This window comes from Cryobacterium sp. N21 (genome assembly GCF_002929575.1).
In the GTDB taxonomy this organism is placed as follows: Bacteria; Actinomycetota; Actinomycetes; order Actinomycetales; family Microbacteriaceae; genus Cryobacterium; species Cryobacterium flavum.
In genome coordinates this window covers 1-56,548 of record NZ_PJJQ01000029.1, presented here as the reverse complement: position 1 = coordinate 56,548, position 56,548 = coordinate 1, and the positions used below count along the sequence as shown (strand labels likewise).

General features: G+C 66.7%; 54 protein-coding genes and 2 tRNA genes (1 of these 56 cut by a window edge). 24 read left to right on the top strand and 32 right to left on the bottom strand.

All coding sequences use genetic code 11. The features are described from left to right. Both CXY77_RS05270 and CXY77_RS05260 read right to left on the bottom strand, forming a co-directional pair. A protein-coding gene (locus CXY77_RS05270) for a multicopper oxidase family protein (protein ID WP_104129774.1) crosses the window boundary here: on the bottom strand, window positions 1-79 show its 5' end (the start). Its footprint begins 1,460 nt before the window's first position; 79 of the gene's 1,539 nt are visible here — the first part of the coding sequence; its start codon is at window positions 77-79; the stop codon falls past the left edge of the window. A gap of 690 nt (window positions 80-769) precedes the next feature. Further along, window positions 770-952, bottom strand: a complete 183-nt coding sequence (locus CXY77_RS05260) for a hypothetical protein (RefSeq protein WP_092338692.1) — start codon at window positions 950-952, stop codon at window positions 770-772. A 4-nt stretch (window positions 953-956) separates the two neighbouring features. Between CXY77_RS05260 and CXY77_RS05255 the strand changes: the two genes are divergently transcribed. After that, entirely contained in the window at window positions 957-1,226 is a 270-nt protein-coding gene (locus tag CXY77_RS05255; RefSeq protein WP_140425484.1) for a hypothetical protein, read from the top strand. Window positions 1,227-1,326: 100 nt separating this feature from the next. Here CXY77_RS05255 and CXY77_RS05250 read toward each other — a convergent pair whose 3' ends face one another. The 6 genes from CXY77_RS05250 to serS form a co-directional block, all read right to left on the bottom strand. Further along, a complete protein-coding gene (locus CXY77_RS05250) occupies window positions 1,327-1,581 on the bottom strand; it encodes an ATP-binding protein (protein WP_304466259.1) in 255 nt (84 codons plus the stop codon). Then, a tRNA-Ser gene (locus tag CXY77_RS05245) sits at window positions 1,557-1,647 on the bottom strand. Before CXY77_RS05245 ends, CXY77_RS05250 begins: the two co-directional genes overlap by 25 nt. A 102-nt stretch (window positions 1,648-1,749) precedes the next feature. After that, window positions 1,750-3,033 (bottom strand): LCP family protein, encoded by a 1,284-nt coding sequence (locus CXY77_RS05240; RefSeq protein WP_104089836.1) that lies wholly within the window; start codon window positions 3,031-3,033, stop codon window positions 1,750-1,752. Window positions 3,034-3,116: 83 nt separating this feature from the next. After that, window positions 3,117-3,201: transfer RNA gene (locus CXY77_RS05235), tRNA-Ser, on the bottom strand. 119 nt (window positions 3,202-3,320) lie between these two features. Next, window positions 3,321-4,136 carry an HAD family hydrolase gene (locus CXY77_RS05230; protein ID WP_255409982.1) on the bottom strand — a complete coding sequence of 272 codons (816 nt, stop codon included), beginning with the start codon at window positions 4,134-4,136 and terminating at the stop codon, window positions 3,321-3,323. Continuing rightward, the gene (gene serS, locus CXY77_RS05225; RefSeq protein WP_104089837.1) at window positions 4,133-5,413 is read right to left on the bottom strand and encodes a serine--tRNA ligase; all 1,281 of its coding nucleotides are present in this window, start codon (window positions 5,411-5,413) and stop codon (window positions 4,133-4,135) included. Before serS ends, CXY77_RS05230 begins: the two co-directional genes overlap by 4 nt. Window positions 5,414-5,475: 62 nt before the next feature. Here serS and CXY77_RS05220 point away from each other — a divergent pair, with 62 nt between their 5' ends. Beyond that, window positions 5,476-6,471 (top strand): diacylglycerol kinase family protein, encoded by a 996-nt coding sequence (locus CXY77_RS05220; protein ID WP_092338684.1) that lies wholly within the window; start codon window positions 5,476-5,478, stop codon window positions 6,469-6,471. On the opposite strand, the gene CXY77_RS05215 is transcribed toward CXY77_RS05220, so the two are convergent. Continuing rightward, complete coding sequence (locus CXY77_RS05215) at window positions 6,460-6,921, bottom strand: hypothetical protein (RefSeq protein ID WP_104089839.1); 462 nt, start codon at window positions 6,919-6,921, stop codon at window positions 6,460-6,462. The genes CXY77_RS05220 and CXY77_RS05215 overlap by 12 nt on opposite strands. A gap of 24 nt (window positions 6,922-6,945) precedes the next feature. After that, a complete protein-coding gene (pheA, locus tag CXY77_RS05210) occupies window positions 6,946-7,902 on the bottom strand; it encodes a prephenate dehydratase (RefSeq protein WP_092338680.1) in 957 nt (318 codons plus the stop codon). Between the two features lie 35 nt (window positions 7,903-7,937). On the opposite strand from pheA, the gene pgm reads away from it, so the two are divergent. Beyond that, window positions 7,938-9,554 carry a phosphoglucomutase (alpha-D-glucose-1,6-bisphosphate-dependent) gene (gene pgm / locus CXY77_RS05205; protein WP_104089840.1) on the top strand — a complete coding sequence of 539 codons (1,617 nt, stop codon included), beginning with the start codon at window positions 7,938-7,940 and terminating at the stop codon, window positions 9,552-9,554. Here pgm and CXY77_RS05200 read toward each other — a convergent pair. Together CXY77_RS05200 and CXY77_RS20100 are read right to left on the bottom strand one after the other, a co-directional pair. After that, window positions 9,551-10,258: an amidase domain-containing protein gene (locus tag CXY77_RS05200; RefSeq protein WP_158252783.1), complete on the bottom strand. Its 708-nt coding sequence runs from the start codon at window positions 10,256-10,258 to the stop codon at window positions 9,551-9,553. The two genes, pgm and CXY77_RS05200, sit on opposite strands and share 4 nt — an antisense overlap. Before the next feature lie 27 nt (window positions 10,259-10,285). Continuing rightward, a complete protein-coding gene (locus tag CXY77_RS20100) occupies window positions 10,286-10,423 on the bottom strand; it encodes a hypothetical protein (protein WP_158252782.1) in 138 nt (45 codons plus the stop codon). A gap of 172 nt (window positions 10,424-10,595) precedes the next feature. On the opposite strand from CXY77_RS20100, the gene CXY77_RS05195 reads away from it, so the two are divergent. Further along, window positions 10,596-12,011 (top strand): GH1 family beta-glucosidase, encoded by a 1,416-nt coding sequence (locus CXY77_RS05195; protein WP_092338676.1) that lies wholly within the window; start codon window positions 10,596-10,598, stop codon window positions 12,009-12,011. 122 nt (window positions 12,012-12,133) lie between these two features. Here CXY77_RS05195 and CXY77_RS05190 read toward each other — a convergent pair whose 3' ends face one another. Then, entirely contained in the window at window positions 12,134-13,057 is a 924-nt protein-coding gene (locus tag CXY77_RS05190) for an LLM class F420-dependent oxidoreductase (protein WP_092338674.1), read from the bottom strand. A 118-nt stretch (window positions 13,058-13,175) separates the two neighbouring features. Next, on the bottom strand, window positions 13,176-14,063 hold the full coding sequence (locus CXY77_RS05185; protein ID WP_092338672.1) for a site-specific DNA-methyltransferase: 888 nt from the start codon (window positions 14,061-14,063) through the stop codon (window positions 13,176-13,178). Between the two features lie 49 nt (window positions 14,064-14,112). Here CXY77_RS05185 and CXY77_RS05180 point away from each other — a divergent pair, with 49 nt between their 5' ends. After that, window positions 14,113-14,451, top strand: coding sequence for a GNAT family N-acetyltransferase (locus CXY77_RS05180; RefSeq protein WP_233197248.1), 339 nt, complete (start codon window positions 14,113-14,115; stop codon window positions 14,449-14,451). 49 nt (window positions 14,452-14,500) lie between these two features. Here the strand turns inward: CXY77_RS05180 and CXY77_RS05175 are convergent, their stop codons facing one another. Together CXY77_RS05175 and CXY77_RS05170 are read right to left on the bottom strand one after the other, a co-directional pair. Beyond that, entirely contained in the window at window positions 14,501-15,553 is a 1,053-nt protein-coding gene (locus CXY77_RS05175) for a biotin/lipoate A/B protein ligase family protein (protein WP_104089844.1), read from the bottom strand. A gap of 4 nt (window positions 15,554-15,557) precedes the next feature. Beyond that, window positions 15,558-16,406, bottom strand: coding sequence for an alpha/beta fold hydrolase (locus tag CXY77_RS05170; RefSeq protein ID WP_104089846.1), 849 nt, complete (start codon window positions 16,404-16,406; stop codon window positions 15,558-15,560). Window positions 16,407-16,484: 78 nt separating this feature from the next. Between CXY77_RS05170 and CXY77_RS05165 the strand changes: the two genes are divergently transcribed. The 4 genes from CXY77_RS05165 (at window position 16,485) to CXY77_RS05150 (ending at window position 20,567) form a co-directional block, all read left to right on the top strand. After that, window positions 16,485-17,006, top strand: coding sequence for a MarR family winged helix-turn-helix transcriptional regulator (locus CXY77_RS05165; RefSeq protein ID WP_092338664.1), 522 nt, complete (start codon window positions 16,485-16,487; stop codon window positions 17,004-17,006). Beyond that, complete coding sequence (locus CXY77_RS05160) at window positions 17,003-18,478, top strand: MFS transporter (RefSeq protein ID WP_104089848.1); 1,476 nt, start codon at window positions 17,003-17,005, stop codon at window positions 18,476-18,478. The genes CXY77_RS05165 and CXY77_RS05160 overlap by 4 nt, the downstream gene beginning before the upstream one ends. Before the next feature lie 157 nt (window positions 18,479-18,635). Next, entirely contained in the window at window positions 18,636-19,541 is a 906-nt protein-coding gene (locus tag CXY77_RS05155; RefSeq protein ID WP_104129773.1) for a DMT family transporter, read from the top strand. 105 nt (window positions 19,542-19,646) lie between these two features. Next, complete coding sequence (locus tag CXY77_RS05150; RefSeq protein ID WP_092338658.1) at window positions 19,647-20,567, top strand: 2-hydroxyacid dehydrogenase; 921 nt, start codon at window positions 19,647-19,649, stop codon at window positions 20,565-20,567. Between the two features lie 7 nt (window positions 20,568-20,574). Here CXY77_RS05150 and CXY77_RS05145 read toward each other — a convergent pair whose 3' ends face one another. Together CXY77_RS05145 and CXY77_RS05140 are read right to left on the bottom strand one after the other, a co-directional pair. Beyond that, a complete protein-coding gene (locus CXY77_RS05145) occupies window positions 20,575-22,008 on the bottom strand; it encodes a sugar ABC transporter substrate-binding protein (protein ID WP_233197247.1) in 1,434 nt (477 codons plus the stop codon). Continuing rightward, window positions 21,951-22,700, bottom strand: a complete 750-nt coding sequence (locus CXY77_RS05140) for a dienelactone hydrolase family protein (protein WP_104129772.1) — start codon at window positions 22,698-22,700, stop codon at window positions 21,951-21,953. The genes CXY77_RS05145 and CXY77_RS05140 overlap by 58 nt, the downstream gene beginning before the upstream one ends. Before the next feature lie 90 nt (window positions 22,701-22,790). Between CXY77_RS05140 and CXY77_RS05135 the strand changes: the two genes are divergently transcribed. Together CXY77_RS05135 and CXY77_RS05130 are read left to right on the top strand one after the other, a co-directional pair. Further along, window positions 22,791-23,516 carry a FadR/GntR family transcriptional regulator gene (locus CXY77_RS05135; protein WP_104129771.1) on the top strand — a complete coding sequence of 242 codons (726 nt, stop codon included), beginning with the start codon at window positions 22,791-22,793 and terminating at the stop codon, window positions 23,514-23,516. Window positions 23,517-23,523: 7 nt separating this feature from the next. Beyond that, entirely contained in the window at window positions 23,524-24,897 is a 1,374-nt protein-coding gene (locus CXY77_RS05130; RefSeq protein WP_104089852.1) for an alpha-hydroxy acid oxidase, read from the top strand. A 22-nt stretch (window positions 24,898-24,919) separates the two neighbouring features. Here CXY77_RS05130 and CXY77_RS05125 read toward each other — a convergent pair whose 3' ends face one another. The 5 genes from CXY77_RS05125 to ddaH all read right to left on the bottom strand — a co-directional run bounded on the left by CXY77_RS05125 (window position 24,920) and on the right by ddaH (window position 28,826). Then, entirely contained in the window at window positions 24,920-25,291 is a 372-nt protein-coding gene (locus CXY77_RS05125) for a type II toxin-antitoxin system death-on-curing family toxin (protein ID WP_092338650.1), read from the bottom strand. After that, entirely contained in the window at window positions 25,288-25,494 is a 207-nt protein-coding gene (locus tag CXY77_RS05120; protein ID WP_233197246.1) for a toxin-antitoxin system HicB family antitoxin, read from the bottom strand. Before CXY77_RS05120 ends, CXY77_RS05125 begins: the two co-directional genes overlap by 4 nt. A gap of 38 nt (window positions 25,495-25,532) precedes the next feature. Continuing rightward, the gene (locus CXY77_RS05115) at window positions 25,533-26,495 is read right to left on the bottom strand and encodes an acetylxylan esterase (protein ID WP_104129770.1); all 963 of its coding nucleotides are present in this window, start codon (window positions 26,493-26,495) and stop codon (window positions 25,533-25,535) included. Between the two features lie 190 nt (window positions 26,496-26,685). After that, window positions 26,686-27,942 carry an ornithine--oxo-acid transaminase gene (rocD, locus tag CXY77_RS05110; protein WP_092338818.1) on the bottom strand — a complete coding sequence of 419 codons (1,257 nt, stop codon included), beginning with the start codon at window positions 27,940-27,942 and terminating at the stop codon, window positions 26,686-26,688. Between the two features lie 29 nt (window positions 27,943-27,971). Next, entirely contained in the window at window positions 27,972-28,826 is an 855-nt protein-coding gene (gene ddaH, locus CXY77_RS05105; protein ID WP_092338647.1) for a dimethylargininase, read from the bottom strand. A gap of 225 nt (window positions 28,827-29,051) precedes the next feature. On the opposite strand from ddaH, the gene CXY77_RS05100 reads away from it, so the two are divergent. Then, window positions 29,052-29,489 carry an Lrp/AsnC family transcriptional regulator gene (locus tag CXY77_RS05100; RefSeq protein ID WP_092106650.1) on the top strand — a complete coding sequence of 146 codons (438 nt, stop codon included), beginning with the start codon at window positions 29,052-29,054 and terminating at the stop codon, window positions 29,487-29,489. 31 nt (window positions 29,490-29,520) lie between these two features. Here the strand turns inward: CXY77_RS05100 and CXY77_RS05095 are convergent, their stop codons facing one another. Further along, complete coding sequence (locus CXY77_RS05095; RefSeq protein ID WP_104089855.1) at window positions 29,521-30,285, bottom strand: ABC transporter permease; 765 nt, start codon at window positions 30,283-30,285, stop codon at window positions 29,521-29,523. Window positions 30,286-30,456: 171 nt separating this feature from the next. On the opposite strand from CXY77_RS05095, the gene CXY77_RS05090 reads away from it, so the two are divergent. From CXY77_RS05090 to CXY77_RS05080, 3 genes are all read left to right on the top strand, one after another. After that, a complete protein-coding gene (locus CXY77_RS05090; protein WP_092338643.1) occupies window positions 30,457-30,834 on the top strand; it encodes a GntR family transcriptional regulator in 378 nt (125 codons plus the stop codon). A gap of 67 nt (window positions 30,835-30,901) precedes the next feature. Further along, complete coding sequence (locus CXY77_RS05085; protein WP_134505228.1) at window positions 30,902-31,903, top strand: hypothetical protein; 1,002 nt, start codon at window positions 30,902-30,904, stop codon at window positions 31,901-31,903. Then, window positions 31,900-32,262, top strand: a complete 363-nt coding sequence (locus tag CXY77_RS05080) for a GntR family transcriptional regulator (protein WP_338061538.1) — start codon at window positions 31,900-31,902, stop codon at window positions 32,260-32,262. The genes CXY77_RS05085 and CXY77_RS05080 overlap by 4 nt, the downstream gene beginning before the upstream one ends. 106 nt (window positions 32,263-32,368) lie before the next feature. On the opposite strand, the gene CXY77_RS05075 is transcribed toward CXY77_RS05080, so the two are convergent. From CXY77_RS05075 to CXY77_RS05060, 4 genes are all read right to left on the bottom strand, one after another. Continuing rightward, a complete protein-coding gene (locus CXY77_RS05075) occupies window positions 32,369-33,358 on the bottom strand; it encodes an NAD(P)-dependent oxidoreductase (protein WP_092338639.1) in 990 nt (329 codons plus the stop codon). A gap of 10 nt (window positions 33,359-33,368) precedes the next feature. Next, window positions 33,369-36,380 (bottom strand): alpha/beta fold hydrolase, encoded by a 3,012-nt coding sequence (locus CXY77_RS05070; protein WP_233197245.1) that lies wholly within the window; start codon window positions 36,378-36,380, stop codon window positions 33,369-33,371. Between the two features lie 175 nt (window positions 36,381-36,555). After that, the gene (locus CXY77_RS05065; RefSeq protein ID WP_092338637.1) at window positions 36,556-37,578 is read right to left on the bottom strand and encodes a 3-oxoacyl-ACP synthase III; all 1,023 of its coding nucleotides are present in this window, start codon (window positions 37,576-37,578) and stop codon (window positions 36,556-36,558) included. 206 nt (window positions 37,579-37,784) lie between these two features. Then, on the bottom strand, window positions 37,785-41,366 hold the full coding sequence (locus tag CXY77_RS05060; protein WP_104129805.1) for a bifunctional proline dehydrogenase/L-glutamate gamma-semialdehyde dehydrogenase: 3,582 nt from the start codon (window positions 41,364-41,366) through the stop codon (window positions 37,785-37,787). 157 nt (window positions 41,367-41,523) lie between these two features. Between CXY77_RS05060 and CXY77_RS05055 the strand changes: the two genes are divergently transcribed. Beyond that, a complete protein-coding gene (locus CXY77_RS05055; RefSeq protein ID WP_092338635.1) occupies window positions 41,524-42,498 on the top strand; it encodes a LysR family transcriptional regulator in 975 nt (324 codons plus the stop codon). A 105-nt stretch (window positions 42,499-42,603) separates the two neighbouring features. Here CXY77_RS05055 and CXY77_RS05050 read toward each other — a convergent pair whose 3' ends face one another. Then, window positions 42,604-46,311 carry a choice-of-anchor I family protein gene (locus tag CXY77_RS05050; RefSeq protein WP_104089857.1) on the bottom strand — a complete coding sequence of 1,236 codons (3,708 nt, stop codon included), beginning with the start codon at window positions 46,309-46,311 and terminating at the stop codon, window positions 42,604-42,606. A gap of 116 nt (window positions 46,312-46,427) precedes the next feature. Between CXY77_RS05050 and CXY77_RS05045 the strand changes: the two genes are divergently transcribed. Together CXY77_RS05045 and CXY77_RS05040 are read left to right on the top strand one after the other, a co-directional pair. Beyond that, a complete protein-coding gene (locus CXY77_RS05045; RefSeq protein ID WP_092338631.1) occupies window positions 46,428-47,996 on the top strand; it encodes an NAD(P)/FAD-dependent oxidoreductase in 1,569 nt (522 codons plus the stop codon). Window positions 47,997-48,043: 47 nt separating this feature from the next. Next, window positions 48,044-48,574, top strand: a complete 531-nt coding sequence (locus CXY77_RS05040; protein WP_199181888.1) for an SRPBCC domain-containing protein — start codon at window positions 48,044-48,046, stop codon at window positions 48,572-48,574. A 5-nt stretch (window positions 48,575-48,579) separates the two neighbouring features. Here the strand turns inward: CXY77_RS05040 and CXY77_RS05035 are convergent, their stop codons facing one another. Next, window positions 48,580-49,143 (bottom strand): acyl-CoA thioesterase, encoded by a 564-nt coding sequence (locus CXY77_RS05035; RefSeq protein ID WP_369827315.1) that lies wholly within the window; start codon window positions 49,141-49,143, stop codon window positions 48,580-48,582. A gap of 126 nt (window positions 49,144-49,269) precedes the next feature. Between CXY77_RS05035 and CXY77_RS05030 the strand changes: the two genes are divergently transcribed. Next, window positions 49,270-49,908 carry a LysE family translocator gene (locus CXY77_RS05030; RefSeq protein ID WP_092338625.1) on the top strand — a complete coding sequence of 213 codons (639 nt, stop codon included), beginning with the start codon at window positions 49,270-49,272 and terminating at the stop codon, window positions 49,906-49,908. Here CXY77_RS05030 and CXY77_RS05025 read toward each other — a convergent pair. Both CXY77_RS05025 and CXY77_RS05020 read right to left on the bottom strand, forming a co-directional pair. Next, window positions 49,905-51,002: an alpha/beta hydrolase gene (locus CXY77_RS05025; RefSeq protein ID WP_233197244.1), complete on the bottom strand. Its 1,098-nt coding sequence runs from the start codon at window positions 51,000-51,002 to the stop codon at window positions 49,905-49,907. The genes CXY77_RS05030 and CXY77_RS05025 overlap by 4 nt on opposite strands. An 84-nt stretch (window positions 51,003-51,086) precedes the next feature. Then, on the bottom strand, window positions 51,087-51,611 hold the full coding sequence (locus CXY77_RS05020; protein ID WP_233197243.1) for a YbhB/YbcL family Raf kinase inhibitor-like protein: 525 nt from the start codon (window positions 51,609-51,611) through the stop codon (window positions 51,087-51,089). A gap of 96 nt (window positions 51,612-51,707) precedes the next feature. Here CXY77_RS05020 and CXY77_RS05015 point away from each other — a divergent pair, with 96 nt between their 5' ends. The 5 genes from CXY77_RS05015 to CXY77_RS04995 form a co-directional block, all read left to right on the top strand. Beyond that, entirely contained in the window at window positions 51,708-52,604 is an 897-nt protein-coding gene (locus CXY77_RS05015) for a rhodanese-related sulfurtransferase (RefSeq protein ID WP_104129769.1), read from the top strand. Between the two features lie 96 nt (window positions 52,605-52,700). Further along, complete coding sequence (locus tag CXY77_RS05010; protein ID WP_104089859.1) at window positions 52,701-53,903, top strand: cysteine desulfurase-like protein; 1,203 nt, start codon at window positions 52,701-52,703, stop codon at window positions 53,901-53,903. A gap of 73 nt (window positions 53,904-53,976) precedes the next feature. Further along, window positions 53,977-54,879 (top strand): ATP-binding cassette domain-containing protein, encoded by a 903-nt coding sequence (locus tag CXY77_RS05005; protein ID WP_104089861.1) that lies wholly within the window; start codon window positions 53,977-53,979, stop codon window positions 54,877-54,879. Next, window positions 54,876-55,712, top strand: a complete 837-nt coding sequence (locus tag CXY77_RS05000) for an ABC transporter permease (protein ID WP_092338619.1) — start codon at window positions 54,876-54,878, stop codon at window positions 55,710-55,712. The genes CXY77_RS05005 and CXY77_RS05000 overlap by 4 nt, the downstream gene beginning before the upstream one ends. A 242-nt stretch (window positions 55,713-55,954) precedes the next feature. Beyond that, a partial coding sequence (locus tag CXY77_RS04995; RefSeq protein WP_140425483.1) for a hypothetical protein occupies window positions 55,955-56,548 on the top strand: 594 nt, incomplete at its 3' end.

Here is a 56,548-nt window from a genome sequence, read left to right as displayed (position 1 = left end):
AACCCGTTCCCCCCACAGCTGTGCCTGCAATCCCCACCCCGCCGAGGATCAGGGCACTACGGCGACTAAGGCCTGGCACTACCGGCCCTCCTCGAGCACCCGCAGCTGATCACGCAACTGCTCCGCAGTGAGCTCCCCCCGAGCGAAACGCTCTTCAAGAATCCGCCTGGCACTGGCGGAATCAGCTTGCGTCGGAGCAGATCGCGTGTCATTGCTTCCGGATTTGTTCGACAAAAAACGAACAATGACATAAATGAGCACGGCGACACCCGCAATAGCTAGCAGGCCGAACCCCCAGGACCATCCCATACTTCCGTTACCCCACATCATCTGATCGTTTCCTTTCGTTTACTGATCCGTATCTCCACCATACCCCTAGCGGTATAAGTCAAGGCTGGGTAGATTGTCCACGCACGTGGAACGGCACGTACCTCACACACCGGTGCAACCCACTGAAACTCACGCAACAAGAAGGGCCCAAACGCGAGGCTTTGACAGCTTCGGACTAGGCCCAAGGGTCGCGGGATATAGCCTGAAGCCATGACGAACGGCTGGAATCGGAAGGCCATTGTTAGTGCCTAGCTCGTCACCATCTTGACCCCGATCGGGGGACACGCTAAGCCCCATACCGTTCAGTTAAGTGTTTGAATGATGCTTTCTGGCTCGTGAGCGGGTTGTGGCCAGTCGGCATGGCGAGAGCGTTTGGCGGGCCATTTCGAGACCATGCGTTTGATGACGCGAGGGTTTGATCGTCGTCGGCGCGGGGGATTCAGCCTTCGGACGAGAGCGCGGACGGCATGACACCAGACTGCTTTGGCGTGGTCAGCTTGCGCAGGGGGGAAAAATCGCCCTGGGCAGCGCCGGGCCAGGGTCGAGTCGCTTGCGCCAGGTAGTGAGCCGTGTCGGCCAGCTCGGTGGCCTGAGTGACGAGTTCGCTATCGTGGTCGTTCATTGGGGTGTTCCTTTCACGAGATGTTGAATGGTGGGTCGCCCTGGTGCAGGGTGGCGGCGACGTTTTGGCCGAGCTCGGCTTCCACGAAATGCGTTGTGGCGGCATCGCGGGCGAGCCGTTGGCCGCTGCGGTTTTCGCCGGTGTTTTCGATGACGCGCAGTTTGGTGATCTGGATGCTGCCGGCCGTGACGACCTCGGAGTCGAGAGCCAGGTTGCGATGATGGTGCGTGTGGACTGTGTTTTGTCAACTTTATGTCGGCCATTTGTGCGATAAATATCCGGCCAGTGTGGCGTGATTTCCGGCCAGTTGAGCACGGTGGTCAGAACGGCCGGTTTTCGGGGACGTTTTCGTCCCCGGGCTGGTGTGCTGGCGGCTATTTCATGAGGGCGTGTTTTACTCGGTAGGACTCGCCACGAAGCTGGAGGAGCCGGCCGTGGTGGACGATGCGGTCGATGGCGGCGGCGGCCATATTGTCGTCGCCGAACACCGTTCCCCCGCGGGAGAATTCGTGGCTTGTGGTGATGATCAGGCTTCTTTTCTTTCGGGTAAAGGAAAACCCCTGAGTCCCAGTGTTTATAAGGGATTCAGGGGTTCGAATGGCTGCGGAGACGGTGGGATTTGAACCCACGGTACCCCGTAAAGGGTACTCCACCTTAGCAGGGTGGTGCACTAAGCCGAACTATGCGACGTCTCCTTGGCATCTGCTTGCGCAAACACACTCGTCCATCTTAGCCGCAGGCGGGCATCCGCTCTGACCATGCAAACCCGGGCAGGCAAAACAGATGCCCGCGCCCGGTTATTGGTTCTCGAGCGTGCGCCCTCTGGTGCAGGTATAGTCGCCGGCCGTTTGGCCCGTCACCGACTCCGACAGGACGACTCCCGGGGCTTCCGTGGCCACGGGGGCCTCAGATGCCGCCGGATCGGCCGCGGCCGAGGGGTCGGTGGTTGCGACGGGAACCGGCGCTGCCTCGACGGGAGCGTTCGGGTCAGCCTCGGTACCGCGGCCGGTCGTTCCGCTGAGGGTCAGCGGCTGATCGGCCGCAACCGCCTCGAACAGGTTGTCAAAGGCCGGTTGAACGGCCTTGACCCCGCCGGTCGTGCTGCCGGTGGGCACCTGGGCGAAGACGACCTGATTGAGGTCGATGTCTTTGAGAGCGATGGCGATGGACGCGAGCGTCGTGACGCTGTTGAGGCTGTCCGAGAGGCGCATATTCGCTGTCACTGCCTTGGCCAGAGCGTAGACCTTGGTCGGATCGGAGAGGGTGTCAGCGCTCTTGATCGTGCGCACGAGCGAGGACATGAACAGCTGCTGGTTGTTGATGCGGGTCAGGTCGCCACCATCGCCGAGGCCGTGGCGGGTGCGCAGAAACTGTAGCGCGTCATAGCCCTCGAGCACGTGCTCACCCGGGTCGAGAAAGGTACCGGTGTACTCATCTTCGATGCGGCTGGCTACGCAGACCGGAACGCCGCCAACAGCGCTGGACATGGCCATGACGCCGCTAAACTGCACCTCGGCCGCGAACGGGATTGAGAGGCCGGTGAGCTCCTCCACGGTCAGCACGGTGCAGGCCAGGCCACCGTAGGTGAGCGTGGTGTTGATTTTCTGGCTGCTCATCGCACGAAACGAGCCACCCGTGGGGTCGGGGCACGAGGGGATCGCCACGAACATGTCGCGCGGAAAGCTGATGACCGAGGCGTTGCTGTGGTCTTCCGAGATGTGCAGCAGCATCGTGACGTCGTTGAGGTCGCCGGTGGAGTCTTCCGGGCCGAAGGCCGCGTCCTGGCCGACGCGGCTGTCGCTGCCGACGATGAGCATGTTCACGCCGCCGTCGATGGCACCGATCGAGGGAACCGGGCCGTTGGTCTCATTGGTGAGGTGAACGCTGGGCTGCACGCTCGTGGCGACGTCGTAAGTGGCAATCGCGCCGACCGAGAATCCGCTGACCAAAACGACGGCCAGGCTGCCCGCGATGAACTTGGCCACGGTGACGGCGGCGTTCGACTTCTTCAGGCGGCCGTGACGGGCAACGGTTTTGAGGTTCTTGGAACCGTTCGAGCGGGGGCGAAGTTGGTCGCTCACTCATGTCCTCTCATCGGGTTGTTGGCTGGTCAGCCTGAGGCGACAATCGTTGTGCGCCGGCGATTTGCATTGTGCTGGTACTGCGGAGGGCGTGGGATTCGAACCCACGAGACATTTCTGCCCACCAGTTTTCAAGACTGGCTCCATCGGCCGCTCGGACAGCCCTCCCGGTTGCCCATTCCCCGCGCGAATTGCAGCGCGGAAAGAATTGGGCGAACTGGCCCGATTCTAGCCGATGGCAGACTATACAGGCTGACAGAGGGGCCTGATAAACGGCTGGATGCGAGTCAGAGTGTGCGCAACACCATGGCGAGGCCGTCAATCTCCACATTGCCGGTGATCTCGGACCCGGCGGCGAGAACGTCGTCGGGCGACTCGCCCATGGCCACGCCGCGACCGAATTCGGCGGCCCACGCCAGCATGTCAATATCGTTGCGCCCGTCGCCGACGGCCATCACCCGCTCGCGGGGAACCCCGACCGCCACACGTACTCGCTCCATCGCGGTCGACTTGTTGACGCCGTCCGGCGCGATGTCGAGCCAGGCGGTCCACCCGATCGCATAGCTCACCCGATTCAACCCCATGCGCTCGACCACTTGGAGAAAATCCTCCATGTCGTGGTCGGGCGAGATAACGACCACGCGGGTCGCCTTGTGCTTCAACAGCTCGTCGAAGTCGACCCGTTCGCTGTCCATGCCGATTGTGGCATCGGGAATCGGTTCGGTGTACCGGTAGAAACCGTGCTCGTCTTCGACCGCGAACCGGGCCGAGCCGAGGTGCGCCCGAATCGAGGTGAGCACGTCGCTCGGGTCGAAGGTCTCGACCCATTCGCGTCGGTAGCCCAGGGGCGCTGAGGCATCGCGGTGCATGGTGATGGCCCCATTGGAGCAGACCACGTAGCGCGGAGAAATGCCGAGGCGGTCTAGCACCGGCAGGGCTGCAGCTGCGGACCGGCCGGTGGCGAGCATGACCTCGTGCCCGGCCTCGGCGAGCCGCACAACCTCATCGATCACGGCCTGGCTGATCGAGCCGTCTTCGTGCATGGTAGTGCCGTCGATGTCGAGGGCGACGAGCCACGGCTCGGTCGTGACCTGTGACGTCACTTCGCTCCCTTCACCGGGAGCGGCGTCAAAACCTCGAGGCCGCCGAGGTAGGGCCGCAGCGCCTCGGGGACGCGCACCGAGCCATCCGCTTGCTGGTGCGTTTCGAGCATGGCGACGAGCCAGCGGGTGGTCGCGAGCGTGCCGTTGAGAGTGGCGACCGGCGCGGTCTTGCCCGTGTCGGTGCGGTAACGGATGTCCAACCGTCGCGCCTGGTAGGTGGTGCAGTTGCTCGTGCTGGTGAGCTCGCGGAAGGCGTTCTGGGTGGGCACCCAGGCCTCGATATCGAACTTGCGGGCCGCGCTTCCGCCGAGGTCACCGGCTGCGACGTCGATCACGCGGTAGCTGAGGCCGAGGGACTGCAGCATGCCCTCCTGGAGGGCGACGAGGCGGTCGTGCTCGGCCTCGGCGTTCTCGGGCAGCACGTAGGTGAACATTTCGAGCTTGTTGAACTGGTGCACGCGAATGATGCCGCGGGTGTCTTTTCCGCCCGAGCCGGCCTCGCGGCGGTAGCAGGTGCTCCAGCCGGCGTAACGCAGGGGTTCCTCGGACAGGTCGAGGATCTCGTCTTTGTGGTACCCGGCGAGCGCGACCTCGCTCGTGCCGGTGAGGTAGAGGTCGTCAGTGGGAAGGTAGTAGACCTCATCGTTGTGCTCACCGAGAAAGCCGGTGCCGTCCATGATTTCGGGGCGTACGAGCGTGGGGGTGATGAGCGGCACGAAGCCGGCCGCAAGCGCCCGGTCGAGCGCCATGTTCATGAGCGCAATCTCGAGGCGGGCGCCGATTCCCTTCAGGAAGTAGAAACGGGTGCCGGAGACCTTGGCGCCGCGGGCCATATCGATGGCGCCGAGCAGTTCGCCGAGCTCGAGGTGGTCGCGCGGCTCGAAGTCGAACACCGGGGCATCGCCGTGGGTGCGCAGGGTCTTGAAGTTGGCCTCATCGCCGGCCGGAACTCCGTCGATGATCGGGTTCGCGATGGTCTTGACGATCGCGGTGAAGCGAGCGTCGGCCTCGCCCGCGATGACTCCTGCGGCTTTCACCTCAGCGGCGAGGCTTTGCGCCTCGGCAACGAGCGCCTTCTTCTCGGCCCTGGGCGCTGCGGCGACGCGCTTGCCGAACAGGTTTTGCGCGGCGCGCAGGTCTTCGAACGCGGTGATCGTCGAACGCCGTTCGGCGTCGGCGGCGAGCGCGGCATCCACCGCTCCAACGGAGTCGCCACGAGCCTCCTGCGAACGCTTGAAGAGGTCAGGGTTTTCGCGTAACAGCACCGGATCAATCACCCGGCCAGTCTACAAGCGCTAGTTGGCGGGCAAACGCGGGGCGACCCAGTAGCCTAGGCCTCGTGAGCGCCTCCGAAAACTTCGACCAGCACGCCGCCGTTGTCTACAACCCGGTGAAGGTCGACCTCGCCAGGTTGCGCACGAGCGTGGCCGCCGCCGAGCAATCCGCCGGCTGGGGCGAGACGCACTGGTTTGAAACCAGCGTCGACGATGTCGGCCAGGCAGCCACGAAACGAGCACTTGACGCTCACGCCTCGATGGTGATCTCGGCCGGCGGCGACGGCACCGTGCGGGCCGTCGCCGAGGCGCTTCGTGAGTCCGGGGTGCGCATGGCCATCGTGCCGTCGGGAACCGGCAACCTGCTCGCTCGCAACCTGCTGTTGCCGCTCGGTAGTATCGATGCCGCCACCGAGATCGCGTTCAGTGGTGTCGACCGGCCGATCGATCTCGGCGTCGCCACCCTGACGACCGATACCGGCGAAGTGCAGGAACACGTCTTCCTGGTTATGGCCGGCCTCGGCCTCGATGCTCAGATGATCGCGCACACCCGCGACGATCTCAAGAAACAGGTGGGCTGGCTCGCCTACGTCGACGGGGTGGCGCGGGCGCTGCCGAAAGCGCGGCCATTTCGCATCCGCTACAGCGTTGCTGGGCGGGTTGACCGGCCGGCACAGGTGAGCGCGATTCTTGTCGCCAATTGCGGGCTGCTGCCGGGCAACCTGCAGTTTCTGCCCGACGCGCGCCTCGACGACGGCATTCTGGACATCGCGGTGCTGCAGCCTAAGGGCGTGCTCGGCTGGCTGACCATCTGGCGCCGGGTGACCTGGGAAAACGGGGTGCTGCGGCGTTCGGCGGTGGGCCGACGCATGATTCAGGCCACCGAATCGTCGAATGAGCGGGTGATGACGACCCTGCGCGGGCCGGATATTCGCATCGTGCTCGAACACGCGCAGGATTTCGAGCTCGACGGCGATGAGTTCGGCCTCGTGCGCAAGGTGCGGCTGAACGCCGATGCCGGCGCGCTCATCGTGCGCGTGCCCGCTGAATCAGGTGTCTGAACGGCGTGACGGCCGGGACCGCCAGCGCAGTGCATGGTAAAAGAGCAGACCGACGACAGTGGCCAGGCCGGTTGAGGTCATTGCCGGTCCGAGCGACCAGGAGATCTGCTGCAACAACATATCGAACGGCACCTCGCCGTCGGGAGAGTTAATGTAGCTTGAGCCACCCATCGAATCAAGAAATGTTCGCACCTGCACGCTCAGTCCGCCGATGGTGAGGGCTGGACCAACAACCCACAGGGCAACGACGAACGGATTGCGCGGCTCGAACTGGTCGAGCAGCGCGGCGGCTTCCGGCGCCGGCACCGATGCGGTTTCGGTCGGGGCAGCGGATGCCGCGGGCCCGCCGTTCGAGGTGGGCGCGAGACGGTCCGACGCGGCGGCAGCCGCGTGGGTGGCGGGCTCGTAGCCACGCTGGTAGCGGGCATCATTGTTCGGGTCGGCGGTCATTTGGTGGGCTCCCCCGCGATGTGCCTATTCAACGGGTTCCCCCGCAATTAAACCGCGCAACCAGTCGCGGGCTTCGATGAAAATGCCGTCGTCGTAGCGCGAGGTGAACTCGATCGGGCGTTTGTCGGCCCGCGGATAGGATCCGAGAAAGATCACCTTGGGGCTGAACCGTCGAAGGCCCAACAACGCATCGGCGACGCGCTCGTCGAGAATATGCCCCTCGGCGTCGACGACGAAACGGTAGCGGCCGAGGGAATCACCGATCGGCCGGGACTGAATCAGACTGAGGTTCACGCCGCGCGTGGCGAACTGCTCGAGCATCTCCAGCAGGGCACCGGAACGGTCACTCGGCAGCTCGATGATCAGGCTGGTCTTGTCGGCGCCCGTCGGCGCGGTGAGCTCGTTGCCGCGGCCGACCAGCACGAAGCGGGTGACCGCGTTCGGGTTGTCACCGATATTCGAAGCGAGAACGACGAGGTCGTGATGTTTATCGATGCCGGGTGGCGCGATCGCGGCATCCGCTTGCATGGTGTCGAGCAGGGAAGACGCGGCGGCGACGTTGCTCGAGGCGGGGATGTGGCCGTGACTCGGCAGGGTGCGTTCGAGCCAGTTGCGGCACTGGCCGTAGGCGACCGGATGCGCGTTGACGACGCGCACGTCGGCCAGCGTCGTGCCGGGGCGGGCCACCAGCACGAAATTCACCGGCACCAGGTATTCGCCGATGATGCGCAGGTTCGGCACGCTGGCCAGGGCATCCTGGGTGGCCGTGACACCGCCGTCGACCGAGTTCTCGATGGCGATCATGGCCGCGAGGCTGCGGCCGCTCCCGACGTCAGCGAAGGCCTCGCCCACATTGTTGACCGGGCGCCAGATCTGGCCCCGCGCTTCGGGTACCTGGGCCAGCGCCGCTTCGGTGAAGGTGCCGGCCGGGCCGAGATAGCTGTAGGTGCGGGCTTTGGGCGGATTCGGCGCGTCGGGCATGGCTGACAGCCTACCGGGGGTGCCAGACTGTGCTCATGAGCGAACGCGCGGGCACCCGAGCCCTGGAATCTGACCTGATCGACGTTGATGGGCTGGTCAAGGCCTATTACGATTTGAAACCGGATGCCCGGGTGCCAGCCCAGCGGGTCGTCTTCGGCACCTCAGGGCATCGCGGGAGTTCCCTGAACACCGCGTTCAACGAGGACCACATCAGTGCCACAACGCAGGCGATCGTGGAATACCGCGCGGGCCAGGGCATCACCGGCCCCCTCTTCATCGGCACCGACCCGCACGCCCTGAGCGGTCCGGCCTACACGACCGCCCTCGAGGTTCTCGTCGCCAACGGCGTTCGTGTACTCGTGGACGAGTTCGACGATTACGTGCCCACCCCCTCCCTGTCGCACGCGATTTTGGCCTACAACCGCGCCGAGCACGGCGACCTGGCCGACGGCATCGTCGTCACCCCGAGCCACAACCCGCCGATGGACGGCGGCTTCAAGTACAACCCGCCGCACGGCGGACCGGCCGACAGCGATGCGACCTCGTGGATCGCGAACCGGGCGAACGAGCTCATCGCCAATGGCCTCGACGGCGTGCTGATGAGCGAGCCGAGCGCAGTGGAGACCTACGACTTTCGTGGCAACTACGTGAACGACCTCGAGAACATCATCGACATGCAGGCCATCCGCACCAGCGGAATCCGCATCGGGGCCGACCCGCTCGGCGGCGCGAGTGTCGGCTACTGGGGCGCCATCCGTGACCGTTACGAGATCGACCTGGTCGTGGTCAACCCCACGGTCGACCCGACCTGGCGATTCATGACCCTGGACTGGGACGAGAAGATCCGGATGGATCCGTCGAGTGCGTCGGTGATGGCATCCGTTGTCGCCCACAAGGACGAGTACGACATTCTCACGGGTAATGACGCCGACGCCGACCGGCACGGCATCGTCACGCCAGACGGCGGCCTGATGAACCCGAACCACTTTCTCGCCGTGGCCATCGACTACCTGTACAGCCACCGTGAAGGCTGGAAGCCCGACGCCGCGGTCGGCAAGACCCTCGTCTCGTCAACCATGATCGACCGCGTCACCGGTTTTCTCGGCCGCGACCTGTGGGAGGTGCCAGTGGGCTTCAAATGGTTCGTGCCCGGGCTCATCGACGGCTCGGTGGCTTTCGGCGGCGAGGAGAGCGCCGGCGCGAGCTTCGTGCGCTTCGACGGCACGGTCTGGACCACCGACAAGGACGGCATTCTGCTAGCCCTGCTCGCCTCCGAGATTCTCGCCGTCACCGGCAAGACTCCTTCGCAGCGCTACGCCGAGCTGGCCGAACACTTCGGCGCTCCCTCCTATGCGCGAGTGGATGCTGCGGCCACGCCCGCGCAGAAGGCCGCACTGGCCAAGCTCGACGGCTCGATGATCACGGCCACCGAACTGGCCGGTGAGAAGATCACCGGCGCCTTCAGCGTGGCCCCCGGAAACGGAGCGGCCATCGGCGGAGTGAAGGTCACGACCGAGAACGCCTGGTTCGCGGCCCGGCCGAGCGGCACCGAAGACGTCTACAAGATCTACGCCGAGTCGTTCCTCGGCGACGAACACCTTGCCCAGGTTCAGCTGGAGGCCAAGGCGATCGTCGACGCCGCGATCGCCTAGGGAACACTCCAGTAGTAGGCCGTTCCGCCCGGGTGATCCACGGTGATTGCCGTGTCGACCGAGCGGTAGTCGGAATCGAGGGTGTGCCCGGCGAACGAGATGGCAACAGTGTCGCCGACCTTCTCGACCCTGGTGACAATGCCGGTGTGGTCGCGATCGCCGGTGTTGTCCCAGTCGAACTGCACGATGTCGCCGACCTTGACCTGGTCGCGCTGCTGATCGGTCAGGGCGGTGGCCTTGCCGGCCTGCGCGATGTAGTTCATGAACGCGGTGGAACTGCGCCAGGCGGCCGACGCATCGTAGGCGTTGCCGTTTTTCGGGCTCGACCAGACTCCGTCCATGGTCCAGCCGCGGGCGATCATGGCCTGGCTGGCGAAGTTGACACAGTCGTTCTCTCCGAGCACGCCCCACTCGACGGAGTTGTAGGTTTCGAGCTTCCAGTGCGCGAGGAGGTAGTCGATCTGCGCGGCGACGGGGGCGCTGAGGGCGGGCTCCGCTTCGACCGGGGCCGCAGCGGGTGTGTCGGTGGGGGTGGCGCGAGCCGGTTCCTCCGTCGCAGCTGAGGCGTCGGCATCCGTCGTCTGCGCCGTTTTGGTGGGGGTGGCGGGACTATCATCAAGCGCCTGCACAACGAGCGCGGTTGCACCGACCGCGAGAACGGCACCGATGGCCGTCGTCAGGCCAAGTCGCTGCCACCTAGTCAACTGCACTGTGTACTCATTTCTGATTGATTAAACGCTGAGCGCGGCGCTCAGATAGAGGCCAATCGCCGCGAGAGCGACGACCACTCCAACGATGAGGACCCCGATCAGAAACCGGCGCCGGGTGCGCCGCTGGTCGGCCTCGCTGGGTTCGTTGTTCTGCAGCATGATTCGAGCTTAGCCGCGACGAATCTGAGAGCTCCGAATGCCGCGTGCATAACTGCGGAGATCTCCGACACGATGGCCGGTACGCAGCCGATTGCGGGGACGGTTCGACCGGATGTCCGCGGTTACGCCCTCGTCACTGGTCGAATTCCTCGCCGCAGGGTAGCGTGACGTCATGTCGCAGACCCTGCCCACACCGTTCACCTGGCCGCGCGGATTTCTCTGGGGGTCGGCCACCGCCGCCGCGCAGATCGAGGGGGCCGGCCACGCTGGCGGCAAGGAGGACTCGATCTGGGATGCGTTCGCGCGGGTTCCAGGCGCCATTGCGGGCGGCGACGACCTGGAAACGGCGGTCGATCACTACCACCGGATGCCCGCCGACGTGCGTCTGATGGCTTCGCTCGGCCTCGACGCCTACCGGTTCTCGACCAGCTGGGCACGCGTGCGCCCGAATGATCGGGCCGTCAACCCCGAGGGGCTCGACTTCTACTCGCGGCTGGTTGATGAACTGCTCGGCGCCGGCATTTTGCCCTGGCTCACCCTGTATCACTGGGATCTGCCGCAGGCCCTCGAAGAGAAGGGCGGCTGGGCCAACCGCGACACCGCGTACCGGTTCGTCGACTACGCGAGCGATGTCTACTCCGCGCTGGGCGATCGGGTCACCCACTGGACCACCTTCAACGAACCCTTTTGCTCCTCCCTGCTCGGCTACGGATCGGGTGCACACGCGCCGGGCCGGCAGGATGGCCCGGCGGCGGTCGCCGCGGTGCATCACCAGCACCTCGCGCACGGCCTTGTGGTGAACGCGCTGCGCTCTGCGGGTGCTCAGAACCTCGGCATCACCCTTAATCTCACCAACGCCGTGCCGCGCGACGCCGCCGACCCGGTCGACCTCGAGGCTGCCCGGCGGCTCGATTCGCTCGCTAACCGCGTCTTTCTGGACCCGCTGCTGCGTGGTTCCTACCCGGAGGACACCCTGCACGACCTCGAGCCGTGTGGACTCGCCGAGGTCATCCACGCCGACGATCTTGAGATGATCGCGGCCCCACTCGATTTTCTCGGGGTCAACCATTACCACGACGACCTCGTGAGCGGCCATGCGGATGCCTCGGCAAGCGATGGTCACGCCGGTGGCGCCGACCGGCCCGTCGGTTCGCCGTGGGTCGGATCGGAGTACATCACCTTCCCCAGTCGCGGACTGCCGCGCACCGCGATGGACTGGGAGGTCAACCCCGACGGCCTGCGCCTGCTGTTGGTGCGCCTCGGCGAGGAGTACGACCGCCTGCCGCCGCTTTACGTGACCGAGAACGGTGCCGCCTACGACGACACCGTGAGCGCCGACGGCGCCGTGCACGATGCGGACCGCGCCGAGTACATCGTGACGCACATCAACAAGGTGGGTGAGGCGATCGCGGCCGGCGCCGACGTGCGCGGGTACTTCGTCTGGTCGCTGCTCGACAACTTCGAGTGGTCGTACGGCTATGAGAAACGGTTCGGCATCGTGCGGGTCGACTACAAGACCCTCGAACGCACGGTGAAGGACAGCGGACGCATGTACGCGGCGCACCTGCGGGCGGCGCACGCGGGCTGACCGCCCGGCTGTCCCGCGGCACGTGTTTGAGAGGTTGGCACTGGTTTGAACACGTGCGTGCTTCCCCAACGCGTGCCACGAGGGGATGCGCGACCAGCGGCATCCGCTTCGCTGGCGGCGGGCTAGCGCAGCTGGGGAACGACCTCGGCGGCCAGAAACTCCAGGTGGTCGAGGTCGGACAGGTCCATGATCTGCAGGTAGACGCACTCGACGCCGGAGTCGGCGAGGGTGCCCAGCCGGTCGACGATCTCGGAGGCCGTGCCGGCCAGGCCGTGCTCGCGCAGCTCGGCCGCCTCGCGACCGACCGCGGCAGCCCGACGGGCGAATTCGGCCTCGTCTCGGCCACCGACGGCGATCAGCGCGGCCGAATAGGTGAGCTCGGCCGGGTCGCGGTCGATGGCCTCACAGGCAGCCCGCACACCGTCGAACTTGCCCGCGATGTCTGCGAAGTCAGGAAACGGCAGGTTGAACTCGGTCGCGAAACGAGCAGCGAGTTTCGGGGTGCGCTTGGCGCCGCCACCTCCCACGATCACCGGCACTCGCACCTGTGTCGGCTTCGGCAGTGCCGGTGAATCGACGAGGGTGTAGTGCTCCCCGGCGAAGTTATACCGGTCCCCGACCGGGGTGTTCCACAGCCCGGTGATCACTTCGAGCTGTTCCTCGAGCATGCCGAATCGCTTGGCCGGAAACGGGATACCGTAGGCGAGGTGCTCCTGCTCGAACCAGCCGGTACCGAGTCCGAGCTCGACGCGGCCGCCCGACATCTGGTCGACCTGCGCCACCTGGATCGCCAGAATGCCCGGAGGCCGGTAGGTCACAGAGGAGACGAGAGTACCCAGACGGATGCGTTTCGTCTCGCGCGCCAACCCGGCCAGGGTGGTCCAGGCATCCGTCGGGCCGGGCAGGCCGTCACCGTCGCCCATGACCTGGTAGTGGTCACTGCGGAAGAAGGCGTCGAAGCCGAGCCGCTCGGTGGCCTGCGCGACGGCGAGGACGTCGTCATAGGTGGCACCTTGCTGGGGTTCGGTGAAAATGCGAAATCTCATGGGTTCTCCTCGGATCAAGCGGATGCGGGCGGGTCGTGGCACGTGTTTAGGAAGTTGGCACTGGTTTGAACCCGTGCCAGCTTCTCAAACGAGTGCCACGAGGTGGATTGAGTCAGCGTCAAGCGTCAGGGGCGAGAAATTCGACGTCGGGCACCGGCTCGAAGCGGGCGCGCATCACGGCCAGGGCCTCGGGGTTCTGGTCGATCAGCACGAAGCGGCGGCCGAGCGCGGCCGCGACCGCGCCGGTGGTGCCGCTGCCCGCGAAAAAGTCGAGCACCCAGTCGCCCTCACGGCTCGACGCCTGAATGATGCGGCGCAGGATTCCGATCGGTTTCTGGGTGGGGTAGCCGGTTTTCTCCTTGCCGGTGGGCGAGACGATGGTGTGCCACCAGACATCCGTCGGCAGTTTGCCCTTGGCGACCTTTTCGGGCGTGACCAGGCCGGGAGCCATATATGGCTCGCGATCGACGGTGGTCGAGTCGAAGTAGTACCGGGCCGGGTTCTTCACATAGACCAGAATCGTGTCGTGTTTGGTGGGCCACTTGTTCTTGGACTTCGCGCCGTAGTCGTAGGCCCAGATGAGTTCGTTGAGAAAGCATTCCCGGCCGAACAGGGCGTCGAGCAGCACCTTGGCGTAGTGCGCCTCGCGGTAGTCGAGGTGCAGGTAGAGCGTGCCGTCGTCAGCGAGCAGCCGCCAGGCCTCGATCAGGCGCGGCTCGAGAAAGGCCCAGTAGTCTTCGAACTGGTCGTCATAGCCGAGCAGATCACCCTTGATGCGTTCGTAACGTTGCCCCTTGAATCCGGTGATCGTTCCGGCCGCGTGTGAGCCGTCCACGGCGACCGACCGCACCGAGGTGGTGCTCTGCCGCTTCTGCGAACGACCAGTGTTGAATGGCGGGTCGAGGTAGATCAGGGTGAAGGCACCATCGGGTAGGCCGGGCAGCACCTCGAGGTTGTTGGCGTGGATGACACGGCTCGGGCTGGTCGGGGTCCACGCAGAAGGCATTTGTCCATTCTTTCAGCCTGCGCGCCTGCAATCGGCTTAGTCTGTCGGGATGACTGCTGAATCGATGACCATCCACTCGCAGAATCTGGCGGAAGCCGGCACACTCGAGGTGCGCCACGACCCCGAACAGAGCCGCTACACGGTGTTGCTCGATGGCGAACCGGTCGGCGTGGCCGACTACATCACCACGACGGCCGCGGTGCATTTCACCCACACCGAGGTCAATCCGGCCAAGCGTACCCACGGTTTGGCGAGCATTCTGGTCGAGCAGGCGCTCGACGACGTGCGGGTGCGCACCGACCTGGCCGTCGTGCCGGACTGCTCCTATGTGGCGCACTGGATTGACACGCACGCCGAGTACCAGGACCTGCTGACCCGCGGGCGTTGATACGTAAGCGGATGCCGGCGGCCCGGCCGGCGGCATCCGCTCGCCGTCGTTAGGGAACCCGGGTCAGCCACTCCTCGGTGCTGAACTTGTTCGCGACGAGCTCGGTGGCCTTGGCGTATTCCTCGGCGGTGACGTCACCCTCGGTGGCACCGTAGAGGCCGATGAAGGTTTCCTTCATGCGGTCGATGATCGCGGCGCGGCTCAGGCCGGTCTGGCGGCGCAGGGGATCGACGCGCTTGGCCGCGCTCGTGATGCCCTTGTCGCTGAGTTTCTCCCGGCCGATGCGCAGCACCTGCACCATTTTTTCGCCGTCCATGTCGTAGCTCATCGTGACGTGGTGCAGCACGGCGCCGCTGCCGAGGCGTTTCTGGGCGGCCCCACCGATCTTGCCGGTCGGGCTCGTGATGTCGTTGAGCGGCTGGTAGTACGCGTCGATGCCGAGCGATTTGAGCGCGGTGATGACCCACTCGTCGAGATACGCGTAGGAGTCGGCGAAACTCATGCCCTGCACGAGATCGGTCGGCGCGTAGATGGAATAGGTGATGACCGAGCCGGCCTCCATGAACATGGCACCGCCGCCGCTGATGCGTCGTACAACGGTGAAGCCAAACTTGGCGGCATTCTCCGGGTCGACCTCGTTCTTGAGCGACTGAAAGCTGCCGATGACGACGGCCGGTTCGTTCCACTCCCAGATGCGCAGCGTGGGCTGTCGGCGCCCCTCACCGACCTCGGTCGCGAGCACCTCGTCGAGGGCCATCTGCAGTACGGGGGCGACGGGCTTCTGCGAGTGGATGATCTGCCAGTCGTAGTCCCGCCACGTGCTCGCCTGGGACAGCGAACGGCGAATCGCCACGGCGACGGCCTCCGGCGAGAATCCGAGCAGAATGGCGCCGCTCGGCAGCGCGCCACGCACGGCGGCGGCGATCGTGGCCGCCGAGCTGCCGGCGGGCAGGCCGGTCACCGCTGCATCGATGTCTTCGAGGGCATCGTCGGGTTCGAGAAAAAAGTCACCGGCCAGACGAAAGTTGGCGATGACATCGTCGACGACATCGAGATCTACGACGACCAGTTTGCCGCCCGGAACCTTATATTCACCATGCATGGTTTCAGCCTACGGTGATAAATCGTTCGTCGAGCCAGGCCACCAGGTCGCCGATCACCTCGGAGCGGTTGGTCTCGTTGAAGACTTCGTGCCGCGCGCCCGGATACACGATCAGGCGCACGTCGCGCAGCCCGGACCGCTTGACGTAGGCGTTGACCAGTCTGAGCGCGCTGCGTTCGCCGCCGACGGTGTCGTCACCGCCGACCAGCACGAGCATCGGCAGGTCAGTCGGCAGGTCGCGAGCTGGCCGACCGAACAGGCGGGCGGCCTCTCGAATGCCGAACAGCTTGGCCAGCGGCGTCGCAGTGGTCAGCGGGTCGGCGACGAACGCCTGGGCTACCGCCGGATCGCGGCTGAGCCACTCGACCCCGGTGGTGCCGAGCGTTTTGTGTTTGCGGTTCAGGTCGCCACCGTCAAGGTATCCGGGCCAGCGATAGGCGGTGCCCGAGAGAACGATGGCGTCGTACTCGGCGGCGTGCTCGTTCACGATCATCTGTACCATGAACGATCCCCAGCTGTGCCCGAGCAGCACGAGCGGCAGAGTCGGGTTTTCCGAGCGGATGATTCCGCTCAGCTGATGCACGCCCGCCACCGCCGCGCGCAGCCCGCCCGCGCCGAGTCGCCCGAGCAATGTGTGGTCGCCGCCGTGCTGGGCGAGTCCGGTCTGGCCGTGACCGAGGTGGTCGTCGGCGTACACCGTGTAGCCGGCCCGGTTGAGGTCTGCGGCGAGCGTGGCATAGCGCTGGGCGTGTTCACCGACGCCGTGCGCGAGCTGGATGACGGCGCGCGGGGCGTCGACCGACCAGACGTAATAGGTAATGAGCCGGCCATGGGCATCCGTATATGTGGGCACGAGGCCAGTCTGCCCTGTTGCGGTGGGCTTCCGGTTGCCAATGTACTTAGCAAGGCTAATTTGCTATGCTAAGGATCTATGGAATCGCGAACACACCCCAAAACTGCCGCCCTCGGCGTCATCAAGGCGCAGCCGCCGGTCGGCGCACCACAAGCGGCCGCAGTACACCCCACAGCCGCACCCAACACCGCCGAACTCAGCCACGAATTTCGACTCGCCAACGGCCGCCTGGCCCGCCGCCTGCGCCAAGAGAAGGCCGAGAACGAGCTCGGAAGTGGCCAGTTCTCCGCGCTCGGCGTGCTTCATGTGCACGGACCGTTGACGCTCACCGAACTCAGCGAGTTCGAACGCGTCACCCCGCCGTCGATGACCCGCACGGTGAAATGCCTCGTTGATGCCGGTCTCGTGGCCCGCACCGATTCCACACTCGATGGCCGCAAGATCGTGCTGAGCACAACGGACGCCGCGAGCGAAATGATGACCGAAACGCGCAAGCGTCGAGATGCCTGGCTGGTGCAACGCGTCGCCCAGCTCAGTCCCGCACAGCGCAGCACCCTCGCCGACGCGACCTTGATCATGAAGGAGCTCGCCGACAGTTGAGCGCCATGTTTCGCTCGCTGAGCGTCGTCAATTACCGCATCTGGTTCGCCGGGGCTTTGGTGTCGAACATCGGCACCTGGATGCAGCGCACCGCGCAGGACTGGATCGTGCTGACCCAGCTCACCAACTACGACGCCACGGCGGTCGGCATCACCATGGCGCTGCAGCTTGGCCCGCAGCTCGTGCTGATGCCCTGGTCCGGCCTCATCGCCGATCGGTTCAACCGGCGCAAGCTGCTCATTCTCACCCAGACCCTGATGGGCCTATTGGCGCTCGGCCTCGGCATTCTGACCGTGCTCGAGGTAGCCCAGCTCTGGCACGTCTATCTGTTCGCGCTCGGCCTCGGCGTTGTCGCGGCGATCGACGCGCCAGCCCGCCAGACGTTCGTCTCCGAACTCGTCGCCGAAGACCAGCTGTCGAACGCGGTGGCACTCAACTCGGCGTCGTTCCACGGTGCACGCCTGATCGGCCCGGCCGCGGCCGGCCTGCTCACGGTCGCCGTCGGCGCCGGCTGGGTCTTCATGATCAACGCGGTCACCTTTGCTGCGACGGTCTTCGCCATGACCCTGCTGCGCACCCACCAACTGCGCCGCCAACCAAAGGCGTCACGGGAGCGCGGACAGCTGCTGGCCGGCTTCCGTTACGTGCGTGGCCGTTCCGACATCGTCGTCGTCATGATCGCGGTCTTTCTGATCGGAACCTTCGGCCTCAACTTCGCCATCTTCACGTCCACCATGGCCACCATCGAATTCGGTAAGGGGGCTGCAGAGTTCGGCCTGCTCAGCTCGATCATGGCCATCGGCGCCGTCATCGGCGCGCTGCTCGCTGCCCGCCGCAGCCGCGCCCGCCTGCGACTCATCGTGCTCGGCGCCGGCCTGTTCGGCCTGGCCTGCGCGCTGTCCGCAATCATGCCGACATATGCAACTTTCGCCATATCTCTCACCCTGGTCGGCTTGTCGTCGCTCACGCTCATGACCACGGCGAACGCCTACGTGCAGACCACGACCCGGCCCGAGATGCGCGGCCGCGTGATGGCGCTGTACATGGCTATCTTCGTCGGCGGCACTCCCCTCGGCGCGCCGCTCGTTGGCTGGGTAGCGGATGCCTTCGGCCCACGCTGGGCGCTCGGCCTCGCCGCGGTCTCCGGCCTGCTGGCTGCGGCCGTCGTGCTGTTCTGGATGGTGCGGTATCGCCGGCTGCGGGTGCACGTGCATCCGTTCTCGTCACCGCGGGTGCGCGTGCTTCACGCCGGCGACGGGCGCGATGTGCCGCTCGCGACGCCGAGTCGCCGGGGCGGGACCGCCGTGCTCGAGCGCGAGGAGCCCGAGCCAGATCGCGATGGGGACACCGCGCTGGACCCGGATCGCGATGGGGACACCACGCTGGACCCGGATCGCGAAACTGCCGCCGAACGCAACCGCGAGACCGCCACCCGCGAGATCGCGATCGTCGAGGCCACCGCCCCGCGCTGAGTTCGGGTGCTCAGTGGACAACTTCGAGGGGTGCGGCGCGATCGACACCCCTCGAAGTTGTCCACTGAGGGCCAGCGCGGGACGAGCTAGGGTCGAAGGGCAGACCCTCTTCGAACACCAGGCAGGTCATGACCACTCTCACCACCCGAACGCGCGCATGAAGGCCACCATTGCCCTCATCGTCGCCACCCTGCTCTGGGCCGGCAACTACATCGTCGGCGGAATCGCCGTGCAGACCCTCTCCCCCGTTGAGCTAACCTGGCTGCGCTGGCTGCTCGCCTGCATTCCGCTGCTGATCCTCGCCCAAGTGGTCGAGCGCCCGAACTGGGCCCGGGTACTACGCCACTGGCCCCGGCTGCTGCTGCTCGCAGCCCTCGGCGTTGGCGGCTACAATCTGCTGCTCTACACCGCCCTGCAGTACACGACGCCGCAATCCGCGTCGCTCATCAACGCCGCGAATCCGGCCGTGATGGTGGTGCTCGCGGCGGTTCTGCTGCGCGAACGCATCGGCTGGCGAGGTATTGCCGGGCTGGCACTGGGGCTGGTGGGAGTGGTGCTGATCATCACCAGCGGTGCGATCGCATCCGTTTTCACGCGCACACCCAACACGGGCGACCTGCTCATGGTTGGCGCGATCGTGGTGTGGAGCCTCTATACGATCGTCGGTCGCGGGCTGCCAGTGCCGCCGATCACGGCCACGGCCCTGCAAGGCACCTTCGTCGCGGTGCTGCTCGCGCCGGTCGCCTTGCTCGGTGGGGTGCGCTGGCCAGCGGATGCCGCCATCGGCTGGGCCGTGATCTTCATCGCGATTTTTCCCTCGATCGGCTCCTACGTGCTGTGGAACGCTGCGCTCAAGAGCATTCCGCCGGGTCGGGCCGGCCTGTTTCTCAACCTGATCACGGTGTTCACGGTGGTCATCGCCGTCGTGCTCGGCGCCCAGCTGACCACGACGCAGCTCGTCGGCGGCGTGATCGTGTTCGCGGGTGTGGCGCTGAGCACGCTGCGGCCGTCCCGCCCGCTGGCGCCCCAGCCCGTGCTCGACACCGCGAGGCGAGGGCTTTAACCGGGACGGGGCCCAGGCCCCGTCCGTGGGCCCAGTTTATAAACTGGGCCCGGGGACGGGGCCCAGGCCCCGTCCAGAGAGAGCGGGGCAAAGTAGGCTCGGGAGATGAACTCACTGCTGGTCAGCCTGCCCGACTCCGTACTGCGCGAGGCGGTCGGGGAACTGCCCGACGGCGTTGAGGTAGTGGAGTGGGCGCTCGACGGACCGTCGCCACGACCCCGGTTCGACCTCGTTGTCACGCCGTACATGGGTAAGACCGACCGGCTCGCGCATCTCGCCGGCGTCGATGCCGGTTTGGTGCAGAGCCAGTCCATCGGCTACGACGGCGTCGACCGGGTACTGCCTGCCGGGCACGTGTTCGCGAACGCCGCGAGCGTGCATGAAACCTCCACGGCCGAACTCACCCTCGCCCTCATCCTGGCCTCGCAGCGCGGCATTCCCGATTTCGTGCGCGCCGCGGACGCCGGCGAGTGGGCGCCCGCGCAGCACGCCAGCCTCGCCGACCGCACCGTGCTGCTGCTCGGCTACGGCGGTGTCGGCCACGCTATCGAGAGTCGGCTGCTCGCCTTCGAAACCACGGTGATCCGCGTCGCCCGCACGGCTCGCAGTGACGAGCGCGGCAACATCTACGGCTTCGAGTCCCTGCCCGAACTCCTGCCCCAGGCCGATATTGTGGTCGTCGGTGTTCCGCTCACGGCCGAGACGACGAACCTGGTTGACGATGCATTCCTGGCCCAAATGCGTGACGGAAGCCTGCTCGTGAACATCGCTCGCGGTGCGGTCGCCGACACGGAAGCGCTGCTCGCGCATGCGAGCAGCGGCCGCCTCAGGCTCGCCCTCGACGTGACCAGCCCCGAACCGCTGCCGGAGGGGCATCCGCTCTTCGCACTGCCGAATGTGCTCATCACCCCGCACGTCGGCGGCGCGTCGAGCGCCATGCTGCCGCGCATGGCCCGCCTAGTGCGCGCGCAAATCGAGCGGATGCTGCGCGGCGAGACCCCGCTCAACGTCGTGTTGACGAGTTAGCCGCCGCTCAGCCGGCGACGGCCGCGTTGGCCGCTTCCTGCGCGGTGCGCAACGCCTCATCGACGGGAATGCGGCCGAGGAACATCTCGGCGAAGGTCGACTCGAACGCGTCGGAGGCCTCGGCCCACTTCGCGCCCTGCGGCGCCTGCACACTGCCGTTGGCGAGCACGTCGATGAACGCGTTCACGTCGATGCCCTGCTCCTGCCACGACGCGACATAGCTGGCCTGCGCACCGATGACGGCCGGCGACGCCGAGCCGTCGGCGCCGATCGCCGCACTACCCTCGGTACTGCCGAGCCACTCCAGCAGTTTTTGGGTTTGTTCCGGATGCTTCGAGTCGGCATTGCCGGCGGCCACGACGCCGTTGGTGACGCTGATCGCCCCGGACGGTCCAGACGGAATCGCGGCCACACCCCAGTCGAAGCCGGCCCCCTCGTTCACGTTGCTGAGGTTGTAGACGCCGCTCTGGAACAGGGCCATCTTGCCCTGCAGAAACTGGTCGAGTGCGAAGTCGCCGTTGAGGTTGGTGTCGGCGGCCGACGGGGCCACGTGGTACTTGTTCATCAGGTCGATCACGTACTGAAAGGCCGCGGCGCCTTCGGCGGTGTCGAACACGAACTCGTCGCCGTCTTGCAACGCTGACCCGTTCGAGCCGAGATAGTTGAGGTAGATGGCGTTGAGGTCGTTGGCCGCGTTGTAGCCGTACTGCACGATCTGCGCGGGGTCGAAGGCCGCGCTGTCGGCGGTGTTGCCGTTGGCGTCGACGGTGAGTTTCTGCAGCACCGGCAGCAGGGTGTCCTCGCCGGCGGCGGGATCCCAATGCAGTTCACCGACGGTGGCCGGGTCGATGCCGGCCACCGACAGGAGTTCTTCGTTGTAATACAGCCCGATGCCGGGGTCGGCGAGCTGGGGCACTCCCCAGAGCGCGCCGTTCAGGGTGTACTGACCGATGACGCTGGGCTGCCAGTTGGTCTGCGCGGCCTCGCCAAGGGCATCCGTTACATTTACGAGGTTACCGTTGACGGCATAGTCGGCGAAGTTGCCGGCGTTCACCCAAAACACGTCGTCGGCGGTCTCGCCGGCCACGTCAACGCGCAGCTTGGTGAAGTAGTCGGCCCACGGCACGACGTTCACCGCCACGTCGATGCCCGGGTTGGCTTCTTCGAACGCCGCGAACGACGTTTCGTAGGACTGCGCGACCTGCTCGTCCCAGACGCGCAGGGTGAGCGTGGTGTCGGAGCCGGTTTGCGGTGTCAGCGCGAGCGCGGTGGCCACGCCGCCGATGGTGACAACGGATGCGACGGTGACGATGGCGATAATGGTCGAGCGTTTGGCGATGGGGTCCCCTTGGGTCTGTTGGAGGCTACCAGCCGCCAGCCAGGTCAGGGCTTCTGTGACGCCCCAAGGTGTTCGCCGAAGAACGCCTCGATACGCGTCCACGCGTCGGCGGCGGCCACCGGGTCGGGGCCGGCACCGAGAATGCGCTTCAGCATCGGGCGCAGCATCCGCGGCCCGGTCTCGGCATCGTTGAGAAAGGCGTGGCCGGCACCCGGGTATTCCTTAACGTCGTGCTCGATGCCCAGCCTCGCCAGGGATGAATCGAGGGCGGCTGCCGCGCCGACCAGAGAGCGGTCCGCGCCGCCGAAGCTGCCGACGATCGGGCAGGCGCCGAACAGGTGATCGTCCAGGTCTTTCGGGAGCCGACCATAGTTGACCGAGGAGACGTCGAAGCCGCGCGTCGCCGTGGCGAGGGCGAACCCGCCACCCATGCAGAAACCGAGAACACCGATGCGTCCGGTGCAGTCGCCGCGTTCACTCAAAAACACGCGCGCCGACTCGATGTCGACGAAAGCCCGGCCGGCACCGGCCGACAGGGCACGAAAGGTGCCGACGAGGCACTTGCGGGTTCCGCCCTCGGTGAAGAGGTCGGGCATGAGCGCCAGGTAGCCGGCCTCGGCCATTCTGACGGCCTGGTGGCGCATCACGTCGGTGAGGCCGAACGCCTCATGCACGAGCACGACTCCGGGCCAGGGGCCATCGCCGGCCGGGATCGCGAGCACGGCTTTCAGGCCGGCGCTGCCACCCGGCCCGTCGGGCAGTTTCAAGTCGATGAGCTGGGGTGCAGGGGTCATGGTCTCTCCCGGGTTGGCTGAAACTGTATCCGCAATCCGCGAGAAAATCGTGTACTCTGTGGTCAGACCACACGAGATCAAGAGGACAGCATGACCGAGATCACCCCGCGCGCCTGGCAGATCGTGCTCGACGCCGTGGAGCTCGACCTGCTCGAGGGTCGCCTGAGCCCGGGCGATCACCTCCCGCCAGAGCGCACCCTGGCAGCAGATCTCGGCGTCGGCCGGTCCAGCGTGCGCGAAGCGCTGCGGGTGCTCGAGGTGCTCGGGCTCATTCGCACCGCCGTCGGCTCGGGGCCCTCGGCCGGCGCGATCATCGTCGCCCGCCCCGGCGGCGGCATGTCGGCGCTCATGCGCCTGCAGGTTGCGGCCCAGGGCTTTGAGGTCGCGGACGTGGTCAAAACCCGCCTCATCCTGGAGGGATCAATCGTCGCCGAACTGGCCGAGGCCCAGGTCGACCTCACCGAATCAGCGCAAATCCTCACCGCGATGGAAAGTGAGACCCTCACCGAAGCAGAATTCCTCGCCCTCGACACCCAGTTCCATCTCTCGCTCGCCGAAGCGAACGGCAACCAGGTCATCACGGCGACCATGGCCGGCCTCCGCAGCGCAATTGAGGGGTACGCGCGGGCGGGCGCGGCGGGCCTCGCGAGCTGGCCGGCAACATCCGCTCGTCTCAGGCTCGAGCATCGCGGCATTCTCAATGCCGTTCTGGCCGGTCAAGCGGATGCCGCCCGCCTCGCGGTGCACGCCCACATCTCGGGGTACTACGCCGAGACCCATCTCACTTCCACCACTGCCAGCCCCACGACACGATAGGACGACCATGGTTCAACGACGTATCCCCAGGATCAAAGACCTGGCACCGCTGATGAAGTTCAAGGCTCCGGAGCTCAACGCGAAGAAGCGCCGCCTCGACGCGGCCCTCACGATCGCCGACCTGCGTGCGATCGCCAAAAGGCGCACTCCGAAGGCCGCCTTCGACTACACCGAGGGTGCCGCGGAGGCCGAGATCTCACTCGGCCGGGCCCGCCAGGGTTTCGAAGACATTGAGTTTCATCCGGCCATTCTGCGCGACGTGTCGACCGTGTCCACCAGCTGGGACGTGCTCGGTGCCCCCGTTTCGCAGCCGTTCGGCATCGCGCCCACCGGCTTCACCCGCATGATGCAGACCGAGGGTGAAATCGCCGGGGCGCGCGCCGCCGGGCGGGCCGGCATTCCGTTCGCTCTGTCAACCATGGGAACGACGTCGATCGAAGACGTCAAGGCCGCCAACCCCACCGGCCGCAACTGGTTTCAGCTGTACATGTGGAAGGACCGCGACCGGTCGATGGCCCTGGTCGAGCGAGCCAAAAAGGCCGGGTTCGACACCCTGCTCGTCACGGTCGATGTGCCGGTGGCCGGCGCCCGACTGCGCGACAAGCGCAACGGCTTCTCGATTCCACCAGCGCTCACCCTCGGCACGGTCATCAACGCCATCCCGCGACCGGAATGGTGGATCAACTTTCTCACCACCGAGCCGCTCTCCTTTGCGAGCCTCGACCGGTCCAGCGGCACCATCGGCGAACTGATCGACTCCATGTTCGATGCGACCGTGACCTTCGACGATCTGGCTTGGATCAAGGCCCAGTGGCCCGGAAAAATCGTGGTCAAGGGAGTGCAGAACTTGGACGATGCCAAGCGCCTCGTCGACCTCGGCGTTGACGGCATCACCCTCTCGAACCACGGCGGTCGCCAGCTCGACCGTGCACCGATTCCGTTCCACCTGCTGCCGCAGGTCGCCCGCGAGGTCGGTGCCCACACCGAGGTGCACCTCGACACGGGCATCATGAGCGGTGCCGACATCGTCGCCTCCGTCGCGCTCGGCGCCCGCTACACGATGATCGGCCGCGCCTACCTTTACGGCCTCATGGCCGGCGGTGAAGCGGGCGTCGACCGCACCATTGCGATCCTCTCGGAGCAGATCACGCGCACCATGCGCCTGCTCGGCGTGAATGCACTCGAGGAGTTGAACCCGGGCCACGTGACCCAGCTGTCCCGGCTGCAGCCGGTGGTGTCGCCCCTGGTCGCCGCCGCCGCGGCTGCTCCGGCACGCAAGGCTCCCGTGCGGGAGCCGGCCGTGCGCAAGGAGTCGGTGAGTGCATCCGCTGTCGTCACGACCACGCCGGTGAAGCCTGCGCCACGGAAGACGGTCTCGTAAGTCGCAGACAGTCGGCGGCGAGCTACGAACGCGTGACGCGATGCGCCGCGATCCGCTTTTCAGATTCGTCGAGGTCGACGACCCCTTCGGCGACGCCAATCACGAAATCGAAACCCTCATCGGTGGTGAAATCGTGGGCATACCCGTTGATCCAGAGAAAGAGCACCATGAGGGTCCAGCCTGTGCGCTTGTTTCCATCGACCAGCGGATGATTGCGCACGAGAGATTCGAGAAGGGCCGCGGCCTTTCGATCAAAGGTCGCGTAGGCATCCGTTCCGAACATGGACGCCGACGGCCGGGCGAGTGCAGACGCGAGCAGGCCAGCGTCCCGCACGTAGAAGCCGTAGCGCTCGGTCACCTGCAGCGCATCGGCGACCTCCAGGTACTGGGTCACGCGTCTTCGAGGCGCTGCAGCAACTCGGCGTCGTGGGTGAGCACGAATTGCAGGCCGGATTCGATTTCGTTGCGCCGCGAATAACGGTCGACAATCAGGGTTGCGCCCTGCAGGAGCAGCGCGTGCTTCGACACGTGTTGCGCCGTCGCGAGTGCCTCAAGTTGACGGTCGAGTTCCTCCGGGATGCGCACGTTGATAGCCATACCAAAATGGTACTGCCGCTCCATGCCGGCAACAAGGCCTAGCCGAGGTGTTCGCGGAACGCACGCAGGGCGAGAGCGTCGTCTTCCCAGGCGCCGCCCTCGTGGCCGTTGTGCGGCCAGACGGTGATCTGCTTTGGGCCGGCATAGTTGTTGTAGGCCGCGAACACTGTCGACGGCGGGCAGATCGGGTCCATCAGGGCGGCCGTCATGGTCACCGGCGCCGTCGCGCGCTTGGCGAAGTTGACGCCATCGAAGTAGGCGAGCACGTCGTGCACCCGCACTACCTTGAGCCGGTTGGTGGCGAGGTACTGGCCGAGCTCCCGATACGGCAGCGCGTCGGTGATGACGGATGCCCGCGGAAAGTCACACAGAAACGGTACGCGCGCGACGACCGCGGCGAGGTCGGGCACGAGCCCAGCCACGGCGAGCGCGATACCGCCGCCCTGGCTGGTGCCGACCAGGCCCACCCGGGTTTCATCGACGAGCGCCAGGCTGCGGGCCGCCGCGACGGCGCGCACGGCATCGGTGAAAACGCGGCGGTAATAGTAGGTCTCACGCGAGTCGATGCCGCGCGTCATGAAACCGGGTACCTGCGGGCCACTCCCGGCGTCGTCGACCGTGTCGCCCGTGCTACCGCCCCAGCCCTGCCCGCGCAGGTCCATCTCGAAATGCGCGAACCCGGCGGATGCCCACAGTAGGTTCTCGAAGCTCTGCCCGCGTCCCCGGCCGTAACCGTGAAACTGCACGACGGTCGGCAGCGGGCGACGCGCGCCGGCGGGCACTCGCAGCCAGGCCTTGATCGGCTGCCCACCGAACCCGGGGAAAGTCACGTCGAAGACTTCGAGCGTTTCCAGACCGGCGTCGACCTTCGTGGCGGTGACATCAAGCGGATGCCGATCGGCCTCGGCGAGCGTCTCGGCCCAGAAGGCATCGAAGTCGGCCGGGTCGGCCTGGCCACTGCGATAGGCGCGGAGTTCGGCTTCGGGCAGGTCGGTGTACATGCCCTTCAGCCTATGGCCGCCACAGCGTGGAGCCGGGCCGTCACGCGGGGGCATCCGCTTTCGGCAGAACGCACGCGCTGCTATTGGCGGCCGGCGCGCGATCGCGCCCCAAACACGGATGCGCGCTACGGTAACCGGCGTAGCGCGCACCCAGATCGGGCGCGGTCATGCGTTCTGCCCGGGAGCGCGCCTACTTCGCAGCCGCGAGGTCGGCCAGCACGAGACGCAGTTGCTCGACGGCCCAGTCCACGTCCTCGGCGGAGACGACGATCGGCGGTGCCAGGCGGATGGTCGACCCGTGCGTGTCCTTGGCGAGCACGCCACGGGCGAGGAGGGCCTCGCAGACGACGCGGCCCGGAGCGAGCGACGGATCGATGTCGATGCCGGCCCAGAGGCCGACGCCGCGCACTTCGATCACGCCGTGCCCGATGAGCTCGGCGAGGCCCGCGTGCAGGCGCGCGCCGAGTTCGGTCGCGCGCTGCTGGTATTCGCCGGTGGCCAGAATCTTCACGACGGCCAGGCCGACGGCTGCGGCGAGCGGGTTGCCGCCGAAGGTGGAGCCGTGCTCGCCCGGGTGCAGCACACCGAGAATGTCGGTGTTGCCGACGACGGCGGAGACGGGAACGATGCCGCCGCCGAGGGCCTTGCCGAGCAGGTAGAGGTCGGGCACGACGCCCACGAGGTCGCAGGCGAAGGTCGAGCCGGTGCGGCCGAGGCCGGACTGAATCTCGTCGGCGATGAACAATACGTTGTGGCGCGTGGTGATCTCGCGTACTGCGGGCAGGTAGGCCGCCGGCGGCACGACGATGCCGGCCTCACCCTGGATCGGTTCGAGCAGCACGGCCACGGTGTTCTCGTCGATCGCGGCCTCGAGCGCGGCCGCATCGCCGTAGGGCACGGTGCGAAAACCGGGCGTGAACGGGCCGAAGCCGGCGCGGGCCGACTCGTCGTCAGAGAAGCTGATGATGGTGGTGGTGCGGCCGTGAAAGTTGCCGGCTGCCACGATGATGTTGGCCTGGTCGGGCGCGACGCCCTTGACCCGGTAGCCCCAGGCACGGGCCACCTTGATGCCGGATTCGACGGCCTCGGCGCCGGTGTTCATGGGCAGAACCATGTCTTTGCCGGCCAGTTCGGCGAGCGCGGTCACGAACGGACCGAGCTGGTCGTTGTAGAACGCCCGGCTGGTGAGGGTGATGCGGCCGAGCTGGGCACGAGCAGCGTCGAGCAGCACCGGGTTGGAGTGGCCGAAGTTCACAGCGGAGTAGGCGGCGAGGCAGTCCAGGTAGCGGTGACCGGCGACATCCGTTACCCAGGCGCCGTCGCCGGTCGCGACGACGACCTCCAGCGGGTGATAGTTGTGCGCGGCGTGCGCGCTTTCCTCGGCAATGAGGGCAGTAGCTGCAGGCGAAACGGATGCTGCGGGTGCGTCTGTCAGATTCGTCGTCATGTCGTGCTCCTTCAGGTTGGTGGGGGCGGTCATCGGCGCAGCTCGAGCGTGCAGCATTTGACGCCGCCGCCGCCGAGCAGCAGTTCGGACAGGTCGACGCCGATCGGGTTGTAGCCGCGAGCTCGCAGCTGGCGTTCGAAGTCTTTGGCGCGGGCGGCGATGACGACGTTGTAGCCGTCGGAGTAGGAGTTGAGGCCGAGAATGGAGGCGTCTTCTTCGGTGACGATGATGGCGTCGGGGTAGCGCTCCTGCAGAATGGCGAGGCTCGGCGCGTCGAAGGCGCTCGGCAGGTAGGCGATGTTCGTGTCATCGAGCACGGCCACGGCGGTGTCGAGGTGGTAGAAACTCGGGTTGATCAGGCGCAGGGTGATCACCGGGCGGCCGGCGATATTCGAGAGTTCAGCGTGGCTGTTCGAGTCGCTGCGAAAGCCGGTGCCGGCCAGGATGACGTCGCCGACCAGCAGAAAATCGCCCTCGCCCTCGTTGGTCTCCACGGGTACACGCACGTCGAAGCCGTTGGCGCCGAACCAGTCCATATAGGCGGGGCCTTCGGGCTGGCGCTGCACATGGGTGAATTTGGCTCCGTAGGCCTGGTTATCGATGACGAAACCGCCGTTGGCCGCGTAGACCATGTCGGGCAGGCCGTCAATCGGGTCGATCAGGTGCACATCGAAGCCGAGGCCGATGTAGGCGTCATAGAGGGTCTGCCACTGCTTCACGGCGAGCGAGGTGTCGGTGGGCAGCGCCGGGTCCATCCACGGGTTGATGCGGTAGACCACGGTGAAGAACTGCGGCTTGCACATAAGAATGGTGCGCTTGGTGGCGATGCGCACGGGAACGGCGGGCTCTTCGGCCAGAACGGGGGTGGCTGAGTTGATCGACATGAGGCTCCTTCGGGGATCCGCGGGCCTTCGGGCCGACGGAACTCGGGGTGGATGGCGGACCAGGTCGCTCACGAGAGCCCGGCTCGACCACACTTGATCGTTCCGGGACGCCACCCTCAGTCTCACACAGCATGATTCAACGTTTCACGCTGATCTGCGCAAGAAATCTTCGAGAATTGCCACCGTGACGCAAGTTTGCGCAGTGCCGTCACTTAGACTCGCCCCATGGATAACCTCGACCACAGCATTCTCGATCTGCTGCGCCAGAACGCGCGCGCCGGCTATGGTGACATCGGCTCGGTGGTGGGACTGTCGGCATCCGCTGTGAAACGCCGCGTCGACCGCCTGGTGGCCGACAAGGTGATTCGCAGCTTTACGATTCAGGTCGACCCGGCGGTCGACGGTATGAGCACGGAAGCCTATGTTGAGCTGTTCTGCCGGGGCACCGTCGCGCCCGACGAATTACTGCGCATACTCTCCGGCGTGCCGGAGGTCGTCGACGCGGGAACCGTCACCGGCAGCGCCGACGCCATGGTGCACATTCGAGCCCGGGACATTCCGGGGCTCGAGGCGGCGCTCGAAAAGGTGCGCCTGGCACCCAACGTCGATCACACTCGGAGTGCGATCGTGCTGTCACGCCTCATCCATCGCTCAATCGAGTAGCAACACCTCACCCGCTTTCGCGAGCCAGGTTCTAAGGGACCGGCTTTTGACGCACCGGCGAGATCAGGTGCAGCAGGGTGACCGCGGCAATTGACCCAGCGCAGAGGATGCCGGCCAGCACGACGATCTGAAAGCGTCCGGCCTCCAACGGCGAAGCTCCACCGAAAATCGCCCCGACGAACGCTCCCGGCAACGTGACCAGCCCCGTGGTCTTGGTCTGGTCGGTGGACGGAATGATGGCGAAGTAGACGGCCTGCCTGGCCAGATCGCGCGTGGATTGCCGCGGCGTGGCCCCGAGCGCAAGCCAGCCCTCGACTTCGTCCCAGTGATCGCCGACCGCCTCGGAGAAGCGGCGACCACTGAGCGTCGCGATCGACATGGCATTGCCGATGATGATGCCGCCGATCGCGAGCACGTAGCGTGGTGAGAATTCGATCGCTCCGGTCGTGAACACGATGGCGAGAGTGACGCTCACACCGAGAGCCATCGCCGCAGCCACGCGAAACAGGTGCGCGCGACTGAAGCCGATACGGCGGGTGACAGTACCGACGGCCGCCGCGAACATGACGAGCAATCCGACGCCGACCCAGAGCGGTTCATTGATGATGCCGCTGAGAATGAGACTGATCGCGGCCAGTTGCAGGGTCCCACGCAACAGGGCGAGCGCCGGCGCGAACGGATGCTGTGTGCGATAGACCCGCAGCACCGTCGCGACCACCGCGAGCAGCAACAGAACGCCGACTAAGGTCGGCACCAGCCCGGCGAGCTCGGCGGGGAGATCGGCCGGAAAGGTCATGCCCCGAGCCTACGCGGCCCCGCGAAAGCGGGGAAACGGTTGCTTCGGTGATGTTGAAGCAACCGTTCACCCGCTCTCGGAAAACATCCCCTGGGAACGTACCGTGGGTATGGTGTTGCGGCATTCGTTGTAGCGAGGCAAAATTGCTCATAACGTTGAACGGAGGGTCCCGTGCCCGCTTCCTTTATTGCCATTGATTCACACTCGAGCACGCCGCCGTTTGAACAGTTGCGCAGCCAGGTCATTGCGGCCGTGCGCTCCGGTAAGCTGGAGCACGATACCCGCCTGCCGACCGTGCGGGCCCTCGCCGCTGAGCTCGGTCTGGCCACGAACACGGTCGCCCGGGCCTATCGCGAACTCGAGCGTGACAGCGTGATTGAAACGCGCGGTCGGTTCGGTTCATTCATCGCACCCAACGGTGATGCGGCCGAGCGGCACGCCCAGGCAGCGGCCGACGCATTCGCTGCCCGCATCGAGCAACTCGGCGTGAGCCCGGCCGAGGCCCTCACCCTCGTCACCGATGCCCTGAATCGCCGTTCCGACTCCTGAGCCGGGCCTTGCGGCCGGAGTTTTGTATTGCTACTCTGGTACAAAACGCACACAACGGGAGGGTTTTGTGGATCCAGTATTAGCAGTCTTAGCAGTTTTTGCGGCGCTGATGCTGGCGGGACTCGGCATCCGCCTGATCTATATCGCGCGTGCCGAACCACGCAAGCGGATGCTGCACGCCTACTCCCAGCAGGTCGGGCTCGCGTTGGTTCCAGAGATCGTCCCCGAGCTGTCGAGCCGGATCTATCGCCGCGAACGCGCGGGGGTCGTCGGGTCGATGGTGGGGCTCGTGCCGGGCGTGGCGCTGCTGGTTCTGACGGACGGCAGTCAGAACCCGTGGAATGGGCTCGTGGTCTTGGTCGCAATGACGGTCGGGTCGACGGTCGCCCTCATCGGCAACGATTCCCGCTCGGCGTTCGCACCGGTAGCCGAGGTGCCGCGGCTGGCGCGCAGCGCTTCCCCCGGGCTGGCCGACTACGTTACTCCGCTGGACCGCGCGTTCTCTCTGGGCCTGCTGGGCCTCGCTACTCTCGGCTATGCTACCGTGCTCGGGGTCATCGCGATCAACCCGGAGCGGGTGTTCGATGACGTCTCGGTGCGCACGATTCTCTGGCCGGCGGGGCTGTTGCTGGCCCTGGCGGCTGCCGCGAGCCTGGTCACCTGGGCGGCGGCAAACGCCCTGCTCGGCCGCGGTCAACCGGCCGGAACCTACATTCAACTGGCCTGGAGCGATGCCTTTCGCAGCACCACACTGCGCAGCCTGGTCGGGATTCCGGGGATCATCGCCGCCGTCAGCTCCTGCGTGTTGTTCCTCTCGTTGAGCGAGGCGATCAACCGGCCGGCGCGCGGCTCGATCGGCGAGATTCTGGTCGGCTCGTTCACGATCATGGGCCCGGTGCTTTTCGTCGCGCTGCTGAGCTGGAGCCTGACGAGCATGCGCAATCGCAACACGACGCATTACCTGCGGCGGCTCTGGCCCGAAACGGCCGTCGAACTGGACCGGCACCGCGCGCGCGGTGCCGTCGACGATCAGCCCGATGCGGACAATCGAACGAAGACCTCGGCATGATGCTGCTGGTCGATCCGCGTTCGGCCACGCCGCCGTACGAACAGTTACGAGTGCAGGTGCTTGCCGCAGTGCAGTCGGGCGATCTCGCACCGGGCGACAAGCTGCCGACCGTGCGCAAGCTCGCCGAAGACCTGGGGCTGGCCGCCAATACTGTGGCCCGCGCCTACCGCGAGCTCGAGCGTGACGAGGTCATCGAAACGCGCGGCCGCAACGGATCCTTCATCGCCGCGAGCGGCAATGCCGCCCAGCAACAGGTGCAGGTGGCCGCCGCCGCGTTCGCCGGCAAAGCGCGCCAACTGGGCGTTGCCCCCGAGGAGGCGCTCGCGTTTGCGCGCGCGGCCCTCGGAATCCGCTCGTAGCGGCCTCGTACACGGACGGGGCCCAGGCCCGAGCCCGGGGCCCAGTTTATAAACTGGGCCGGTGGACGGGGCCTGGGCCCCGTCCAAAGTAGATCCGGGCGGGAGGTTACCGGGCGGCGCGGTAGTGGGCGGCCAGGCGCTCGAAACCCTCGTCGAGGGAGACCGCGGGGGTCCAATTCAGGTCGGCGCGGGTGCGCCGCTGGTCGAACCAGTGCGCGGTCGAGAGCTGCTCGGCCAGAAACCGGGTCATCGGCGGTTCGTCGACTCCGGGGCGCCGCTGCCAGATCGCCTCGATGATCGAACCGGCAGCGCGGGCAGCGGATGCCGGCACCCGCCACGCCGGCGCGGTCACGCCGGCCGCCCCGCAGATTCCGGCGAGAAGTTCAGCGACCGGGCGCGGTTCACCGTTGGTGATCACGTAGGACTGGCCGTGAACGGCGACAGCGGCCTCGAGCGCTGCGTGAATGGCCGAGGCCGCATTGTCGACATACGTCGTGTCGATGAGCGCCGCGCCGTGTCCGAGCAACGGCAGCCGTCCGCGGCGAACGCGGTCGACGATCCGGTCGATCAGCTGGGTGTCGCCGGGGCCCCAGACCAGGTGCGGCCGCACGGCGACCACACTGAATCCGGGGGCGTCGGCCGCAAGCGCGAGCAGTTCAGCCCGAGCCTTGGTGCGGGCGTAATCGCCGCGGGCCTGCTCCGGCGACGCCGGCAGGGAGTCAGAGCCCATGATCGACGAACCGGCGTGGGCGACCGACGGCGACGAGACGTAGACGAAACGGGAGACGCCGGCATCCGTCGACGCCTGCAGAACGGTACGGGTGCCGCCAACGTTGACCGCCTCAAACTCGGCCGGGTCACCGGCGAGCGACACCTTCGCGGCGAGGTGCACGACCGCGTCCATACCGCTGACCGCATAGGCGAGCCCGGCATACGGAGTGTCGGCGACCGTCGTGATCGAGCCGTGCACGTCTTCGACGCCGGTCAGGCCCGATGGCCGCCGCTGAAAGGTGCGTACCTCGTGCCCGGCCGCACTGATGTGCTCGGCGACGGCCCGACCGAGAAAGCCGCTGGCTCCCGTCACCAGCACTCTCATGGCGCGCCCCTCATGGCTTAGACCAGCGACTGCCAGAGAGGATGCCGGTGGCCCAGCGCGACAGCCGGCTGCGGTCGATCTTGGAGTTGTGCCGAATGTCGGTCGGCAGACCGGGAACAACGAGCACGGCGGCGACCGGCGAGCCCACGGCCGCGCGCACTGCGGCAGCGAGGGGCTCTGCAGCTCGGTGCACCCGGCGGGCCGGTGGTACCGTTTCGATCACGGCGACCTGCTGCTGTGTGCCGAGCGGACCGACACCGACGAAGGCCGCCCGAAAAACGTCGGGCAGGGTTTCGATGCGCTGCTCCGGCCCGACCGGGGTCGTGACGCCGTCGGCCGTCACGATGACGTGCGGCATGCGGCCCTCCACCCAGAGGCGGCCTGCACCGTCGAGGTGGCCGACGTCACCGGTGCGATGCCAGCGTTCGCCCGCCACAGCACCGCGCCGCGAGGCGCGCTCGGTGAGCCAGAGCCGGTCGTAGTGGTCCTTGACGTGCGGCGCCGACACAACGATCTCGCCGGTCACGTCGGGCTCTTCCGTGAGTTCACCAACGGATGCCCCACTCGCGTCGAGCGCGCTGATCCGGATGCGCGTGGTCGCGGTCGACCCACCGACGCAGACTCCCCCGGCCGGGTTCACAGCCGATCGTTGCTCGCCTGCCGCCGGGACGGCCACACTCGTCGAGCTGGTCGAGCCCGTCTCGAGAAGTCCGGCGGACTCGTCCGCCGCGGCACCCACTCTGGGTGAGTCGGCGACACTCGCGGCGGCGGCGCGAATGCCGTCGAGCGTGATGTCGGCCATGAGCAGGCCCTCGGTCATGCCGTAGGGCGTGTGCGCGGTCGCTCCCGGCATGAGCGCGGCGGCCTGGGCCAGCAGACTCTCGGAGATGGGGGCGCCGGCCGAGAGAAAACGCTGCACCCCGGCGAGGGCGGCGTGATCGGCGGGGGTGAGCGCGTCGGCGGTGGCGACGACGTTCACGAGGGCCGCGGGCGAGAGAAAGACGACGGTCGCGTCGATCGCGGCAACGGCGGCGGCAACGGCAGTGGCGGTGAGGGTTTTGGGTGCCGTGACATCCATATCGGGGGTGACCGAGCGGGCCCCGAGCGCCGGGCCGAGCAGGGCGAACGGGGCGAATCCGGCGACGAGGCCGGTACCGACGCCAACGCCGTACTGCAGAAAGAGGGCACGACTCACGGCGGAGAGCTGCCCGTGGGTGTAGACGACGCCCTTGGCCGGTCCGGTCGATCCGGAGGTGAACAGCACGGCGGCCGCATCATTTGGCGCGGGTTCGGTCGGGAGCAAGTCGCCGGCTTCGAGTCGGGCCTGGCCCAGCTGAATCAGCTCGGCCAGGGTGTGCTCGATGCTCAGCAGCCGTGCCATCGGGGCCGGAAAGCGGGCGACCGAGATCTTGCGCCCTGGCCAGCCGAGTGCGCGCGCGGCCATGAGGCCGGGAGCAGCCCCGATCACGAAGTCCGGGCGGGCGCCGCGCACGGCGCGGGTGAGGCCGGGAAGGCCGAGGCCGGAATCCGCTACGACGACGATCGCGCCGATGCGCACGCAGGCGTAGAGCACCGCGGTGAGGTCGGCGCTCGGCGGCACGAGGAGGGAGACACGGTCGCCGGGTGTGACGCCGATGTGCACGAGGCCGGCCGCGATCTGGCGCACGCGCCGCGAGAGCAGCCGCCAGCTGACGGTGCGCGGGGCCGGCTGCATGTCGACGAGGGCAGTTTCGTCGGAGTCCTCGAGGACGTCGAGGTAGTGCCAGAGCGGATGCGTCCCCGCGGCTTCCCACGCGGCCGCCGGCCCGCCAAAGACGGGCTCGACCAACGGAGATGGTGCGGCCGCCGAAGCAGGCTCAGGCGCGAATCCCGGCGTAGCGGCGGACAGCTCGCCGGGCGCCCCCATACGCTGATCGAGCTTGTTGAGATCGCCATTCCGGGAACGCGACGCACCGGCGCGAACCGAGTCGAGGAGCCTGTCAGCTACGGCATCCCCGAGCCAGAGCAGCGCGGCCGCGGCATAGTCCGCGTCCTCGGCGAGTAGATGCCCGGCACCCTCGAACCGGTGAACGCGAGCGTGCGGCATCCGTTCGACCAGGTCGTCGAGGTATCGGTCGCTGAAGATCGGGTCCCGGGGGCCCCAGAGCAGCAGCGCGGGCACCGCGAGTGAGCGCACGGCCTCGGCGATGCGGTCGAGTTCCGGCCGGCTCTCGTGCTCGAGAGCGACCGGAATATCGGCGACGAACCCGCCGATGCCGCCGCGGCGATCGCCGGTTAGGTACGGCGCGCGGTAGCCCCGCTTCACCTCGGGCGACAACGGCGGATGCGCGAGAGCCAACGTCGTGGCCAGGAACGCGGGCGTCGCGACGGTCGCAGGTCCCAGGATTCCGCGCCCGAGCGCGAGACGCAGGGGCGCCGGAATCTTGTCGCCGGCGGGCTGATGCACCGCGGTGTTCAGCAGCATAACGCCGGCCAGCAGTTCGGGATGGTCGACGGCCCAGCCGAGCGAGACCACTCCGCCCCAGTCGTGACCGAGGGTGATCACCGGGCCGACGAGTTCGAGGGCGTCCGTGAGGTCGCCGAGGTCCCGCACCCGGCGGGCGAGTGGGCGAAACCCTCCAGTGCCTGCGTGCTGGCGGCCGGTTGCGCCAGCACGAGCAGCACTGCCGGTGCGCGCGGAGAAGCCCATGTCGAGCTGATCGACAGCGATCACGCGCCAGGCCGGCGCGCCCGACTGTGCTGCATCCGTTGCTGCAGCCAGCAGGCCTCGCCAGAGGTACGACCAGGTCGGGTTGCCGTGCACGCACAAGATAGTTCCGACCGGAACCACGCCGAGCGCGTCGAGCTGCGGCCCATTGTCGAGCAGGTGCCAGCCGTGAGACGCGGCAGACCCGCTCTCGGCGACCTCGACCAGGCGCGACCACTCGGGTTTCAGCCCGGCCAGCCCGGACGGCGGCAGGGTCGCCACGACCAGCCGCGTGCGCGGAAGACGGGAAGCTGCGGTTGCACGAATCTCGGTCACACTCCTTTTGAGCCCGAGAAGCCACTTTCGGCCCCTTGGTTTTCACGAGGAGCCAACTTCGGCCCCTTGGCGCCGTTCCATGGGGCCGAAAGTGGCATGTCATGGGCGGTTGCACAGTTCATGGGGCCGAAGTTGGCATCTCGCAGGAGGCGAGGGTGGTGTCGGGCGGCGACTCTCACCAGACGAGTTCCATCATGGCGGTGTTGAGGCCCGAGCCGACACCCATCAGGAGCACCCGGTTGCCCGGTTTGAGCTTCGACGCCTCCTGGGAGAGCGTGATCGGAATCGACGCCGGGCCGACGTTGCCAAGCGTCGGATAGGTCAGCGGCACCTTCGCCTTGTCCATGCCGGTGGCCTTGACGATCGCGTTGGTGTGCACGTCCGAGACCTGATGCACGATGTAGCGGTCCATGTTCGACCAGCTCCAGTCGCGCTTGGCCTCGGTCCAGGCCGAGACGACCAGTTCCATGCCGCCCTTGAGCAGCGCCTTGGCGTCGGTGAACATGCCGTCGACGCTGCCAACGCACAGTCCGTTGAACTGGGTGGCCGCGCGGGTGACCCCGCCGAGGATGCGGTGCCCGGCGGGGTGGGCATCCGCTGGGCCGAGCACGGCAGCGGCAGCGCCGGAACCGAGGGTGAGGCTCGCGAACTCACTCATGAAGTCTTTGCGCTTGATGCCGGGGCGCCCGAGGCGGTCGATCGTGTTGGTCTGGATCTCGTCGGCGTCCTCGCCGTCGATGATCACGGCGTACTTGATCTGACCGCTGTCGATGAGCTGGGCGGCGAGCGTCATGCCGTTGACGAAGCCGAGGCAGGCGTTGGCGATGTCGAAGTTGATCGCCGACGACGGCAAGCCGAGTCCGTGGTGGATACGCACGGCGACGGAGGGTTCGAGGTGCTTGCGCGTGACCGAGGTATTGATGAGCAGGCCCACGTCGCTCGGCTTGATGCCGGCCTCGCGCAGGGCGATCTTGCCGGCCTTGACCGCGGCGTCGTCGAAGGTCTCGTTCGGCCCCCAGTTGCGGCGCTCATACACTCCGGCAACCCGCTGGAGCAGCCCGGTGGGCAGTTTGAGGCGCGTCAACACCGGCTTCAGACGTCGGTCGATCTCTTCCGACGTCGTGATGAGCGGCGCCAAGAGACTCGCGACCGACAACAGAGCGACGTTTCGGTGCGTCGTCGTCGCGTTTCCGTTCAAGCGTGAACCCCTGTCGAATTGTGGACAGCGGTAATCATACGGCCCGTTAGAGTCTGCCCCACGAATCTGTATGTAAACCGCACGTAGCCTGTGTGCCCTCTCGGGCCCATGCGTGCAGAACCGCGGAGATTTCGCCGCTGATCCCCCCAATCACACGATTGAAGGCGATCCGGCCGGAATCTCCGCGGTTACGAACCGTAACCGGCCTAGATCACGCCGTCGGAGAGCGTGCTCGGGTTGCCGAAGCGGTGCGCGGTGATCGAGATTGCCTGTTCCCGCAGGAACGGCAGCACCTCGATGCGCCCGGCCTGAGTAACCGCGTTCGAGTACACCGCGATGTCTGGGCTGCCGTTGACCGCTTCGGCCAAGGCGGATGCTTCCACTCGCGCGCCCAGCACCGGGTCACTGCCGATGAGACGCACGCGGCTGGCCGTGATCCCGCCCGAGCGAGCGCGAGCGAGCCACTCCTCGTCGGTTTCGACCAGCACCGGGATCTCACGCTGGGCGAGGATATTGCGCACGCCCGGCGGCACCGGAACGCTGCTCGACACGTCGTAGCGCGACGTGGACAGGGTCGCGGCGGCGATCACGCGCAGCAGCTGGGCGAGCGTTCCGCTCTCGGTCAGGCGCACGGTGACCGGCAGCGCGCGGTAGCGGAACAGGTTGCGCTCCACCTTGAGGTCGGTCGCGTCGCGCACGACGTTGAATTCCTCGCGCCAGGCGAGAGCGTCGCTCACGGCCGAACGGCGCAGCACGTCGAAGTCGGCGTAGTCGAGAAACGGCTGGCTGGCCTCGATGATGTCGGTGACGCGCTGTTCGAGGCCGCGCAGGTGCAACGTCGAGCTGTTCCGGCCCGGCTCGTTGACCCAGCTGCCGAGGCCGAGCAGGTAGTTCGGTCCGCCGGCCTTGGTTCCGGCGCCCACGGCTGAGCGCTTCCAGCCGCCGAACGGCTGGCGCTGCACGATAGCACCGGTGATGCCGCGGTTGACGTAGAGGTTGCCGGCTTCGATCGTGTCGACCCAGAGGGCCAGTTCGTCGGCGTCGAGCGAGTGCAGCCCTGTCGTCAGGCCGAAGTCGACCGCGTTCTGAAAGCGGATGGCTTCTTCCAGGTTGCGCGCGTGCATCACGCCGAGCACCGGGCCGAAGAACTCGGTGAGGTGAAAGTACGATCCGGGCGCGACGCCGGTGCGGATGCCCGGCGACCAGAGCTTGCCGGTGTCATCGAGCTGCTTCGGTTCGACCAGCCACTTCTCTTCGGCGCCGAGCGTGGTCAGGGCGTGCAGTAGTTTGCCGTCGGCCGGCGACATGATCGGGCCCATCTGGGTGACCGGATCGCTTGCCTGCCCGACCTTGATCGAGGTCGCGGCGTCGACCAGCTGGCCGAGAAAGCGTTCGGACTTCGCTACCGATCCGACCAGAATCACCAGGCTCGCGGCCGAGCACTTCTGGCCGGCGTGGCCGAAGGCGCTCTTGACGACATCGGCGGCGGCCAGGTCGAAGTCGGCCGACGGGGTGACGATGATGGCGTTCTTGCCGCTGGTTTCGGCGAGTAGGGGCAGGTCGTGGCGGAATCCGCGGAACAGCTCGGCGGTCTCGTAGCCGCCGGTGAGAATGACCCGGTTGACTGCGGGGTGCGCGATGAGCTTGGCACCGAGGTCACGGTCGGGCAGGTTGACCAGAGCGAGGAGTTCGCGCGGGATACCGGCCTCCCAGAGGGCCTCGACCACGACGGCACCGGTGCGCTGGGCGACCGTGGCCGGCTTGACGACGACGCCGGCACCGGAGGCGAGGGCGGCGAGCATGCCGCCGGCCGGGATGGCGGTGGGAAAGTTCCACGGCGGGGTGACCACGATGAGTTTCGAGGGAACGAAGATGGCGCCCTGCACTCGGTCCAGATCCTTGGCACGTTCGGCGTAGTAGTGGGCGAAGTCCACCGCTTCGCTCACCTCGGCGTCACCCTCGGTGATGGTCTTGCCGCACTCGCTGGCCATGACCTCGATCAGGCGATCTCGGTTGGCAGCGAGCGCCAGGCCCGCGCGGTGCAGTACCGCGGCGCGTTCGGCGCCGGTCTTCTGCCCCCAGGCTGCTCCCGCCTCGAGCACACCGTCGATGATCAGATTGAGCGCTGCCTCGTCGGGAACGGCGGCGGCCTCGATGGTTTCGGTTCCGAGAACGGATGCATCGGCGCGGGCCAAAATCCGTCGGCCCCAGGCCCGGTTGGCGGGCAGCGACGGGTCGGTGTCGGGCTCGTTGTGGAAGGTCGAGTGGGTGGGCGCCGAGCCGCGGGTGATGCCGAGCAGCACGCCGGTCAGTTGCGGGTCGTCGTCGCTGGCGGTCTCGGTTTGCTGGCTGCGGGCATCCGTTGTGGCGGCGGCCAGGCGACCCCGGTCGTAGCTGCTGGAGCGGTCCTGCACGCGGTTGGGGGTGGGAACCCGGTCGTCGAGGGCGTCGAGCGAGGCCTGGAACCGAGCCTTCTCGCGGTCGAAGAGCTCGGGGTTGCTGGTCAGCTCGAACACGGCCGACATGAAGTTCTCCGAGCTCGCATTCTCTTCGAGCCGGCGAATGAGATAGCTGATGGCCACGTCGAACTGCGAGGGGTCGACGACGGGTGTGTAGAGCAGCAGCTGTCCGACGTCCTTGCGCACGGCCTGGGCCTGGCCGGTGGCCATGCCGAGCAGCATCTCGAACTCGACCTTGTCGTCGACGCCGCGGGCAACGCTGAGCAGGTGCGCCCAAGCCACGTCAAACAGGTTATGGCCGGCGATGCCGAGCTTGACGGCATCCGTGTTCTGCGGGGTGAGCGCCCAGTTGAGCACCCGCTTGTAGTTGGTGTCGCTCTGCTGCTTGGTGGAGAAGGTCGCGAGCGGCCAGTCGTGTACGGCGGAGTCGACATGCTCCATGGCGAGGTTGGCGCCTTTGACCAGGCGCACCTTGATCGGGGCTCCGCCGGCCGCGCGGCGATTCTGCGCCCAGTGGGTGAGGCCCTGGATGGCACTCAGCGCGTCGGGCAGGTAGGCCTGCAGCACGATGCCGGCTTCGAGCTGGGCCAGCTGCGGCTGGTCGAGCAGCCCCTCGAACACGGCGATGGTGAGGTCGAGGTCGCGGTACTCCTCCATGTCGAGGTTGATGAACTTCGGGGTAGCGGATGCCGCGGCGAATTCAAACAGCGGCGTCAGGCGTTCGATCACGCGGGCGACGGTCTCATCGAAGGCCCACATCGAGAGCTGGCTGGCGATCGAGGACACCTTGATCGAGACATAGTCCACGTCGGGGCGTTCGAGGATGCGCTTGGTGCCTTCGAGGCGTTCGAGCGCCTCTTTCTCGCCGAGTACAGACTCACCGAGCAGGTTGATGTTGAGGCGGTTGCCGCCCTCTTTCAGGTGCACGAGCGCGGGACCGAGCTTGTCGGGCGTGGCGTCGACGACGAGGTGGCCGACCATCTGGCGCAGCACGGTGCGGGCGGCGGGAATGACGACCCAGGGCAGCACCGGTCCGAGAATGCCACCGAGGCCGATGGCCGCGCGCATGGGCACCGGCAGAAAACCGGGCGCCTTCTTGGCGACCTTCTGCAGGCTGTAACCGGCGACCATCTTGTCTTCGGGGCGCATGACGCCGTCAACGAAGCCGACCGTAAAGTCCAGGCCGTTCGGGTCCTTGAGCACGCCGGCGAGCCGTTCGGCCGCGGCATCCGCTGGGATGGTGGCGCTTTCGTCGAGCCATTTCTTGACGAGAGCGACGACCTCCGAACTGACATCCTCGTTGGCGGGGCGGGTGGAGGCGTTGGTCATGGTCACGAGACTAGTCTTTCGTTCGCGGTTGGGTTGCTCTGGTTATTCAAGTCTGAGGCCAGCCTATATTTAGCAAAAGCAAATGTTTATGCATGATATTCGTTACAATTTCTAATGATTTGGTTTTGGGTCGTTCGATGGGTGTAAGGGGCAGCGGATGCTGGATGTGCGGCGACTCCGACTGCTGCGCGAACTGAAGATTCGCGGCACCCTCGCCGGGGTCGCCGCTGCCCTTGCCTACAGCCCATCCGCGGTGTCGCAGCAGCTCGCGCTGCTCGAAAAAGAGGCCGGCGTTGTATTACTGAAAAAAGTGGGGCGGCGGGTGCAGCTCACCCCGCAGGCCGAGATTCTGGTGGAGCACACCACCCACCTGCTGGAGCGGCTCGAACTTGCAGAGGCCGACCTGCGCGCCAGCACCACGACGGTGTCGGGCACCGTGCGGGTGGCCGTGTTCCAGTCTGCCGCCCTCGCCGTCATTCCGCGGGCGCTCACTTTTCTCGCCGAGGACTTTCCGGCGCTACGGGTCGAAGTGACCGAGCGCGAGCCAGAGCGCGGCCTGTTCGAGGTGGCCGCGCGCGACTTCGACCTCGTGCTGGCCGAGCAGTATCCCGGCCACACCCGCGCGCACTGGCCCGACCTCGACCGGATCAACCTCGCAACGGATGCGCTGCGGCTCGCCGTGCCGCCCGCGGATAGTTCCCGGGACGGCGCAGGGCGGGTCAGCGCGGCAACCCTCGAGGAAACCGCCGGCCTGCCCTGGGTGATGGAGCCGGTGGGTACAGCGTCGCGGCAGTGGGCCACGCAGCTCTGCCGCTCGGCCGGTTTCGAACCGGACGTGCGGTTTGAGACCGCCGACCTGATCGCGCACATCCGCTTGATTGAATCGGGCAATGCGGTGGGCATTCTGCCCGATCTGGTCTGGGCCGGGCGCATGCCGGCCGTTCAGCTGCACGACCTGCCGGGCACCCCGCACCGCACCCTGTTCTCGGCTGCGCGCCGGTCGAGCGCGCAGCGGCCGGGCGTGGTCGTCGTGCGCGCAGCCCTCGACCGGGCGGTGAGCAAGGTGGCCAAACCCACGGAATCCGACCCGTTGGAGCCGCCGCGCCCGTTCGAGCCGCTCGCGCCGGTGTAACCGCGCCACCCCTCCTCGGATTGCACCCGGCGATCAGCCGCGTCGCATGACCGCCCAGTCAAACGGATGCCCGGCGCGAGCACCGGGGTATCCGTTCTGAACAGGCTAGGCCTGCAGGGCCTGGCGCTTGCGACGGGCCAAGATGAGGCCGCCGCCGAGCAACAGGAGCAGCGCGGCGAGGCCGGCCGGGGCCAGCGACGCGCCGAGTGCCGGGATAGCACCCAGGCCGCTCGTGCTCGCCGCTGCAACAACGGTGACCGCGAGGCTGATCGGCTCCAGGCCGACCGAGCTGATCACGAGCGTGTGCGCGCCGACCGGCGTGCTCGCCGGAATCACTGAGGAGAACGTTGCGACTCCGGCAGCATTGGCCGCGAAGGTGCCGAGGTTCACCGGCACGGAGTAGAGCGTGCCGGTGACCTTCTGGCCGGGGTTCAGCCCGGAGACCGTGACGGTGACGCGCTCGCCCGGGGTGAAGACGGCGTCACCCACGTCGATGCTGGCCCAGTCGGTGCCGGCCAGTACCGCGCGGCCGAGCGATGCCGGGTCGACGAGCGGGTGCTTCTCGAAATAGGCGACCGTCGCGGCGAGATCGGCCTGGCCGGTGTCCGCGACGCTGGTTCCGGCGGCGAAGGTCGTGAATTTGTCGCCGCCCGAGGCTAGGAACGAGTTCACCGCCACGCGGAACACGTCGGTCGGGGCGATGGCCACACCATTCAGCGACATACCGACGATGTGCTCGCCCAGCGCCGCGTCGGGCTCATAGAGGTAGCTGAACCCCTCGGAGACACCGAGGTGCAGCTTGGCGCGGCTGGACTGCCACTGCTGTTCGAGCACCGTGCGCAGCTGGTTACCGGTGAGGTCCATGGTGACGAGGGTGTTGGCAAAGGGCTGCACGGTGGCGACCTCTTTGTAGGTCACCTTGCCGTTCTCGCCGTAGCTCAGGTCGGTGCGCACCCCGCCGGGGTTCATGAAGGCGATCTCGGCCGGTTCACCGCCGAAGGTAGAGTTCGAGGTGGCCCAAAGCTGAATGTCGGCGACGAGGTTGCCGAGGCTCGATTCCGACCCGCGGTCCTCTGCCACGCCATTGTAAGCACGTTTGATGTCGGCGCTGATGGCACCGACTTCAACCGAGCCGACGATGTCGGCCTGGGCCGCGGCATCCGTCACGATCTGCGCCACGGTGGCGTCGGCCGGGTAGAGGCCGGTCGTGCCGTTGTGCAGGTCCACCAGCGCGCTGGTCATCGAGACGACGCTTTTGGTCACTGGGTCGACCGAGATTTTCAGCTGGTCGAGGTTCATGCCGTACTGGCCGCTCTGCATCACCGGGCGTTTCAGCCCGTCGGTCCAGCCCGTGACCGGGTAGGAGCAGTTGTAGGTGGCGTGGGTGTGACCCGAGAGGATCGCATCGATATTGGCCGATGCGTCGCGGATCAGATCGCCGTAGAGGGTGTCGGCGTCACCGATCGCGGCGCAGTCGGTGCCGACGCCTCCCTCGTGGGTGAGCAGCACGATGACATCGGCCTCGCCGTTGGTCGTGTTGCCATCCTGCAACTGCGCTGCCACGCGATTGGCGGCCTCGAGCTGGTCGCCGAACTCGATGTCGGCGATGCCGGCCGGGGAGACCAGTGAGGCGGTAGCCGCGGTGACGGTGCCGATGAAGCCGACGCGCACGCCATCGACCTCCTTGACCCAGTATTCATCGAGTGCCGGGGTGGTCGTGCCCTTCAGGTAGACGTTGGCGCCGAGCGCGTAGCGCGGGTCGCCGAACGAAGACCGGACCCGACCCTCGAGGTCGTCCCAGCCCGCATCGAACTCGTGGTTACCCACAACGGATGCGTCCAGCCCGGCCGCAAGGAGCGCCGTGATCGTCGGTTCGTCCTGCTGCGAGAAAGAGGTGAAGGTGGAGGCGCCGATGTTGTCGCCTGCCGAGACGAACAGGGTGTTCGGGTTTTCCGTCTTCAGCTGGGCAACGGCTCCGGCCAGGACGGCCGCGCCGGCCTCCTGGTTTCTGGCGTTGGCTTCGAGGCGACCGTGAAAGTCGTTGATGCCGAGCACTTGAATTTCGGTGGGGATGACGTTGATCGAGAAGATGGTGGTGGTTCCGGAGACCTCGTTGCCGACGGCGAGCATCGGCTCACCGGTGGGCGATTCTTTGGCGGAGATGAACGTGACGCCCTCCGGGCCGAGGTCACCGGCTGCCGACAGGTCGACGGTGGCATCGACGCCGAAGTTGCGGTTGTTGAGGTAGGTCACGAACTTCGCGTCGGTCGGGTCGGTGATGTCGTAGGCCATGATGCCGCCCACCCGTTCCAGGCCGATGAAGGCGTAGGTGCGACCGTCAATCTCGCCGATGGCGAGGTTCTCGGGTTCGGGGCCCTTGTCGTCACTGCGACCCTCGAAGTTGGACTCGCTGTGGTTCGAGTTGAAATAGGCCGGGTTGGCTGCGGCAGTGATGCGCTCGAAGTCGTCCCCGGAGTCGAAGGCCTGCGTGCCGTCGGTGTTCCAGATCGAGAAGGAGCGGGAGCCGAAGGCGTAGAGCTCCTCGTAGCAGGTGCCGGCGGTGTTGTAACCGTTTTCCTTGGTCACGTTCAGGCGACCCATTCCGGCGTCGCTGTTCTTGCCGAAGAGGTCGCTAGTAGCGCAGATCGTGAGGTCCTCCGCACGCGCGCCCTCGACGTAGCTGCCCCACTCGCGGGCGTCGCCCTCGTTCGCGGTGACCAGGTAGGTCGCGTCAGTGCCGGTGGAGGAATCCTTCGCCGTGTAGGCGTTCATGCCGTCGGGCATGTACATGCCGTGCAGACCGGGGTAGGTCTGAATGTTGACGGCCGAATCCTTGTCGGAGGCGTCGATGCCGTTGCCGGGCAGGCCGTGGTCCTGAAAGCCGAGCGAGCGCACTTCGGTGACCTCAGCCGCGACGAGGTCAACCACAGCGACCGCGTTGGCTTCCTGCAGCGCCACATACGCGGTGAGACTGTTCGGGTCGATCGCGACATACTCGGGCTCGAGGTTGCGCGAGACCGGAAAGCCCGCTTCGGGAGTCGGTCCGAAGATGCGCACGTCGGGGTCGAGGGTCCTCGTGCCGCCATTGGCTTCGGATTCGTAGGCGTGAAAATCAGCGGTCGCGACGGCCGACGAAGCGGGCAGGGTAAGGGTCGACGGGAGCGTGACGACGCTGACCGACCCCTCGGGATCGACGGTGAACAGGTCGTTCGGCTCGCCCTCGTTGGCGGAGACGGCATACTTGCCGTCGGCCGAGATGCTCACCATGTCCGGCAGGGCACCGACCGTAACCGCGCCCAGAATGGTGGCTGTCGTCGCGTTGGCGTCGAAGAAGACGAGCCAGCCGGCATCCGACTTGGTGGGCGATTCGATGGCCATTGCGCCGAGGCCGTCGGCGCGCACGGCGACCGAGTTGGCGGTGGAACCGGTGGGGATGAGCGAGCTGCCGCCGTCGATTGTGGTTCCCGCTGCGCTGAGCGAGAACTCCTTGACCGGGGTAGTCGGGTCGGCGATGTCGAGCACGTCCACGGCACCCTGGGCCGCGTTGACCACGAAGAGTCGCTTGCTGGCGGCGTGGTAGGTCACGATCTCGGCGGCCGAGGCGTCAAAGGTGCCGGTCTCGTACGTTCCCAGCGGCGCCAGGTTGAAGTACGGGTCGGTCCCCGACGCGGTCACCGGTGCGACGACGATAGCAGCGGATGCCGTCGGTGCTGCCGACGATACGAGCGGCGCCACCGCGAGAGCGGCGCAGGCCGTGACAGCCAGGATGGCAACGGGTAGTCGGCGGCGTGCGGGGCGTCGAAAGGCGCTCATGCGGTAGATCCTCCTGTTGCAGACAATGGATGCCATTCTGTGTACTGGTCACAGGTGACTCGCAGGTGAATGCAAGGTGACTGATAGGTTCGGCGCGCACTGGCTAGGCTCTGCTCATGAGCGAGACCAGACACGACGTCGTGATTATCGGTGGCGGCCACAACGGCCTTGTCGCCGCCACCTACCTGGCCCAGGCCGGCCGCAGCGTGCTCGTGCTCGAGCGGGAGAAGCAGGTGGGCGGCGCCGCCATTTCAGCGGATACCTTCCCCGGCATTGACGCGCGCCTCTCGCGCTACTCCTATCTGGTGAGCCTGCTGCCGACCAGAATCATCCGCGAGCTGGGGCTCGATATCGAGCTGGCTCGACGTCGGTACTCGTCGTACACGCCGGGGCCGACTGGCGCCGGATTACTCGTTGACCAGGGCGACCCCGAAGCGACCAGGGCGTCGTTCGAACGCATCGGTGCCGCGGCCGATTTCGATGCCTGGAACTCCTTCTACGACGACACCGCCCGACTGGCGCGCGCCGTGTTTCCCACGATCTGCGAACCGCTGCTCACCCGATCGGAGGCTAAGCGACTGGTCGGCGACGATGCCCTCTGGACCGCCCTGGTCGAGCAGCCGCTCGGCGACACGATCACCAACCGGTTTGCGAACGATCTCGTGCGCGGCGTCGTGGCTACCGATGGGCTGATCGGCACCTTCACGGGCCTCGATGACTCCAGTCCCGACGCGAACCGCTGCTTTTTGTATCACGTGATCGGCAATGAAACCGGGGACTGGGACGTGCCGATCGGCGGCATGGGCGCTGTGACCGGGGCACTCGAACGGGCGGCGCGCGAGGCCGGTGCGCGGCTCGAAGTCGGCGCCGAGGTCACGTCGGCCACCCCCGACGGAGCCGTGGAATACCGCCAGAACGGGCGCCTGAAGACGACGAACGGCGCCGCGCTGCTGGCCAACGTGGCGCCGTGGGTGCTGCGGGGTTTGCTGGGTGGTGGAGGCGGGGCATCCGCAGACCTGGTCAAGCCGGAAGGCGCCCAGGTGAAGGTCAACCTGCTGCTGACACGCTTGCCGCACTTGTTGGACGCGAGCGTGTCGCCGGAGGCGGCATTCGGCGGTACGTTTCACATCAACGAGGGCTACAAGCAGCTGCAGACCGCGTATGACCAGGCCATGTCCGGTGAGATTCCCGAACTGGTGCCGTGCGAGGTCTACTGCCATTCGCTGACCGACCCGAGCATTCTGTCGCCCGAACTTGCCCAGGCCGGTGCCCACACCCTTACCGTGTTCGCCCTGCACACCCCGAATCGGGCGCTCACCGAAGCCAACAACGACCAGATGCGCGCGCAGCTGCAGGCCGCCGTGCTCTGCTCGCTCAATTCGGTGCTCGCCGAGCCGATCGAAGCCCTGTTGATGACGGATGTTGAGGGTCACCCTTGCCTCGAAACCAAAACAACCCTCGACCTCGAGCACGCCCTGAATCTGCCCGGCGGCAACATCTTTCACGGCGGGCTGTCGTGGCCATTTCTGGAGGATGACGAGCCGCAGGCCACGCCCGCCGAGCGTTGGGGAGTCGCCACCGAGCATCCGCGCATTCTCATTTGCGGTGCCGGAGCCAGGCGCGGCGGCGGGGTCAGCGGGCTCGGCGGACACAACGCCGCGATGGCCCTGCTCGAAGGGGCTTAGCGTGTAGCCGACCCTCTCAATGTGGCCTAACCTGAGGTTACAAGCGCATGTCACTCATAGTGGAGGTCCCCATGTCAGCCAAGCCCACCGGACGCCTCGTACACCGCGAGGACGGCCTGTATCTCATGCTCAATCGGCTGTTCAACGCGCCCATCGAGCAGGTGTGGGCGAGCCTGACCCGTCCTGCCGAACTCGAGAAGTGGATCGGCACCTACTCCGGTTCTCCGGCGACCGGCGCGGTCAAGTTCAAGATGACGGCCGAGCCGGATGCCAAGTGGGAGTACGTGAGTATTCGCGAGTGCCAGGCGCCGCACCGTTTCAACGGCGACTTCGGCGAGGGTGAAGATTCCTGGCGCGCACTGTTCCACCTGGTTGAGGGCGACGGCATGACCAACCTGACCTTCGGGCAGCGTCTGCGCTCGGCGAGCGAGGCCGCCACGGTCGGCCCCGGTTGGGACTACTACCTCGACCGCCTGGTCGCCTCCCGCGCCGGCCTTCCCCTGCCCGAGTGGAATCACTATTACCCCGCGCATGCCCAGTTCTACAAGGACCTCATCGTTCCGGTGCGCACCGCCTAACTAGGCTAGATCCAGATGCTCGGGGCCGGGGCTCGAGTGGGTGCGGCCGCTGCCGCGCCAGCCCACTCGAGCAGCCACTCCGGAACGCTCACGTTGTCGGGGGCGACGCCGATCGCGCCCAGCAGTTCGTCGATCGTGACGATTCCGCCGGTGCGCTTGAGAAAGCGACCACGAATGTAGCCGTGGGCGTAGATCTCGAGCACGCCGTCGGCATCCGGTCGTACGAAACGTTGCTCGACGTAGACCGCCTTTTCGTCGAAGCCGAGGATGCGCGACTCCACCGTGAACTTCTGGCCGACCGTGAGCGACTTGCGAAAACTGATGGTCTCGGAGACCACGACGGGGTACCAGCCTCGCTGCTTGAAGATGGCCCAGACGCCCGTGCGGTGCAGCATGTCAAAGCGGGCCACGTCCATGATGGACAGGTAGACGCCGTTGTTCATGTGCCGCAAAATATCCTGGTCGGTCGGCAGGGTCACAAAGTTGGTGCGCGCGACATCGAAGTGACCGAGCTTTGGGCCGAACTTCGACAGCAGGGCGTGGAGGAGGGTTCTGAAGAACATATGCACGAAACGATGCTAGCGAAGTGGGCGCAACCGCGAGCAATCCGTTGTGGGGGGGCACCAGCATCCGTCGCCGCAACGGGGGTTGGCTGCACGATGTGCCACAGTCGCCGCTGGGTTTAGCATTCAAACATGGTTTCCCTGCCCACCCTGCTCACGTTCGCGCTCGCGTCGATCGCGCTCATCGTCATTCCCGGCCCGACCGTGCTGTTCGTGATCGGACGATCGCTGGCACTCGGCCGGCTTGGCGGCTTTCTCAGCGTGCTCGGCAACGCCCTGGGCCTGATTCCGGTAATCGTCGCGGTCTCTCTCGGACTCGGCGTCATCGTGACCCAGTCGGTGCTGCTGTTCACGATCGTCAAGTTCGCCGGCGCGGCCTACATCATCTATCTCGGGGTGCAGGCGATTCGCAACCGGGGCAAGGCCGCGCAGATGAGCGAGGTTAGGGTGGCCCGCAAGACCAAGTGGCGGCTCGTTCTCGAAGGATTCGTGGTGGGCCTGAGCAACCCTAAGTCACTGGTCTTCTTCATCGCGGTGCTGCCGCAGTTTGTGAACTACCGGGCCGGCGATGTTCCGCTGCAGCTCGCGGTGCTCGGACTGGTCTTCGTGCTGCTCGCCCTGCTCGGCGACAGCACCTGGGCTCTCGCGGCCGGCACGGCACGGGTCTGGTTTGCCCGGTCACCGAAGCGCATCGAGAACCTGTCCTCGGCCGGCGGCGTCATGATGATCGGCCTCGGCGGAGTGCTCGCCGCAACCGGCGCGCGGTCCTAAACCGTCATAGCCCGCGGCGCGACGGCACGCACGAAGGCGCCGAGGCGACGGTAGACCTCCTGCGATTCCGGATGCGTGTCGTCCTGTTGCCAGGTGTGCTTGGTGTTGACGCTGCGTCGGCCGTAAATGAGCGTGTCGACCCGAATCTTGCGGGCTCGTAGCGCCTCGATGAAGTTGAGGTTGGCCCGGTAGAAATAGTCGCGCTCCGACGTCGTGACGAAGACCGGCGGAAAACCGCGGTCGAGCCACTCGATCGGCGACATGAAACGCGCGGCCGTACGCAGGTGCAGTCCGCGGCCGCGCTCGGGCAGCAGCATCCGAACAAAGTTGAGGCTCAGCACAAACCCACGGTCGAATAGCACCGAGAAATCGGCGATGCTGCAGTGCTGCACGAGGCCGCGCAGGTTGCGGCGGGCGACCGGCGGCGCAATGTCATAGTGTTCTGCGAGCTCGGGTTCAAAGGCCGCAGCGGTGAGCAGCGCCGCGATGTGGCCGCCGGCCGAGTCGCCGCCGAGCACGATTCGGGTCGGGTCTCCCCCGTAGGCGGCGATATTGCGGGCGACCCAGTCGAGCACGGCGTTGCCGTCCTTCATCATGTGGCCCAGCTGAAACCGGGTTGCCATGCGGTAGTTCGCGTTGACGACGACCATTCCTTCGGCAGCCTGGCTTGCGCAGTACTTGGTGAGCGGGTCTTTGTCGCCGGAGGTCCAGCCGCCGCCGTGAAAATACACGTACACGGGTAAGGGGTCTGCGCCCGCTTCGCGTTTGGGAACGAGAACGTCGAGCCGGTGAATCTTCTGGCCATCGCCGATGTAGTCGAGGTCGAGGTCGTATTCGACCGAATCGATCGGGTGCAGGTTGAACTTGTGCACCGGGGTCGCCCGGCGCAGCATCAGCGCGCGCCACGCCCAGACCGGCAACCGACGGATGCCCGTCTCCCGGTGCAGAGACCGGTCGACGGTCACGCCGTCGGCATGCAAACGGATGCCGTGCAGCCAGGCGGGCGTCGGCACGGCCGGGCGCGCTGACGACGTTGGGGGGCTGGTGGGGGGAATGGAACGGGCGGTGTCGAACGTGGTGCTGGTGATACTCACTGCCTGAGGTTAAGTCGTTTCCCCCGAATCCCCGCTGGGAGTTACCCCATTTGGGGACAACTCCCGGTTTTACACGGCGCCCCCTCAGGCAGCGGATGCCCCGCCCGCGACCCCGGTCGCCTCCAGTACCGCACGCGCGAGCGTGTGAAAGTGCAGGTTGAAGCCGAGAACGGCCGGCGTGGACTGCGAGTCGAGTTCGAGCGTCGGCACGTCAACGGCGTGCACGATGAACTGGTAGCGGTGAGTGCCGGTTCCCGGCGGCGGGCCAGCGCCGATGAACGAGGTGAGACGCACCTCGTTCGGCAGCACGAGTGCGCCGGCCGGCAGGGTATCAATTCCCGCAGCCAGCTCGGTCACGGATACCGGCAGGTTGGCCACCGCCCAGTGCCAGAATCCGGAGCCGGTCGGGGCGTCGGGGTCGTATACGGTGAGCGCGAAACTCTGGGTCTCGGCGGGAAAACCCGACCAAGAGAGCTGCGGGGACACATCCGCTCCGCCCGCGTCGGTTCCATACTGTGCTGCGGCGAGCGGTGCCCCGTCGGTCATGTCGGTGCTGCTGAGTGAAAACTGGGGCACCTCGCCGAAGCGGGCGAGCGGGTCCTGGGTCACGATTTGCCTCCTCGATACGGCTGACCAGTGGCAGTACAGACAGTGCGGCCAGCCTACGCGCGCTCTCCGGAAATGCGCACAAAGTAAAATGGGCCCATGGCCATTCCGAAGATTCTGCTCTTTTACATCTTCACGCCGCTGGCCGACCCCGATGCGGTGCGACTGTGGCAGCGCGACCTGTGTGCAGGGCTCGGTCTGCGCGGGCGCATCCTCATCTCGAAAGACGGCCTGAACGGCACGGTCGGTGGCGACCTGCCCGCGATCAAGAAGTACATTCGCAAGACCCGCGACTACCCGGCGTTCAGGCATATCGACTTTAAGTTCAGCGAGGGCACCGGCCTCGACTCGCACGGACACAGCCTCGATTTTCCAAGGCTCGTGGTCAAGGTGCGCGAGGAGATCGTGAGCTTCGGCGCCCCCGGCGAGCTGCGCGTCGACGGGGCCGGCGTCGTCGGCGGTGGCACCAAGCTGCAGCCGGCCGAGCTCAATGCGCTCGTCGCCGAACGCGGAGACGAGGTCGTCTTCTTCGACGGGCGCAACCGGTTCGAGGCCGAGATCGGCCACTTTCGAGACGCGGTCGTGCCCGATGTGGCCAACACGCGCGAGTTCGTGGCCGAACTCGACAGCGGCAAATACGACCATCTCAAGGGCAAGCCGGTCGTGACCTACTGCACCGGGGGCATCCGTTGTGAGGTGCTGAGCGGTCTCATGAAGTCGCGTGGTTTCGGCGAGGTGTACCAACTCGACGGCGGCATTGTGCGTTACGGCGAGGCTTTCGGCAATGAGGGACTGTGGTCGGGATCGCTCTACGTCTTCGACCAGCGGATGTCCATCGACTTCGCACCCGGTGCTGCCGTGCTCGGGACCTGCCAGGAGTGCGGCCAGGCCACCACGAACATGCTCAACTGCCGGGACGCCTCCTGCCGCGAACAGCTCGTGGCCTGCCCGGACTGCGTCAGACGCGAAGCGCCCGCCTGCGCCGCGCACGCGTAGCTCGACCACTCGTCTCGACCACCCGTTCGTCGCGGCTCGACCGGCGGTGGTCTCGGCGGCGCTGGTCGACGAGCAGACGCTGTGCTTGGATGGCGTGTGACCTATGACGCGCTGGCAGTCCGCTCCCACTTTCCCTCCCTCTCCTCCGGGTTCGCCCACTTCGACGGTCCGGGCGGCACGCAGACGCCTCGCCAGGTCGCCGCCGCGATCGCCCTCACCCTGACCCGACCGCTGTCCAACCGCGGAAGCGGCAGCCTGCCGGAGCAGAACGCCGACAACGCCGTCACCGTCTTCCGCACGGCGATGGCCGACCTGCTCGGCGCCGACCCGCACGGCGTGGTCTACGGCCGCAGCGCCACCCAAATCACCTACGACTTCTCCCGCCACCTCGGCCGCAGCTGGAATGTCGGCGACGAGATCGTGGTCTCCAGGCTCGACCACGACGCCAACATCCGTCCCTGGATCCAGGCCGCCGAACACGCCGGCGCCACCGTCAAGTGGGTCGACTTCGACCCGGCAACCGGCGAGCTCAGCGCCGAGGCGGTCACCGCGCAACTGACCGAACACACCCGTCTGGTCGCCGTCACGGCTGCTTCCAACCTCATCGGAACCCGACCGCCGATCGCCGCGATCGCCGCCGCCGTGCACTCGGTCGGCGCCCTGCTATGGGTAGACGGGGTGCACTACACGCCGCACGCCTCGGTGGACGTGGCCGCGCTCGGCGCCGACTTCTTCGTCTGCTCCCCGTACAAGTTCCTCGGACCGCACTGCGGCGTGCTGGCCGCCGAACCAGCCCTGCTCGAGCGCATCCACCCGGACAAGCTGGCCACCTCCACCGAAATGGTTCCGGAACGCTTCGAATTCGGCACCCTGCCTTACGAGTTGATGGCGGGCGTTACTGCGGCCGTCGATTTTCTGGCCGCACTGGCACCGATCGGCGGAAGCCGGCGGGGGCGCCTGGTGCAGGCATCCATCGCCCTGGAACATCATGAGGCGGGCCTGCTCGCCGAACTCGAGGCCGGGCTGGCCGCTCTGCCCGGCGTGACCGTGCACTCGCGTGCCCGCGAGCGCACGCCAACCGTGCTGGTCACCTTCGCCGGGCACCCGCCCGCCGATGCCGCGGCGTTCCTGGCTGCCCGGCGGGTGCTCGCCCCGACCGGATCGTTTTACGCACTCGAGGCCTCGAAGCACCTCGGGCTCGGTGCTGAGGGCGGCCTGCGCATCGGACTGGCGCCGTACAACACGGCGGGTGAGGTGCAACGACTGCTCACCGGCCTGGAGGACTTCCTGCTGGCCTGAACTGAAAAGCCCGGTAGACGGCACTATACGGCCCCTGGGTAATAGGGTGGGAAGCACTACAGAGGGGAGTCGGATGCCTACCGGCGCTGTTATCGAATTCAGCAACATCAGCAAACGCTTTGGCGGGGTCGCCGCGGTCAACGACCTGTCTTTCACGGTAGAGCCCGGGCGGGTTACCGGCTTTCTCGGGCCGAACGGTGCCGGCAAGACCACGTCCCTGCGCATTCTGCTCGGACTGGTCGCGGCGAGCAGCGGAACGGCCACGTTTAGCGGCGTTCGCTACCGCGACCTGCCCAATCCCCTTGCCACGGTGGGCGCAGCCCTCGAAGCCGCCAGCTTCCACCCTGGCCGCTCTGCTCGCGACCACCTCGGCGTGTACGCGATCGCCGCCGGGCTGCCGCGCACCCGGGTCATGGAGGTGCTCACCCAGGTGGGCCTCGCCGCCCATGCCGCCCAGCGCGTCGGCGGCTACTCCCTCGGTATGCGCCAGCGGCTCGGCCTGGCCTACGCCCTGCTCGGCAACCCGGGCGCGCTCGTGCTCGACGAGCCGATCAACGGACTCGACCCGGAGGGCATCCGCTGGATTCGCGGTTTTCTGCGCGACATGGCCGCGGAAGGACGCACCATTCTGGTCAGCTCACACCTGCTCTCCGAAGTGCAGCAGAGCGTCGATGACGTCGTCATCATCGCCCGCGGCGAGCTCGTGCACCTCGGCCCACTCTCCAGCCTCGATACGGATGCCGCGCCCCAGACGATCGTGGATTCTCCCGACCGCGAGAACCTCACAGCCGCGCTCACTGCGGCGGGCATCACCTTCTCGATCGGCCGCACCGGCCTGCTCGCCGCCACATCCGACCCCGCACTGCTCGGCCACCTCGCTTTCACCGCCGGGGTCGAACTCAGCGTGCTGCACCGGCAGAAAACCGGCCTGGAAGACTCCTTTCTCGCCCTCGTCGGCGGGAGCCACTCGCTATGACCACGTTCCTGCGGTCGGTCTCGGCCGAATTCGCCAAAATTTTCACCACTCGCCTGTGGTGGCTTCTCGCTATCGTTCTGTTCTGTTACATCGGCCTCATCGCCGGCGGGCTCGGCGCGCTGCTCGCCGGCGTCGAGACCGGTGTGATCAGTCCCGACGCGGTGAATACCGGCGGTGCCGGCGCCTTCGGTTTCGGCAGCCTCCCACCGATCATCTACAGCTTCGCTTCCTCGGTCGGCTACGTCTTCCCCGTGCTGCTCGGCGTGCTCGCGACGACGGGTGAATTTCGCCACCAGACCCTGACACCCACGTTTCTCGCGACGCCGCGTCGCGGTGTGGTACTCGCAGCGAAGACGGTCACGCTGGTTCTGGTCGGCGCTGGATTCGGAGTTGTCGGACTGGCAGCATCCGTTGGTCTCGGCGGCGGGGCGCTGAGCGCGTTCGGCGTGGATGCGCTGCTGCTGGACTCGGAAACGTGGCTGCAGGTCGGTCGCACAATTCTTGCCATGGGCCTGTGGGCTGCAATCGGCGTGGGCTTCGGCGTTCTGGTGCCGAGCCAGGTTGCGTCGATCGTGGTCGTGCTCGCCTTCACCCAGTTCGTCGAGCCACTGTTACGGCTGGCCGCCTCTTTTCTCGAGGTCACCGCGCAGATCGGCAACTATCTGCCCGGCTCGGCCTCCGATGCCCTCGTCGGTGCGAGCGTCTTCACCCTCGCGAACCCGGCAGGCGCCCCGCCGCTGGACTGGTGGCAGGGCGGCCTCGTGCTGCTCGGTTACGCCGTGGTCGCGACAATGATCGGCTATGCCGTGAGCTGGAAGAAGGACGTCACCTAGAGCGCTGCGCCGGAAGACCGCTGCATTTTTCGTCAATCGAGCTGGTCGAGATCACCGTCGAGAGACGTGTGGCGGTCTGTGGAACCCGCCCACCTCCGCCGGTCGTGCCTGTCGAGACCCCCATAGACCAACGCGAGCCGCCTCGAAAACACGAGTGTCCGTGCGAATTCAGGTTCGCACGAAAATCCCAATAGATGTGAGAATGGCTCGATTTTCAGGGTTGGGCTTGGTACACTTGTTCTATGAGCCAACGCGGCGATACCTCCCAGCCGGGCCTCGTCGATCCGTTCGTCGCGGCCCACGGTTACCTGCCTTCCACAGCCGAGGAGCGCGCTGAGTTTGATGTGTTCTGGGCGCAGTGTCAGGCCGATTGGCCGGTTGAGATCGCCGAGGGCCTCGGGCAGTTCGCTCCGTACGACGCCCTCGACGACGTCGATACCGCGCCCGCCAGCCGCGACCCCTTCCTAGCTGATGCTGTCGGCCCGGAGCTTGTCGGCCCGGAGTCTGTCGGCCCGGAGTCTGTCGGCCCGGCGCACTATCGCCGTGCAATGCCTGACGGCCCACCGCTGCCGGCCGGCCTGGACCTGACCGAGGTCTTCGCCGCCGTACCGCCCGCGCACCGGTTCGATGATGACCTGTGTGAGGAGTTGCTCTACGGCGAGTATCTCCGCACCGAGCACGACATCGACGACGAACCGGGCGGGCCGCTTTCGGCCGACAGCAGCCCGGCCGACAGCAGTCCGTCCGATAGCTTGAGTCCGTTTCAGCGGCATCAGGCGCAGTTCGTTGACCGGGTGCTCTACCTGGAGAAGATCATCGCCTGGGCCCAGGCGAGC

What these genes read in the sequence shown, in the direction of transcription:
- CXY77_RS05150 (WP_092338658.1), top strand. Translation starts at nt 19,647, where the DNA reads ATGAACTCACTGCTGGTCAGCCTGCCCGACTCCGTACTGCGCGAGGCG.
- CXY77_RS05060 (WP_104129805.1), bottom strand. Translation starts at nt 41,366, where the DNA reads ATGACCAACGCCTCCACCCGCCCCGCCAACGAGGATGTCAGTTCGGAG.
- CXY77_RS05120 (WP_233197246.1), bottom strand. Translation starts at nt 25,494, where the DNA reads ATGGCTATCAACGTGCGCATCCCGGAGGAACTCGACCGTCAACTTGAG.
- CXY77_RS05040 (WP_199181888.1), top strand. Translation starts at nt 48,044, where the DNA reads ATGTCACTCATAGTGGAGGTCCCCATGTCAGCCAAGCCCACCGGACGC.
- CXY77_RS20100 (WP_158252782.1), bottom strand. Translation starts at nt 10,423, where the DNA reads ATGCTGCAGAACAACGAACCCAGCGAGGCCGACCAGCGGCGCACCCGG.
- CXY77_RS05195 (WP_092338676.1), top strand. Translation starts at nt 10,596, where the DNA reads ATGTCGCAGACCCTGCCCACACCGTTCACCTGGCCGCGCGGATTTCTC.
- CXY77_RS05165 (WP_092338664.1), top strand. Translation starts at nt 16,485, where the DNA reads ATGGAATCGCGAACACACCCCAAAACTGCCGCCCTCGGCGTCATCAAG.
- CXY77_RS05005 (WP_104089861.1), top strand. Translation starts at nt 53,977, where the DNA reads ATGCCTACCGGCGCTGTTATCGAATTCAGCAACATCAGCAAACGCTTT.
- CXY77_RS05080 (WP_338061538.1), top strand. Translation starts at nt 31,900, where the DNA reads ATGATGCTGCTGGTCGATCCGCGTTCGGCCACGCCGCCGTACGAACAG.
- CXY77_RS05000 (WP_092338619.1), top strand. Translation starts at nt 54,876, where the DNA reads ATGACCACGTTCCTGCGGTCGGTCTCGGCCGAATTCGCCAAAATTTTC.
- pgm (WP_104089840.1), top strand. Translation starts at nt 7,938, where the DNA reads ATGAGCGAACGCGCGGGCACCCGAGCCCTGGAATCTGACCTGATCGAC.
- ddaH (WP_092338647.1), bottom strand. Translation starts at nt 28,826, where the DNA reads ATGTCGATCAACTCAGCCACCCCCGTTCTGGCCGAAGAGCCCGCCGTT.
- CXY77_RS05095 (WP_104089855.1), bottom strand. Translation starts at nt 30,285, where the DNA reads ATGACCTTTCCGGCCGATCTCCCCGCCGAGCTCGCCGGGCTGGTGCCG.
- CXY77_RS05140 (WP_104129772.1), bottom strand. Translation starts at nt 22,700, where the DNA reads ATGACCCCTGCACCCCAGCTCATCGACTTGAAACTGCCCGACGGGCCG.
- CXY77_RS05215 (WP_104089839.1), bottom strand. Translation starts at nt 6,921, where the DNA reads ATGACCGCCGACCCGAACAATGATGCCCGCTACCAGCGTGGCTACGAG.
- CXY77_RS05180 (WP_233197248.1), top strand. Translation starts at nt 14,113, where the DNA reads ATGACTGCTGAATCGATGACCATCCACTCGCAGAATCTGGCGGAAGCC.
- CXY77_RS05075 (WP_092338639.1), bottom strand. Translation starts at nt 33,358, where the DNA reads ATGAGAGTGCTGGTGACGGGAGCCAGCGGCTTTCTCGGTCGGGCCGTC.
- CXY77_RS05030 (WP_092338625.1), top strand. Translation starts at nt 49,270, where the DNA reads ATGGTTTCCCTGCCCACCCTGCTCACGTTCGCGCTCGCGTCGATCGCG.
- CXY77_RS05130 (WP_104089852.1), top strand. Translation starts at nt 23,524, where the DNA reads ATGGTTCAACGACGTATCCCCAGGATCAAAGACCTGGCACCGCTGATG.
- CXY77_RS05185 (WP_092338672.1), bottom strand. Translation starts at nt 14,063, where the DNA reads ATGCCTTCTGCGTGGACCCCGACCAGCCCGAGCCGTGTCATCCACGCC.
- CXY77_RS05045 (WP_092338631.1), top strand. Translation starts at nt 46,428, where the DNA reads ATGAGCGAGACCAGACACGACGTCGTGATTATCGGTGGCGGCCACAAC.
- CXY77_RS05190 (WP_092338674.1), bottom strand. Translation starts at nt 13,057, where the DNA reads ATGAGATTTCGCATTTTCACCGAACCCCAGCAAGGTGCCACCTATGAC.
- CXY77_RS05050 (WP_104089857.1), bottom strand. Translation starts at nt 46,311, where the DNA reads ATGAGCGCCTTTCGACGCCCCGCACGCCGCCGACTACCCGTTGCCATC.
- rocD (WP_092338818.1), bottom strand. Translation starts at nt 27,942, where the DNA reads ATGACGACGAATCTGACAGACGCACCCGCAGCATCCGTTTCGCCTGCA.
- CXY77_RS05055 (WP_092338635.1), top strand. Translation starts at nt 41,524, where the DNA reads ATGCTGGATGTGCGGCGACTCCGACTGCTGCGCGAACTGAAGATTCGC.
- CXY77_RS05015 (WP_104129769.1), top strand. Translation starts at nt 51,708, where the DNA reads ATGGCCATTCCGAAGATTCTGCTCTTTTACATCTTCACGCCGCTGGCC.
- pheA (WP_092338680.1), bottom strand. Translation starts at nt 7,902, where the DNA reads ATGCCCGACGCGCCGAATCCGCCCAAAGCCCGCACCTACAGCTATCTC.
- CXY77_RS05135 (WP_104129771.1), top strand. Translation starts at nt 22,791, where the DNA reads ATGACCGAGATCACCCCGCGCGCCTGGCAGATCGTGCTCGACGCCGTG.
- CXY77_RS05115 (WP_104129770.1), bottom strand. Translation starts at nt 26,495, where the DNA reads ATGTACACCGACCTGCCCGAAGCCGAACTCCGCGCCTATCGCAGTGGC.
- CXY77_RS05100 (WP_092106650.1), top strand. Translation starts at nt 29,052, where the DNA reads ATGGATAACCTCGACCACAGCATTCTCGATCTGCTGCGCCAGAACGCG.
- CXY77_RS05155 (WP_104129773.1), top strand. Translation starts at nt 18,636, where the DNA reads ATGAAGGCCACCATTGCCCTCATCGTCGCCACCCTGCTCTGGGCCGGC.
- CXY77_RS05260 (WP_092338692.1), bottom strand. Translation starts at nt 952, where the DNA reads ATGAACGACCACGATAGCGAACTCGTCACTCAGGCCACCGAGCTGGCC.
- CXY77_RS05175 (WP_104089844.1), bottom strand. Translation starts at nt 15,553, where the DNA reads ATGCATGGTGAATATAAGGTTCCGGGCGGCAAACTGGTCGTCGTAGAT.